Annotated in this window: 56 protein-coding genes (2 of these 56 running past the window's edge); 25 read left to right on the forward strand and 31 right to left on the reverse strand. The window is 58.6% G+C overall.

What is annotated here, in order from left to right; translation table 11 throughout:
- Positions 1 to 387, forward strand: partial view of a co-chaperone DjlA gene (djlA, locus tag R1T46_RS18640; RefSeq protein ID WP_317306525.1) — the 3' portion only. 384 nt of this gene lie to the left of the window's left edge; 387 of the gene's 771 nt are visible here — the last part of the coding sequence; its start codon lies beyond the left edge, outside the window; the stop codon is at positions 385 to 387.
- An 18-nt stretch (positions 388 to 405) separates the two neighbouring features.
- Here djlA and R1T46_RS18645 read toward each other — a convergent pair whose 3' ends face one another.
- The gene (locus tag R1T46_RS18645) at positions 406 to 798 is read right to left on the reverse strand and encodes an isoprenylcysteine carboxylmethyltransferase family protein (RefSeq protein ID WP_317306526.1); all 393 of its coding nucleotides are present in this window, start codon (positions 796 to 798) and stop codon (positions 406 to 408) included.
- A 410-nt stretch (positions 799 to 1,208) separates the two neighbouring features.
- Between R1T46_RS18645 and R1T46_RS18650 the strand changes: the two genes are divergently transcribed.
- Complete coding sequence (locus R1T46_RS18650) at positions 1,209 to 2,678, forward strand: amidase (RefSeq protein ID WP_317306527.1); 1,470 nt, start codon at positions 1,209 to 1,211, stop codon at positions 2,676 to 2,678.
- Between the two features lie 186 nt (positions 2,679 to 2,864).
- Complete coding sequence (locus R1T46_RS18655; protein ID WP_317306528.1) at positions 2,865 to 4,700, forward strand: sensor domain-containing phosphodiesterase; 1,836 nt, start codon at positions 2,865 to 2,867, stop codon at positions 4,698 to 4,700.
- A 16-nt stretch (positions 4,701 to 4,716) separates the two neighbouring features.
- Here the strand turns inward: R1T46_RS18655 and R1T46_RS18660 are convergent, their stop codons facing one another.
- Complete coding sequence (locus R1T46_RS18660; protein ID WP_317306529.1) at positions 4,717 to 7,803, reverse strand: efflux RND transporter permease subunit; 3,087 nt, start codon at positions 7,801 to 7,803, stop codon at positions 4,717 to 4,719.
- A 5-nt stretch (positions 7,804 to 7,808) separates the two neighbouring features.
- Positions 7,809 to 8,891 (reverse strand): efflux RND transporter periplasmic adaptor subunit, encoded by a 1,083-nt coding sequence (locus tag R1T46_RS18665; RefSeq protein ID WP_317306530.1) that lies wholly within the window; start codon positions 8,889 to 8,891, stop codon positions 7,809 to 7,811.
- A gap of 327 nt (positions 8,892 to 9,218) precedes the next feature.
- Between R1T46_RS18665 and ilvG the strand changes: the two genes are divergently transcribed.
- Together ilvG and R1T46_RS18675 are read left to right on the forward strand one after the other, a co-directional pair.
- Positions 9,219 to 10,913, forward strand: coding sequence for an acetolactate synthase 2 catalytic subunit (ilvG, locus tag R1T46_RS18670; RefSeq protein ID WP_317306531.1), 1,695 nt, complete (start codon positions 9,219 to 9,221; stop codon positions 10,911 to 10,913).
- Positions 10,910 to 11,188, forward strand: a complete 279-nt coding sequence (locus R1T46_RS18675; RefSeq protein WP_036204520.1) for an ACT domain-containing protein — start codon at positions 10,910 to 10,912, stop codon at positions 11,186 to 11,188. The genes ilvG and R1T46_RS18675 overlap by 4 nt, the downstream gene beginning before the upstream one ends.
- Before the next feature lie 338 nt (positions 11,189 to 11,526).
- On the opposite strand, the gene R1T46_RS18680 is transcribed toward R1T46_RS18675, so the two are convergent.
- The 3 genes from R1T46_RS18680 to R1T46_RS18690 form a co-directional block, all read right to left on the reverse strand.
- The gene (locus R1T46_RS18680; RefSeq protein ID WP_036204518.1) at positions 11,527 to 12,555 is read right to left on the reverse strand and encodes a proline racemase family protein; all 1,029 of its coding nucleotides are present in this window, start codon (positions 12,553 to 12,555) and stop codon (positions 11,527 to 11,529) included.
- Positions 12,555 to 13,703: an alcohol dehydrogenase catalytic domain-containing protein gene (locus R1T46_RS18685; protein ID WP_317306534.1), complete on the reverse strand. Its 1,149-nt coding sequence runs from the start codon at positions 13,701 to 13,703 to the stop codon at positions 12,555 to 12,557. The genes R1T46_RS18680 and R1T46_RS18685 overlap by 1 nt, the downstream gene beginning before the upstream one ends.
- Positions 13,704 to 13,783: 80 nt before the next feature.
- Entirely contained in the window at positions 13,784 to 14,857 is a 1,074-nt protein-coding gene (locus R1T46_RS18690) for an AI-2E family transporter (protein ID WP_036204515.1), read from the reverse strand.
- Positions 14,858 to 15,045: 188 nt separating this feature from the next.
- Between R1T46_RS18690 and R1T46_RS18695 the strand changes: the two genes are divergently transcribed.
- The gene (locus R1T46_RS18695; RefSeq protein ID WP_075195858.1) at positions 15,046 to 15,474 is read left to right on the forward strand and encodes an SRPBCC family protein; all 429 of its coding nucleotides are present in this window, start codon (positions 15,046 to 15,048) and stop codon (positions 15,472 to 15,474) included.
- Between the two features lie 52 nt (positions 15,475 to 15,526).
- Here R1T46_RS18695 and R1T46_RS18700 read toward each other — a convergent pair whose 3' ends face one another.
- A complete protein-coding gene (locus tag R1T46_RS18700; RefSeq protein WP_036204511.1) occupies positions 15,527 to 15,949 on the reverse strand; it encodes a tetratricopeptide repeat protein in 423 nt (140 codons plus the stop codon).
- Positions 15,950 to 16,149: 200 nt separating this feature from the next.
- Here R1T46_RS18700 and R1T46_RS18705 point away from each other — a divergent pair, with 200 nt between their 5' ends.
- Both R1T46_RS18705 and R1T46_RS18710 read left to right on the forward strand, forming a co-directional pair.
- The gene (locus tag R1T46_RS18705; RefSeq protein ID WP_036204509.1) at positions 16,150 to 16,872 is read left to right on the forward strand and encodes a YebC/PmpR family DNA-binding transcriptional regulator; all 723 of its coding nucleotides are present in this window, start codon (positions 16,150 to 16,152) and stop codon (positions 16,870 to 16,872) included.
- A 13-nt stretch (positions 16,873 to 16,885) separates the two neighbouring features.
- Entirely contained in the window at positions 16,886 to 17,614 is a 729-nt protein-coding gene (locus tag R1T46_RS18710; RefSeq protein ID WP_227517773.1) for a glutamine amidotransferase, read from the forward strand.
- On the opposite strand, the gene R1T46_RS18715 is transcribed toward R1T46_RS18710, so the two are convergent.
- The 3 genes from R1T46_RS18715 to R1T46_RS18725 are packed head-to-tail and all read right to left on the reverse strand — an operon-like array spanning position 17,611 to position 20,377.
- Complete coding sequence (locus R1T46_RS18715) at positions 17,611 to 17,961, reverse strand: FHA domain-containing protein (RefSeq protein WP_075195860.1); 351 nt, start codon at positions 17,959 to 17,961, stop codon at positions 17,611 to 17,613. The genes R1T46_RS18710 and R1T46_RS18715 overlap by 4 nt on opposite strands.
- A 14-nt stretch (positions 17,962 to 17,975) precedes the next feature.
- Positions 17,976 to 18,719, reverse strand: coding sequence for a PP2C family protein-serine/threonine phosphatase (locus tag R1T46_RS18720; RefSeq protein ID WP_075195861.1), 744 nt, complete (start codon positions 18,717 to 18,719; stop codon positions 17,976 to 17,978).
- Positions 18,719 to 20,377 carry a serine/threonine-protein kinase gene (locus R1T46_RS18725; protein ID WP_317306535.1) on the reverse strand — a complete coding sequence of 553 codons (1,659 nt, stop codon included), beginning with the start codon at positions 20,375 to 20,377 and terminating at the stop codon, positions 18,719 to 18,721. The genes R1T46_RS18720 and R1T46_RS18725 overlap by 1 nt, the downstream gene beginning before the upstream one ends.
- Positions 20,378 to 20,593: 216 nt before the next feature.
- On the opposite strand from R1T46_RS18725, the gene R1T46_RS18730 reads away from it, so the two are divergent.
- The 3 genes from R1T46_RS18730 (at position 20,594) to R1T46_RS18740 (ending at position 23,586) form a co-directional block, all read left to right on the forward strand.
- Complete coding sequence (locus R1T46_RS18730; protein WP_317306536.1) at positions 20,594 to 22,036, forward strand: phospholipase D-like domain-containing protein; 1,443 nt, start codon at positions 20,594 to 20,596, stop codon at positions 22,034 to 22,036.
- Between the two features lie 143 nt (positions 22,037 to 22,179).
- Positions 22,180 to 22,581, forward strand: a complete 402-nt coding sequence (locus R1T46_RS18735; protein ID WP_126810417.1) for a PA2779 family protein — start codon at positions 22,180 to 22,182, stop codon at positions 22,579 to 22,581.
- A 12-nt stretch (positions 22,582 to 22,593) separates the two neighbouring features.
- Positions 22,594 to 23,586, forward strand: a complete 993-nt coding sequence (locus tag R1T46_RS18740) for a PA2778 family cysteine peptidase (RefSeq protein ID WP_317306537.1) — start codon at positions 22,594 to 22,596, stop codon at positions 23,584 to 23,586.
- Here the strand turns inward: R1T46_RS18740 and R1T46_RS18745 are convergent.
- The gene (locus R1T46_RS18745; protein ID WP_317306538.1) at positions 23,580 to 24,221 is read right to left on the reverse strand and encodes a methyltransferase domain-containing protein; all 642 of its coding nucleotides are present in this window, start codon (positions 24,219 to 24,221) and stop codon (positions 23,580 to 23,582) included. The genes R1T46_RS18740 and R1T46_RS18745 overlap by 7 nt on opposite strands.
- 173 nt (positions 24,222 to 24,394) lie before the next feature.
- Between R1T46_RS18745 and R1T46_RS18750 the strand changes: the two genes are divergently transcribed.
- The 3 genes from R1T46_RS18750 to R1T46_RS18760 all read left to right on the forward strand — a co-directional run bounded on the left by R1T46_RS18750 (position 24,395) and on the right by R1T46_RS18760 (position 28,454).
- Positions 24,395 to 25,429, forward strand: a complete 1,035-nt coding sequence (locus R1T46_RS18750) for an AraC family transcriptional regulator (RefSeq protein WP_317306540.1) — start codon at positions 24,395 to 24,397, stop codon at positions 25,427 to 25,429.
- Between the two features lie 289 nt (positions 25,430 to 25,718).
- A complete protein-coding gene (locus tag R1T46_RS18755; protein ID WP_317306541.1) occupies positions 25,719 to 27,530 on the forward strand; it encodes a choice-of-anchor D domain-containing protein in 1,812 nt (603 codons plus the stop codon).
- Between the two features lie 99 nt (positions 27,531 to 27,629).
- On the forward strand, positions 27,630 to 28,454 hold the full coding sequence (locus tag R1T46_RS18760; protein WP_317306542.1) for a DUF6160 family protein: 825 nt from the start codon (positions 27,630 to 27,632) through the stop codon (positions 28,452 to 28,454).
- 58 nt (positions 28,455 to 28,512) lie between these two features.
- Here R1T46_RS18760 and R1T46_RS18765 read toward each other — a convergent pair whose 3' ends face one another.
- Entirely contained in the window at positions 28,513 to 28,830 is a 318-nt protein-coding gene (locus tag R1T46_RS18765) for a DUF2007 domain-containing protein (RefSeq protein WP_036204490.1), read from the reverse strand.
- Positions 28,831 to 28,907: 77 nt separating this feature from the next.
- A complete protein-coding gene (locus tag R1T46_RS18770) occupies positions 28,908 to 29,285 on the reverse strand; it encodes a thiol-disulfide oxidoreductase DCC family protein (RefSeq protein WP_036204488.1) in 378 nt (125 codons plus the stop codon).
- A 107-nt stretch (positions 29,286 to 29,392) separates the two neighbouring features.
- On the opposite strand from R1T46_RS18770, the gene R1T46_RS18775 reads away from it, so the two are divergent.
- The 3 genes from R1T46_RS18775 (at position 29,393) to R1T46_RS18785 (ending at position 31,428) form a co-directional block, all read left to right on the forward strand.
- Entirely contained in the window at positions 29,393 to 30,619 is a 1,227-nt protein-coding gene (locus tag R1T46_RS18775) for an RNA polymerase sigma factor (RefSeq protein WP_317306543.1), read from the forward strand.
- 79 nt (positions 30,620 to 30,698) lie between these two features.
- A complete protein-coding gene (locus R1T46_RS18780; RefSeq protein ID WP_007151921.1) occupies positions 30,699 to 31,058 on the forward strand; it encodes a YciI family protein in 360 nt (119 codons plus the stop codon).
- Positions 31,059 to 31,074: 16 nt separating this feature from the next.
- Complete coding sequence (locus tag R1T46_RS18785) at positions 31,075 to 31,428, forward strand: DUF1428 domain-containing protein (RefSeq protein WP_317306545.1); 354 nt, start codon at positions 31,075 to 31,077, stop codon at positions 31,426 to 31,428.
- Here R1T46_RS18785 and R1T46_RS18790 read toward each other — a convergent pair.
- Positions 31,395 to 31,625, reverse strand: a complete 231-nt coding sequence (locus R1T46_RS18790) for a hypothetical protein (protein ID WP_317306546.1) — start codon at positions 31,623 to 31,625, stop codon at positions 31,395 to 31,397. The two genes, R1T46_RS18785 and R1T46_RS18790, sit on opposite strands and share 34 nt — an antisense overlap.
- Before the next feature lie 89 nt (positions 31,626 to 31,714).
- On the opposite strand from R1T46_RS18790, the gene soxR reads away from it, so the two are divergent.
- Positions 31,715 to 32,179, forward strand: coding sequence for a redox-sensitive transcriptional activator SoxR (gene soxR, locus R1T46_RS18795; protein ID WP_091641675.1), 465 nt, complete (start codon positions 31,715 to 31,717; stop codon positions 32,177 to 32,179).
- Positions 32,180 to 32,192: 13 nt separating this feature from the next.
- Here the strand turns inward: soxR and arfB are convergent, their stop codons facing one another.
- Together arfB and R1T46_RS18805 are read right to left on the reverse strand one after the other, a co-directional pair.
- Complete coding sequence (gene arfB / locus R1T46_RS18800; RefSeq protein ID WP_228210520.1) at positions 32,193 to 32,606, reverse strand: alternative ribosome rescue aminoacyl-tRNA hydrolase ArfB; 414 nt, start codon at positions 32,604 to 32,606, stop codon at positions 32,193 to 32,195.
- The gene (locus R1T46_RS18805) at positions 32,600 to 33,592 is read right to left on the reverse strand and encodes a GTP-binding protein (RefSeq protein ID WP_317306551.1); all 993 of its coding nucleotides are present in this window, start codon (positions 33,590 to 33,592) and stop codon (positions 32,600 to 32,602) included. The genes arfB and R1T46_RS18805 overlap by 7 nt, the downstream gene beginning before the upstream one ends.
- Before the next feature lie 140 nt (positions 33,593 to 33,732).
- Here R1T46_RS18805 and R1T46_RS18810 point away from each other — a divergent pair, with 140 nt between their 5' ends.
- The 3 genes from R1T46_RS18810 (at position 33,733) to R1T46_RS18820 (ending at position 35,686) form a co-directional block, all read left to right on the forward strand.
- A complete protein-coding gene (locus tag R1T46_RS18810; RefSeq protein WP_317306552.1) occupies positions 33,733 to 34,302 on the forward strand; it encodes a DJ-1/PfpI family protein in 570 nt (189 codons plus the stop codon).
- Positions 34,303 to 34,349: 47 nt separating this feature from the next.
- Positions 34,350 to 34,718, forward strand: a complete 369-nt coding sequence (locus R1T46_RS18815; protein WP_317306553.1) for a ribbon-helix-helix domain-containing protein — start codon at positions 34,350 to 34,352, stop codon at positions 34,716 to 34,718.
- 107 nt (positions 34,719 to 34,825) lie between these two features.
- Entirely contained in the window at positions 34,826 to 35,686 is an 861-nt protein-coding gene (locus tag R1T46_RS18820; RefSeq protein WP_317306555.1) for a PA4780 family RIO1-like protein kinase, read from the forward strand.
- Here R1T46_RS18820 and R1T46_RS18825 read toward each other — a convergent pair.
- The 7 genes from R1T46_RS18825 to R1T46_RS18855 all read right to left on the reverse strand — a co-directional run bounded on the left by R1T46_RS18825 (position 35,683) and on the right by R1T46_RS18855 (position 41,432).
- Positions 35,683 to 36,078, reverse strand: a complete 396-nt coding sequence (locus R1T46_RS18825) for a hypothetical protein (RefSeq protein ID WP_292048355.1) — start codon at positions 36,076 to 36,078, stop codon at positions 35,683 to 35,685. The two genes, R1T46_RS18820 and R1T46_RS18825, sit on opposite strands and share 4 nt — an antisense overlap.
- A 23-nt stretch (positions 36,079 to 36,101) precedes the next feature.
- Entirely contained in the window at positions 36,102 to 36,635 is a 534-nt protein-coding gene (locus tag R1T46_RS18830) for a hypothetical protein (protein ID WP_317306558.1), read from the reverse strand.
- Between the two features lie 136 nt (positions 36,636 to 36,771).
- Entirely contained in the window at positions 36,772 to 37,446 is a 675-nt protein-coding gene (locus tag R1T46_RS18835; RefSeq protein WP_317306559.1) for a hypothetical protein, read from the reverse strand.
- Positions 37,447 to 37,791: a YdbL family protein gene (locus tag R1T46_RS18840; RefSeq protein ID WP_288353699.1), complete on the reverse strand. Its 345-nt coding sequence runs from the start codon at positions 37,789 to 37,791 to the stop codon at positions 37,447 to 37,449.
- 29 nt (positions 37,792 to 37,820) lie between these two features.
- A complete protein-coding gene (locus tag R1T46_RS18845; protein ID WP_051946621.1) occupies positions 37,821 to 38,039 on the reverse strand; it encodes a YnbE family lipoprotein in 219 nt (72 codons plus the stop codon).
- Positions 38,040 to 38,044: 5 nt separating this feature from the next.
- Complete coding sequence (locus tag R1T46_RS18850) at positions 38,045 to 39,844, reverse strand: YdbH domain-containing protein (RefSeq protein ID WP_317306561.1); 1,800 nt, start codon at positions 39,842 to 39,844, stop codon at positions 38,045 to 38,047.
- 19 nt (positions 39,845 to 39,863) lie between these two features.
- The gene (locus tag R1T46_RS18855) at positions 39,864 to 41,432 is read right to left on the reverse strand and encodes a bifunctional GNAT family N-acetyltransferase/carbon-nitrogen hydrolase family protein (RefSeq protein WP_317306563.1); all 1,569 of its coding nucleotides are present in this window, start codon (positions 41,430 to 41,432) and stop codon (positions 39,864 to 39,866) included.
- A gap of 159 nt (positions 41,433 to 41,591) precedes the next feature.
- On the opposite strand from R1T46_RS18855, the gene R1T46_RS18860 reads away from it, so the two are divergent.
- Positions 41,592 to 42,095, forward strand: coding sequence for a C40 family peptidase (locus tag R1T46_RS18860; protein ID WP_036204461.1), 504 nt, complete (start codon positions 41,592 to 41,594; stop codon positions 42,093 to 42,095).
- Here the strand turns inward: R1T46_RS18860 and R1T46_RS18865 are convergent.
- Together R1T46_RS18865 and R1T46_RS18870 are read right to left on the reverse strand one after the other, a co-directional pair.
- The gene (locus R1T46_RS18865; protein WP_278368191.1) at positions 42,092 to 43,129 is read right to left on the reverse strand and encodes a sodium:calcium antiporter; all 1,038 of its coding nucleotides are present in this window, start codon (positions 43,127 to 43,129) and stop codon (positions 42,092 to 42,094) included. The genes R1T46_RS18860 and R1T46_RS18865 overlap by 4 nt on opposite strands.
- A gap of 35 nt (positions 43,130 to 43,164) precedes the next feature.
- Positions 43,165 to 43,560, reverse strand: a complete 396-nt coding sequence (locus R1T46_RS18870) for a DUF2784 domain-containing protein (RefSeq protein WP_041335836.1) — start codon at positions 43,558 to 43,560, stop codon at positions 43,165 to 43,167.
- Positions 43,561 to 43,736: 176 nt separating this feature from the next.
- Here R1T46_RS18870 and R1T46_RS18875 point away from each other — a divergent pair, with 176 nt between their 5' ends.
- Positions 43,737 to 44,855 (forward strand): sensor domain-containing diguanylate cyclase, encoded by a 1,119-nt coding sequence (locus R1T46_RS18875; protein WP_041335833.1) that lies wholly within the window; start codon positions 43,737 to 43,739, stop codon positions 44,853 to 44,855.
- Between the two features lie 5 nt (positions 44,856 to 44,860).
- On the opposite strand, the gene R1T46_RS18880 is transcribed toward R1T46_RS18875, so the two are convergent.
- Both R1T46_RS18880 and R1T46_RS18885 read right to left on the reverse strand, forming a co-directional pair.
- Positions 44,861 to 45,973: an extracellular solute-binding protein gene (locus R1T46_RS18880; RefSeq protein ID WP_278368194.1), complete on the reverse strand. Its 1,113-nt coding sequence runs from the start codon at positions 45,971 to 45,973 to the stop codon at positions 44,861 to 44,863.
- A complete protein-coding gene (locus tag R1T46_RS18885; protein WP_317306566.1) occupies positions 45,960 to 47,690 on the reverse strand; it encodes a chloride channel protein in 1,731 nt (576 codons plus the stop codon). The genes R1T46_RS18880 and R1T46_RS18885 overlap by 14 nt, the downstream gene beginning before the upstream one ends.
- Before the next feature lie 196 nt (positions 47,691 to 47,886).
- On the opposite strand from R1T46_RS18885, the gene R1T46_RS18890 reads away from it, so the two are divergent.
- Positions 47,887 to 50,457, forward strand: a complete 2,571-nt coding sequence (locus tag R1T46_RS18890; RefSeq protein ID WP_317306568.1) for an FAD-dependent oxidoreductase — start codon at positions 47,887 to 47,889, stop codon at positions 50,455 to 50,457.
- 27 nt (positions 50,458 to 50,484) lie between these two features.
- Here the strand turns inward: R1T46_RS18890 and R1T46_RS18895 are convergent, their stop codons facing one another.
- Complete coding sequence (locus tag R1T46_RS18895; protein WP_317306576.1) at positions 50,485 to 51,867, reverse strand: L-serine ammonia-lyase; 1,383 nt, start codon at positions 51,865 to 51,867, stop codon at positions 50,485 to 50,487.
- A 329-nt stretch (positions 51,868 to 52,196) separates the two neighbouring features.
- On the opposite strand from R1T46_RS18895, the gene R1T46_RS18900 reads away from it, so the two are divergent.
- Positions 52,197 to 53,309 (forward strand): GlxA family transcriptional regulator, encoded by a 1,113-nt coding sequence (locus R1T46_RS18900; protein ID WP_317306577.1) that lies wholly within the window; start codon positions 52,197 to 52,199, stop codon positions 53,307 to 53,309.
- Here the strand turns inward: R1T46_RS18900 and R1T46_RS18905 are convergent.
- From R1T46_RS18905 to R1T46_RS18915, 3 genes are all read right to left on the reverse strand, one after another.
- The gene (locus R1T46_RS18905; protein ID WP_317306578.1) at positions 53,301 to 55,037 is read right to left on the reverse strand and encodes a formate--tetrahydrofolate ligase; all 1,737 of its coding nucleotides are present in this window, start codon (positions 55,035 to 55,037) and stop codon (positions 53,301 to 53,303) included. The genes R1T46_RS18900 and R1T46_RS18905 overlap by 9 nt on opposite strands.
- Positions 55,018 to 55,947 carry a methylenetetrahydrofolate reductase gene (locus R1T46_RS18910; RefSeq protein ID WP_041335352.1) on the reverse strand — a complete coding sequence of 310 codons (930 nt, stop codon included), beginning with the start codon at positions 55,945 to 55,947 and terminating at the stop codon, positions 55,018 to 55,020. The genes R1T46_RS18905 and R1T46_RS18910 overlap by 20 nt, the downstream gene beginning before the upstream one ends.
- 72 nt (positions 55,948 to 56,019) lie before the next feature.
- Positions 56,020 to 56,632 carry the 3' end of a glycine cleavage T C-terminal barrel domain-containing protein gene (locus tag R1T46_RS18915; protein WP_317306579.1) on the reverse strand. 749 nt of this gene lie beyond the right edge of the window, so only the last 613 of its 1,362 coding nucleotides appear in the window; the start codon falls outside the window, past its right edge — the gene reads right to left on this strand; it ends in the stop codon at positions 56,020 to 56,022.

A 56,632-nucleotide genomic window follows, 5' to 3' on the forward strand; every position in this document is an offset into this window, starting at 1 on the left:
CAGGTACAGGTGTCTGCCGTTGCCGCCGATGGTGTGGTCCACCCGGCCGAACATGAGATGCTGGTGCGTATTGCCCGGGGCCTGGGACTGCCCGAGGCTCAGGTAGACCAGCTGGAAGCCATGTTGAGGGGCGCCCACGCCGGCCAGTCTGGCGCCGCAGGCCAGGCATCGTCCGCCAGCCAGATTGATGATGCCTACAAGGTTCTCGGGGTTTCGCCTTCCGCCAGCGACGCCGAAATCAAGAAAGCTTACCGCAAACTGATGAGTGAAAATCATCCGGACAAACTGGCCGGACGTGGCCTGCCTGAAAGCATGCGGGAAATGGCGGAAGAGCGCACCCGTGAAATCAGTCACGCCTACGACGTGGTCAAGGAAGCCCGAGACTAAAGTCCCGGCGAGCCAGACCTACAGCCAGCGAGGCACGCGCCTGCGATAGGCCTCGTAAGCCTCGCCGAATAACTCGGCGAGGGCCTTTTCCTCCACCCTCGCCTGCCTGACCAATACCGTTACGCCCGCAACCAGGCATACCAGCGAAAACACCGAAGGCAGCGCCAGAAAAAAGCCCAACTGGCCGAGCATAACCGCCATGAACACTGGGTTTCGGCTGCGACGATAAGGACCACCAGTGAGCAGGTGGCGATCCTGTTTTGGGTCAACACCCGAACGCCAATCCTCGTGCATGTAAGCCTGTAGATAATTGACCAGGCTGAACGACAGCAACAGGAGCACCATTCCCATGACCAGTACCGGCCCATGGTAGAGCGCATCGAAAACGCCCAGCCAGGAGTCAATATCCACAAAGACACGTGCTAAAACCACCGCCAGGATTGAAGCCCGAAAAACATTGAAAATGTGCCTATGCCACCATCCGGCAGTGGCCCGCCCGCCGTAGTTTATAAAGGAAAACCCCATCCTGGCGTGGAGGCCGAGGCTTCGTGCCGTGAACTGGATGCCGATCAACAGGAAGAAAATGCCGAGAAAGTATCGGACGAGTGGTTCGGAAAATGAGTCGAAAGTGTCCAGGGGAATCATTAAATTCGCTTATTACTGTGATGGTGGCCAGAACAAGCTTATCGCCTGTCAAAACGGTCTGAAACTGGATTCTTACCTTTTGTGCAGAGCGATGCAATTTCCTGATATGACATATCATCACGTTTAGTCTTTGTATACAGTGGATGCAGCCCCGGAGCCAACACGGAGTATCCGCCTTGACCATCCAGTCTCAAGCACAATCCCTGCACACGTTCAGTGACGATCTACTTGACCGGCATGATGCCACCGCGCTGGCCGAACTGATTCGCAACGGCGACGTCTCACCAGACGAAGTGCTTGTGGCAACCCTGGCACGGGCGCGGCTGGCAGAACCCGTTATCCATGGTCTAGTCACTACCATTCCTGATAATGCGGAACTCATCGCGACTGAAGTCCGTTCCGGGAAAAACGGGCCTGGCTTGTTTTCGGGAGTCCCTACGGTAATCAAGGACAACACCGAGGTAAAAGGATTCCCCACCTCCCATGGCACCGCAGCCATCGATTCCCATCCGGCGGACAGAACCAGCCCTTTCGCCCGCCAGTTGCTGGCTCAGGGCCTGGTGTGTATTGGCAAAAGCACTCTGCCTGAGTTCGGTTTCAACGCCACCACTGAACCCACCCATGGCAGCCCAAGCCGCAACCCCTGGCACCTTCAATACTCCACCGGCGCTTCGTCAGGAGGTTCCGCCGCGCTGGTTGCGGCAGGTGTTGTCCCGATCGCCCACGCCAACGATGGCGGTGGCTCCATCCGCATTCCGGCCGCCTGTTGCGGGCTGGTGGGGTTGAAACCAACCCGGGGGCGGCTGATCGATAACGACGCAGCTAAAACACTACCCATCAATATCGTCAGTGATGGTGTCGTAACGCGCACGGTCAGGGATACCGCCAACTTCTATTACGGAGCGGAGCGCTTCTTCCGGAACCCGAAACTCCCAGCCATTGGAAAGGTAGAGGGGCCCGCCACGCGTCCACTCAGGATTGGCCTGGTGACCGACTCCATTAATGGTCACGCCACCGACATGCAAACGCGCGCTGCCGTTGAAAACACGGCGCAGTTGCTGGAAAAGCTGGGGCACAGGGTGGAACCAATGAAGATTCCCGTTGCCTCCTCTTTCCCCGATGATTTCGCGCTCTATTGGGGAATGCTGGCCTTCGGCGTGCGCGCCAATGGCAAGCGGTTGATTCACCCAAGTTTTGACAAGTCACGACTGGACGGGCTGACCCTTGGCCTGGACAAGGCCTTCCGGAGGCAGTTCTACAAATTGCCAGCGGCGCTCTGGCGCCTGCACCGGTCATATCACGACTACGCTCGCGCGATGGCCAGTTACGATGCCATTCTCACGCCGGTACTCGGCCACACCACCCCGGAGATCGGTTATCTGAGCCCTACGATTGACTTTGATACCCTGTTCGACCGCCTGACCCAATACGTAAGCTTTACCCCACTGGCCAACGCCACCGGCGCACCCGCCATTTCGCTGCCAGCCTGCCTCAACAACCAGGGTCTACCACTCTCCATTCAACTGATGGGCAAGCATGGGGGTGAGCAGACACTGCTGGAACTGGCGTTCTTGCTGGAGGACGCCGCGGGTTGGCCCAGAATAGACCAGCGTCCCGATCAATTGGTGGCGGGTCCCGCTCCCTGAACGGACAGGGGTTCACAAGCGACAACCGGTTTCCATCCACGCCCCTCATGACTTCGAAATGGACAGTATCACGGCCAGGGGCGAATATGAGAGAGTCGGGGAATGGAAGCTGCTGGCTCAATAACGGCCGGTCGCCACTTCTTGTCGTAAACCGACTATTGTTCCCGGAACTGACAGCCAGAGACTATGCACGATACGGACACCTTTGTGACCTTTCACAAGGCACTGACGGAACTCAGCCACAGTCCCGCGTTTGTCGACAAAAAACGCCCGCACAAACTCGCAGACCTGACGGAGCTCTGTGCGACGCTGCTCGACGTTGACCGGGTCAGTGTCTGGCAGTTCCCGGAGGAAGGGGATCGCATTGAATCCGAGTGGCTTCATACCAGAGACTCGGCCACCGGTGAAACATCCAGCCTTTACAAGTCCTATAATCCGGAGTACTTCTCGGCCCTCGAAACCGAGCGCGTCATTTCCGTCCAAGACGCGCAGAACGACCCCCGAACCCGGGCCTTCACGCCTGGGTACCTGGCCCCCCTCAACATAATGTCAATGCTTGACGCACCGGTGTTTGATGGTGCCCGGCTTAGCGGCGTTGTTTGCCTGGAATCAACGCGCAGACGTCAGTGGACCCTGCCGGAAATCTCCTTTGTCGTCGCCATTGCCGACACCATCAGTCTGATCAATACCTACGAAGCCTGGCTCGACTCGCAACGCGCACTCGAATACGTCACCCGTTACGATTCACTGACCGGGCTATCAAACATCGACTCCCTTCGAGGCCGTATCGGCCATCTTGCCGGTAAAATAGAGCGACGGGGTCTTGGTAGTCTGGCCCTGATATGGATTGATGTGGATCGTCTGAAATCCATTAACGATGGGCTTGGGCCGCAGGTAGGAGACGACGTTATTGCCGAAGTCGGCCGCCGACTGAAAAAACTCTCCGTTCCGGGTAAGGATCTATTGGCCAGGATTGCCGGCGATGAGTACGCCCTGATTGTGCGCAACCACACCATGCGGGACTCTCTGGAACTGACTGCCTCACGGATACGGCAGGAGATTAACAAGCCCATCCGTCTCACCGGCCACGCCATCAACGTTGGCGCAAGTCTTGGTATCTGTCACCTGCCCGGAGACTTTCAAACCACCGAAGATCTGTTACGAGGCGCCGAAGCCGCCATGTACAACGCCAAGCAGCGAGGCCGGAACCAGGCCTGCTTCTTTGACTCCAGCATCCAGACAACGGCCCGTTCCCGCTTCGCCCTGGAAAACGAATTACGGGTGGCCATCAGCGACCACACTTTGGACGTGTTCTACCAGCCCATCTTGAACACCTCCGGGTTGAAAGTAGAGTCCCTGGAAGCACTGGTGCGCTGGAAGCACCCGCAACGCGGCTGGCTGCCACCCATTGAGTTTCTGGATATAGCCAGAAGCGGTGGCCTGATGTATGCGTTGGGGGAGTGTGTGCTCCGCCGCGTATGCGAACACTGGCAACAGGCCCACAATCAGAGCATCACGCTGCCAGAGATTTCAGTCAACCTGGCGGCAGAGCAGGTGTCGGTGGCGGAACTGCCCAGCCTGATCCGGGGAACCTGCCGTGAACACAGCGTGCCGGTCAGCGCATTGCATTTCGAGGTAACCGAAGATTCCATTCAAGGGGATTTCAGCTCACTGACCCGTATTCTGAAAGAGCTAGTCGCCGACGGTGCAAGCCTGTCCATAGACGACTTTGGAACCGGTTATTCGTCGCTCTCCCGTCTCAAGAGTCTTCCCTTCTCGCGGATCAAGATTGACCGTTCCTTTATCAGCCAACTGCCAGACGACGAAGACGACTGCGCCATTACCCTGTCAATTCTCGGCCTGACGCGGGGCCTTGGGCTCTCGGTCGTGGCCGAAGGCGTCGAAACCGAAGCTCATGAACAGTGGCTTTTCCGGCAGGGCTGTGACTATCTGCAGGGCTATCGATACAGTAGGCCTCTGCCGTTCAACGCTCTCATGGATGAGTTTTTTCCACTGCCCTGACGATACAGTTCAGATGTCATGCGTCGCTGGAGTGATCAGCGGTAGCTGACTTGAATGCCCGCCCTACTTTGTCTCCCAGAACCAGCAGTGCAGGGGTCAACAACAGCGTGAGCACCGTTGCAAACGCCAACCCGCCTGCGATGGCGCTGGATAGCTGGGTCCACCATTGCGTGGATGGAGCACCGATGCCGAGCGATGGCGTTAGGAGATCCACGTTTACCCCGAGCACCATTGGCATCAACCCGAGTATGGTGGTGATGGCCGTCAGCAATACCGGTCGCAGGCGCAGACATCCGGTTTCCAACGCGGCCTCAAAGGCCGCCATACCGCTTCGGCGCATCTGGTTATAGGTGTCGATCAGAATGATGTTGTTGTTCACCACGATGCCCGCAAGGGCAATGATACCCATACCCACCATCACGATTCCGAACGACTGCCCGTTCAGCAGAAGGCCAAGCAACACGCCCGCCGTTGAAAGCACAATGGCCGATAGAATGAGCATGGTCTGATAGAGCGAATTGAACTGGGTCACCAGGATCAACAGCATCAGGGCAATGGCGACCAGAAACGCCGATGCCAGGAAATTCGAGGCCTGCTCCTGGTCCTCATTTTCGCCTGCAAATCGGACGGACACACCCTCGGGCGTTTCAGGCATTTGCTGCTGCAGCGCCATCAGAAGTTCGTCCGCACGGCGCCCCGGCTCTATCTCGGACTTGATCGTAATGGTGCGCTGTCCGTCTACCCGGGTAATGCTGCCAATCTTGTCACCGGGAGCCAGCTCAACAAACTCCGAGAGCGGCACCTGCCCGCGGCTGGTGTTAATCGTCTGGCGCTGGAATTGATCCAGCTCCCGCCAATTATTGGGCACTCTCACGGCGATATCGACTTCGTCGCGCACGTCCTCAGGACGATAGGTAGCGAGCACCAGTCCGTTGGTAATCAGTCGCACCGCACTACCAACACTGAGCACGTCTGAGCCAAATCGGGCGGCGGCTGAGCGGTCGACGTTCAGGCGCCATTCGATGCCCGGAAGGCTACGGTCGTCTTCGACATCCACGAAGCCATCAATGTCAGACATTCGCTCCCGGATAAGAGCGACATACTGCTCCAGTTTGTCGCTGTCCATACTGCTGACCATAAGCTCAATGGGCTTGCCATCCGCGGGACCGCCCTCCCGCTTGCGAAACTCCAGTTCGATGCCGGGAATGTCCGCAGTGAGTGAGCGGAAATCTTCCAGTATCTGTGTCGCTGGCCGTCGCTCAAACCAGTCCGTGAACTGGAACTGCAGCACACCGATGACGTCTGGCGCCATCTGATTTCCGGGACTGACCATTGAGCGAGCATAGAGGGCTTTCACCTCCGGCATTCCCTGTAAACGCTGCTCGACCTGTCGAACGATGGCATCGCGCTCCTGCACAGACAGATCGCCTCTGGCCCTGACATGTACCTGTGCTGAATCCGGCTCCACGCTCGGGAAAAATTCAACACCGTGGTTGAACTTGCCATAGGCCGCATAGATCACCACAACGACGCCAAGCACGCCAAGCAGTGTAAACCCCGGCTTTGCCAGCAATCGCCCAAGAAAACCACGGTAGACGTCCGTCATCCGACCACTGATCGCAGACTGGGGACGGCGCTTTCCGCCGCTGATGCTGCCAAGGACCGGCAAAAATACGAGAGCCATGGCCAACGAGGCGGTCAGGCAGATGATGACGGTGGTGGGCAAAAAGCTCATGAACTCGCCAACCACGCCCGGCCAGAACAATAGGGGAATGAAAACCGCCAGCGTGGTGGCGGTTGACGCGATGATGGGCCAGGCCATGCGGCTGGCCGCCTCGCCCCATGCAGACTTCACGCTCTGGCCCTCGGAGAGGTTCCTGTCGGCAAGCTCCGACACCACGATGGCTCCGTCCACCAGCATGCCAGCCACCAGTATGAGGCTGAACAGAACCACAATATTCAGGGTGAAGCCCATGCCCCAGATCACCAGGATACCGGTCAGGAACGCACCGGGAATGGTGAGTCCCACCAACAGGGCAGAACGGGGGCCCATGGCGGCTATAATCAGGACGATTACCAGCACGATGGCGGTCAGCACGTTGTTAAGCAAGTCGCTTAGAATGTCCCGCACGTCACCGGACTGGTCCATAATGTAACGAACTTCCAGCTCATCAGGCAGTTGCGGTCCAGCACTGTCAATCAGAGCTTTCACCTTTTCCACGGTTTCGATGATGTTGGCGCCGGTGCGCTTGGAAATTTCCAGCACCAGCGCCGGTTCACCATTGATCCTGGCGAACCCTCTCGGGTCCTTGAAGGTACGCTGCAGCATCGCCACGTCGCCAAACGTCACAACGGTGTCACCGCCCACCTTGACCGGCATGGCCATGACATCCTCCACGGATTCAATAACGCCCGGAACCTTCATGGTCATGCGACCGGCACCGGTATCCAGGCTTCCGGCAGCAACCAGTTGATTGTTACGCGTGACCAACGTCGCCAACTGATCAAAGTCGACGCCATAGCTTTCAAGCACCTGGGGATCAACTACGATCTCGAGGAGGTCTTCCCTGTCACCGCCAATGTCCACTTCCAGCACTTCCGGGATGCCTTCGATGGCGTCCTGCAAACCCCGGGCAACCGTCACCAGTTCCCGCTCTGACAGCGGCCCCGACAGGCCGACCGACATTACCGGGAAAAGCGCCACGTTGATTTCGTTCACCCGTGGCTCGTCCGCTTCCTGAGGCAGTTTACTGCGGGCGGTGTCTACCTTTTCCCGAACATCCTGAAGCGCTATATCGGGGTCAAACCCGGCATCAAATTCCAACATCACCGAGGCGTGGCCCTCCGATGCCGTACCTCGCATCTCCTTGACGCCCTCGAGAGAGCGCAACTCCTGCTCCATGGGCCGTATCAGCAGGCGCTCACCATCCTCCGGGCTTATTCCCTCCAGTGTCATTGACACATAGATCATCGGGATGGTGATGTCCGGATTTGCCTCTTTGGGGATGGTCTGAAAAGCCGCGATTCCGCCCAGAATCAGGAAAGCCAGTGTCAGAAGGGTGGTTCGGCTGCGGTCGAGAGCGGCGAAAATCAAGGTTCGCATATCGGTCAGCCCCGGTCCGAATCACGATCAACCGGGCGTACCTGCTGCCCGATGGATACAAAACCCGCCCCCCGGGTAATCAACCGGATTTCATCCGGCAGGCCCGTGACCCAGGCGCCGTCCGTAGTGACGTTCAGCAGTTTGACCGTGGTAAACACCACTTCGTTATTGTCGCCCACATAGCGAACACCAGGCCGGCCATCATCTCCAAGACTGAGATAGGCCGGCGAAATGAACATCGCCTCCACTTCCGGCAAAGCAATGCGCAGCGTGGCACTACCGCCGGCAACCCGTTTACGTTCCGGGTTGTCTATGGACACTTCCACCGGGAAACTGCGGGTGTCAGGGTCTGCGGCACTGGCCACGAAATTCACCACGCCCTCCAGGCTGTCGCCATCCAACGTGCGAATGGTCACGGCCTGCCCCTCTTCGACGGCGCTCACTGACTGCTGCGGGATTTGTCCCGTCGCTTTCAGCCGATCAACGCGCACCAGCTCCAACAGTGGTGACCCGACCTGGACCAGGTCACCAAGATCAACATCCCGTCGATTCACCGTTCCGTCAAAAGGCGCGCGTGGCTCCAGGTTGTCAACTGCAAGGCGTGCCTGAGCGAGTTCCGCCCTGGCCGCGGACAATTCACTTTGCAGGGTCAATACTTCAGATTCAGAGGTGAGGTTCCGGGAGCGGAGCTTCTGGGCAGCCGATAGATCGGCCTCCAGTTTGCGAATGCGGGATTGCCATTGTTCTACCGAGGTACGTCGGCCATCCTCGGAAAGTCGAAGCAGGACATCCCCTGCCTCAACCTGGGCACCCTGCTCCACCATCAGCTCTTCTACTGTACCGGCCACCCGGGCACCAATCGATACAGTTCGCCAGGGTTCCAACTGCCCCTGCAGCATCAACCCGGGCTCGTAAAGCCTTGTCCTCAGCACATCCACCTGAACGGAGGGCGTACTGACGGCATCCTCAGGTGTGTTCTCTGGTGCCTCATCCCGTGCTTCCTTGACGTCACCGGTTGCCATCCACACAACCAATAAGGCCAGTACCAGAAAGGACAATCCGATAGATCCCAGTTTTGCTTTGGTCATTGATCGCTCGCAGTTACATTCGGGTGATGTCGGTTTACAGTCCAGGCACACGTTTCAAAAACTGTCAGAAAACGGTTGCATCCGGTTGTTTTCGTGGGGTAGATTCTACACATAAATTTCTCACAGATTCAGAGCAGATACTCATTTTATGAATCTCAACGCAGTGGTTGTCCTTGTGAAGCTAGTCCTGGTGGTCGTGGTACCGTCCGGGGGCTTCTGTGTGGACAAGCGGGTGAGATAGAAACAGACTCGACAAACACACGAAAGCCCCCGGCACCGAAAGGTCCCGGGGGCTTTTTTTTGCATCAGGAAAAAGGAATAACGACCATGAACGGCGCACAGCACATTCTTGACGCGTTCCACCGCCACAGCATCAGCACGGTTTTCGGGTATCCGGGAGGCTGCATCATGCCGCTATACGATGCGCTGGTGGACGATGTCGGCGTGGAACACGTGCTGTGCCGCCACGAACAGGCCTGCGCCCTGGCCGCCGACGGCTACGCTCGCGCAAGCGGTAAGCTCGGCGTATGTATTGCCACCTCAGGCCCCGGCGCCACCAACCTGATCACGGGCGTTGCCAACGCTCACCGGGACTCCATCCCCATGCTGGTCATCACCGGCCAGGTACCCTCGGGATTGATCGGTACCGACGCCTTCCAGGAAACCGACGTATTGGGCATGACGCTGGGCATCGTTAAACACAGCTATCTGGTCGACGACGCAGACAACCTGCCCGCGATCATGGAAGAGGCCATGGAACTGGCTCAAAGTGGGCGGCCGGGGCCGGTGTGGATTGATATACCCAAGGACCTGCTGCTGGCTGACGTCAGCGATGCTCCCTTCCCGCGGCCCGAACCACAGGAGACTAGTTTCCCGGACCTGGCCGAAGCGCTCTTGATGCTGCGGGCAGCCCGCAAACCCATACTCTACAGCGGTGGTGGCATCAGCCTGGCACACGCTGAAGACCGCTTTCGCACTTTTGCTGAATCCGCCGCTTTGCCAGCGGTGGTAACGCTCAAAGGCATCGGAAACCCGGGAAAACACAACCCTTACAACCTGGGCATGCTGGGTATGCACGGCTCCCGGGCGGCCAACAAAGCTGTGGATGAATGCGACCTGTTGCTGGTTATCGGTGCCCGCCTGGACGACCGCGCCACCGGCAGCCTGGATGGCTTCGCCCCAAACGCGAAGATGATCCACATTGACGCCGACGCCGCCGAGATCAACAAACTGCGCCCGACCGAGTTGGCTATTCGGGGGGACCTGAATGACATTCTCGAAACACTGACCAACGCCTTACAGGATAAGCCGCTGGACATTGGCGACTGGCAGAAACAGTGCCGAACCTGGCACACCACCGGCGGCTTCCACGCCGCCGACAACGAAGAACCCCTGGCTCCGATCACCGGCCCGGCTTTTGTTCGCCAGCTCTCCCGAATTGCCCCCGACGATACCGTGATCGCTTGCGACGTTGGCCAGCACCAGATGTGGGTAGCCCAGCACTACGACTTTGATCACCCTCGCCACCACCTCACCAGTGGCGGCCTGGGCACCATGGGCTTTGGCCTGCCCGCTGCCATCGGTGCCCAGTTTTCCGACCGCAATAGTACGGTGATCAACGTGACGGGCGATGGCTCGTTCATGATGAACGCCCAGGAACTGGCCACTATCCGCCGCTATAACCTGCCGGTAAAACTGATCGTCATGGACAACCAGTGCCTGGGCATGGTGCGCCAGCAACAGGAACTGTTCTACGGCAATCGTGAAAGCCAGATCAACCTGGACGACAACCCGGACTTCGTCGCCATGGCCCGCGCCTTCGACATCCCGGCGTTGCACATCAGCCGCACTGACCAGATCCGCCGTGGCATCGAAACCATCCTGGCCTACAACGGCCCGATGCTGCTGCATGTGGCCATCAGCCGTGAGGAGAACGTCTGGCCCATCGTCAAACCCGGCGCCAGCAACCGCGAAATGATCGACGAAACCCGACGCACCAACAAAAAGGAACACGTTGCATGAAACCGCAAAGCCAGTCCTCAACACCGAGCTATAAGATCAACTGCCGCATGTCGCAGGAAGCGGCCGCCCTGGAGCGCCTTTGCCAGGTAGTCCGTATTCGCGGTTTCCGGATTGCAACGATGGCGGTGGAATCCGCCGGGGAGCATCTCGATATCACCCTGACCCTGGAGGGAACCCGGCCGATTGCCATGCTCCAGTCGCAACTGGAGAAATTGCATACGGTGGCGGAAGTTGCCCTTGGTCAGGTTTCGGGGGTTCGGGTTCAGACTGCCTGACGCTTTGGGAGTTGCTTTCTCTTTCGTAGCCTGATGGTTTTGGGGGCGGGCTTGCGGGGTGGCATCTGTATTTTTCTTGAAAAAGAACTCGCTTCGCTCGGACATCTTTTTCTGGCGAAAAATCCAGATACCACCCCGCGCCGAGCTGACCACGGAGGGTTCGCGAAGCGCGAAGAGAGAAAAAGCGACTGGAAAGGTTCTGGATATTCCTGAGCTGCACGTCGATAGGGGGGTGGGGGTATTTTTTCTGGTAAGGAAAAAGATGTCTGAGCAAAGCGAGTTCTTTTTCCAGAAGAAAAAATACCCCCACCCCCCGTATCCGCCCGCAAAACCTCAGGCTACAAAAGAATGTGAGTAAGCCCCCCACAGTCCACCATCGGATCATCACAGTTTACGATGATATCCGCCCGGTTAAGCACGTAGCTCTTGCCGGTGATGGTATTCTCGACCACCTGATGTTCCCCTTCCTGGCGCACGCCAGTGAATTCACCGATAAACCCGGTTTCACGCAGGGAGACGGTCTCCAGTCGGTCGCCCGGGCTGATTTTGCCCTCGTAGTTCATTAACGCAAGCCGTGCTGAAGTACCCGTGCCGGTGGTGCTGCGGCAGATAACTCCGGGATGCACATAGGTGGCCGACCGTGAGCGATACGAATGATCCGACAATTGTTCAACCGGCCCCATGAAATGGAGAAAGGGTAAGGGTCCGACATCACCCAGCGTGTAGTGGGAGAAGCCGCGTTCTGCCTGGATGGCCTCTACTATCTGATAGGCGCATTCGCTGAGTTTGCGTTCTTCATCCAGGGTCAGGGAAAACCCAAGGCTCGTCGCGTCCACCAGGGCGTAGAAACCGCCGCTGTAGGCTACGCTGTAGGATACGTCACCGATCGAGGGCACGTGGATGCTGGCCTGGTAGGTGTCAATGTAACTGGGCAGCCCGCCGCAGGTAATGGCTTCCACAACTCCGTCCCGAACAAGGGCGTCGATGTGGACCAGGCCCGCAGGCGCTTCCAGCGCGAAGCTCTGCCACCCTTCCCGCTTGGCGACGATGCCACTCTCCAGAACGGCCGTGGCGGTACAGATGGTGTTGGAACCGGAGTAAATCGGATACCCCATCACTTCCATGATGATATAACCGGCGACCGCCTCGGGGTCCGTGGGAGGCACCAGCAGGTCCACGGACATTTCCGGGATGCCGTAGGGCTCTTCCAGTAGTAACGTGCGAAGGCCATCCGCCTTGTCCCGCAGGTATTCCATCTGGGCGCGCACGGTGTCCCCCGGAAGCGGGCAAATCCCGCCAGTCACGATCCGGCTTACATCCCCGCCGGCGTGGGTGTCCATCAGTTGCAGTTTGAGTTCGGGACGCATCAGGACTTCTCCAGGGCAAACGGGGCACCATGCTCGGCCCATTGGGCATCCGGGACGATTACGATTTTTCCCAGATAGTTGCTGTTGCGATTGACGAAGTAGCGTTCCGCTTCGTGCAACTCTGAAAGTCTGAAAGCGGCGTGCAGCACCGGCTTCAGCTGACCGCTGCGAATCCAGGCCACCAATTGCTCCGCTTCTTCACGGGTGCCGTGTGACACGCCGAACACCTGCACCTGATACAGGTAGATCCGTGTCCACATGATTTCGCTGACGTTCCCGGCGCTGGCGCCGGCGATACTGAGCCTTGGATAGTCACCGCGGCTGTTCATGTCGAAGATCATGGTGTCGATAAACTGATCGGTCATCTCGCCACCGGCCAGGTCCATCACGGCGTCTATCGGCCGACCACCAGTGACGGACCGCACCTGATCCGTGAAGTTGTCCATGTCGGAACGGTACAGCACGGCTTCGGCGCCCAGATTGAGCAGAGGGTCGGCCTTATCACGCTGGCTCAGCGCGTAGGGAATCGCCCCCATGATGCGGCAAAGCTGGATAAGGGCGGTGCCAACGCCACCACTGGCACCGGTCACAAGGATGTGCTCGCCCGCTTTTATCCGTGCGGATGTGAGCATGTGCAAGGCGGTCTGATAGGAGCACATGCCCATAGCGGCAAGTTCGGCATCGGCCAGATCGGCATTCTCGACATGGTGAAATTGGTCGGAAGGCACAGCAATATATTCCGCGAACCCACCATCGGCGCCGTGGCCGTAGTAGTCCGGGGTCAGGTTGATATTCCGGCGGTCGTCGGCGTAGAGGTTAAAGTCCAGCAGGCCTCGTTGGCCGATCCGCGTATCCTCAACACCCTGCCCCACGGCGACGATACGCCCAACAACGTCCGCGCCTTGAACTCTTGGGAACGTCAGCGTGGCTGAGCCTCCCATCTGGAAGGAGGTTACGTCGCCTTTATCCTTGGTGGGGTAAAGACCCTCCCGGGCTTTGCGGTCGGTGTTGTTCTTGGCGGTGGCGGTGACCTGGACGAGCACCTCTCCCGCACCAGGGGTGGGGATGGGCACGTCTTCGGTGTATTCCAGTTTCTCGACGCCACCGTGGCCGGTGAGCAGCATGGCTTTCATGGTCTTCTGGATCATGGGCGTTCTGCTCCTGCTTTGCTGGATATCAGGTCAGGATAGGCCAGATTCCCAGCAGTGTCAGGGCCCCCTGGCCGCTTTTACCGGGCAATAACCTTGTAAATCGGCCGCAGTTTCGGGATTTGTTTGAGGACCACCTGAATGATGGTCATCAGGGGGACCGCCAGCAACACGCCAACCGGGCCCCACAACCAGCCCCAGAAGAAGATGGACACGAAGATGACGACGGGATTGATCGCCATGCGGAAACCGTGGATCCAGGGCTCTATGAAAAACCCGACGGTAGAGGTAAGAGCCAAATAGCCGAGCGGGGCGATGGCCATTATCCAGAGTGTGTCGAGGCTGGTGGCAGACACAACCGCAAGCAGGATGATGGTCAGGATAACGCCCAGATAAGGGATGAATCTGGCCAAGCCGGCAACGAGCCCCCAAACGGCTGGGTCCGGAAGCCCCACTGCCCAGCAGATGAGCCCGGTGGTGATGCCAACCAGCAGGTTGCTGAGGCTGAGTACCGCCAGATACTGGGCGATCTGTTGCTGGGAATCGCGGGCAATCTGGAGCACGTTGCGGCGCTGTCGCTTCGGGAGTTGTCGCACAAAGTTGAGGATGATGCGGTCACCACCCACGAGCAGGAAATAGGTCAGGGCCAGCGCAAGTGCGAGGCCGGCCGCACCGTTACGGGCCTTGTTCAGTAGCTGGTTTCGCCAAGAGTCAGTTTTCAGGACGACAGTGTTGGTTGTGGTCTTCTCGTCTTTGGATAGTTCGTCCATCGACTCTTCCACTTTCTTTGCCGATTCGTTGACCTTATCAATCTGGCTTTTTATGCCGCTCTCACCCATGAGCAGTCGAGAGATCCCCTGTGGCGCCTGCTGTGCCCACTCCAGGGCAGGCGTTGCGACGGTCGCCCCAACACCCGCCAGACCAGCGATCACCACGATGATCAACACCAATGAGCTGAGCACCCTTGGGATCCCGGCTTTGTCATAGGCTTTTTTGACAAGGGGAAACAACAGCAGGCTGGTCAGGACCGCGAGGACAATTGGCAGGACAATCTGGTGGGCGACGTAGAGGGTATAGAGTATCCCGAGCGCAAAGATGCCATTCAGTGGTGTCGCGAGATCTGAGCGTGCGGGTTGTTCGTTATCGTTGTTCATGCGGGTCCATGCACCTTGTCGGGCTGTATTGGGGGTATGATAACTGATGCACCACGAGGCTCAGTGTACCTGTCGCTCGGCTGTCATTCAGCCCTTTTGGGCCAACGCTCGGTCATTGCCACCACGTCACTTTTGTTGTAACACATAACCGGATACCCTGATGAAAACCGTCTCTGAAGAGTTCATACATGGCGAACTACAAGATTGAAATTGACGAAACCTTTGATGTGCCGCGCAACCGTGTGTTTGCACTGTTTGCGGATCATGAGCGCTTCGGGAAGCTGTTGGGAGCACCAGTGAAGCGCATTCGCGACAGCGACCAGGCCGACCCCAACGGCCTTGGGTCCATCCGCAAGATCGGCATCGGCCCCATCGGCCTTGAAGAGACCGTCATTACCTTCGAGCCGGGGTTGCTTATTGAGTACACCATTTCCAGCATGAGCCCCATCCGCAACCATATCGGTCGCATCCGCTTCGACGATGCCGCCAATGGCAGGACTCGCGTCCAGTACACCATTTCCTTTGACGACATCGTGCCGTTCACCGGCAAACTGGTCAGCTCCGCTCTTGATCAGGGGATCCGTAAGGGCATCCGCAGGGTGCCCAAGTTGGCGTAAGCAACTGAAGAACTCGTTGCTGGGCGGGGGTATTGTGGCAGGTTGATAATGATCAATCTTCGGTTGCGGCACGCTCCCGCCAGTGGCGGGCCAGTTGCGGATCTGCCCTGGTACCAATGCCCGCTTCATAGGCCTTTGCCACTTCGGACATGCTCAGCTTGTCGCCAGCCTCCGCTGCCCTCAGATACCACTCGAAAGCCTTCGAATCGCTCTGTGCCGTGCCTTGCCCGGCTGCGTGCATATTGCCCAGGTTATACATACCCTGCCGACTCCCCGCTTCGGCAAGCGCCTGGTAACGTTCGAACGCCAGATCGTACTGGCCCATCTTGTAGACGGCATAGGCCTCCAGGACCTGGATCATCTCCCGAGCCACGCCCATCTGCTGATCCGGCTCGGCACTGTTTGCCACTGTCGGAGCTCCGGTGAACAGCAGCAAACTCACGGCTGCAATGAGCGATGTTCGAACGGACCTCATGGCAATCTCCGCGTTCGGTGATAATGGCGATGTTCCGACCGTAACACGAACACATTCTGCGGTACCTGACCGGAAAGTTCTGAAACCCTGGCACTTTGGTACCATGGAAGAGCCGTCGACAACCTCGATAAATAAGGCTGTCACCGGCCTGTGTAGTCGAGTAAAATCCGCACTTTTGAAAATGAAATTGAGGCAGCGTAATGGGCAGAGCCTATCAAAACCGCAAAGACTCCATGGCCAAAACGGCCGCCGCCAAAACCAAGGTCTACAGTAAGTACGGCCGCGAAATCTATGTGTGCGCCAAGTCCGGCGGCCCGGACCCGGATGCAAACCTCAGCCTGCGTGGCCTGATCGACCGTGCCAAGAAAGATCAGGTGCCCGCGCACGTCATTGAGAAGGCCATCGAGAAAGCCCGGGGTGGCGCTGGTGAGGATTTCTCCCCTGCTCGCTATGAAGGATTCGGCCCCGGCAACTGCATGGCCATCGTGGATTGCCTGACCGACAACCCCAACCGTACCTTCGGCGACGTACGCCTGGCGTTTACCAAGACCAAGTGCAAGATCGGCACCCAGGGCAGCGTCAGCCATATGTTCGATCACTGCGCCATTCTCGGCTTCAAGGGCGACGACGAGGAAGCGGCTCTGGAAGCACTGATGATGGCGGATGTGGATGTCACTGACATTGAGCACGAAGAGGGTATGATTACTGTGTTCGCGCCCCACACCGAATACGCCAAGGCGCGACAGGCACTGCAGGAAGCGTTTGAAGGCCTGGAGTTTGACGTAGACGAGATCCAGTTCCTGCCCCAGACCACCACCACTGTCGAAGGCGACGACATTGAGCTGTTCGAGAAGTTTATGGACATGCTGAACGACCTCGATGACGTCCAGAATGTTTACCACAACGCAGTCATCGCAGACTGACGGGAGCAACACCTTGGCCAGGGTCGTCATACTCAAAACAGGTAATACCTACCCGTCCCTTCTGGAGTCGTTCGGGGATTTCGATAACTGGTTTTTGGCCGGGCTGGATCCGGAGCTCGACCTTCACGTAGTCGATGTTACGGTTGACGACCTACCGGGCAAACCCGGGAATTGGGACGGGATCGTGGTGACGGGATCACCAGCCATGGTCAGCGACCGGGCGCCCTGGAGTGAGGGCACTGCCGCGTGGCTAGCTGAGGCAGTGACGGAAGAGGTGCCAGTTCTGGGGGTCTGCTATGGCCATCAGCTGCTGGCCCACGCTCTGGGTGGTGAAGCAGGTTATCATCCACAAGGCCGGGAAACCGGCACCCATCAGGTAGAGTTGCTGGACGCTGCGATGGATGACCCTCTGTTTAAGGGGTTGCCCCAAACATTTCCGGCGCAATTGACGCATCGGCAATCCGTACTCAGGTTGCCGGAGAATGCCGTTCTCCTGGGCCGAAACGAGTTCGAACCGCACCAGGCCTTTCGTGTGGGCCGCTGCGCCTGGGGTATCCAGTTCCACCCGGAATTCTCAGCAGAGGTGATGCGGGCCTACCTCAAGGTGCAGGCACCCGATCTGGAAAAGGAAGGGCTCGATGCCAAGGCTCTGATTGAGAATGTGATCGACGCGCCCAATGCCACGTCCCTGCTCGGCCGCTTCTCCCGACTGGTGCTCAACGGCCTGCCAGTGGACCACTAATCCAGTATGTAGGCGGTTTTCTCCAGCGCATTTTCCTCTTCGTCAATGAAGCGGAATTCGTTCCAGCCAATGCGAACCAGGTCGTTACTGTTCAGGCGCTGGCGTCGGTCAATCCGCAGTTCGTTCACAAACGTTCCGTTGGTGCTGTTCTGGTCGGTGATGTAATAGTCCACCGTACCCTCCAGATAGGCATTGGGCACCGCCTCAATCAACGCATGATGGCCACTGACCGAAATCTCGTCGATGCGAATATCGTTATCGCCACGCCTGCCGACATGAATCTCCGGCTGCTCCAGCTCAAAAGTGGTCACCACAACGTTGTCCACCAGTTGGGAAAGTGACGCCATACAGGCCTCCTCCATTAATTAAGAATCAACAGTACAACGGACACATTGTCGGCCGCCTCGTTATCCAGGCTCGCATCCACCAGCGCCCGGACCTTATCGTCGGGTGTTTCGCACGTAGACATCAGCGACAGCCATTGGTCCTCCGGCAAAGCCCCCGTAAGGCCATCGGAACAGAGCAGTAAGGAATCTCCAGCTGCCATCCGCACGCGGCGGAAGCTGGCAATGGCCGTTGAGGCGCCAAGCGCCCGTGTCAGCACATTACGAAAAGGCACATGGGGCACGTCATCAGGGCGGATGCTGCCGTCATCCAGCATGTTCTGTACCACGGTGTCATCCCGGGTCTGGCATGCCAGCTCTCGCCCTTGAACGAGATAGCAGCGGGAATCCCCCAGGTGGGCAAGGTGAGCCTCACCGTCAATCACCCACGCCATCACCAGCGTGGTCCCCATTTTTGCCAGGTCTGCATCGGCAGCCCTTTGATCGGCAATTCGCTCACTGGCCAGGTTGATCGCAAACTGTATGGCGTCGTCCGGCTCCTCCGGCACACCTTCATCCGGCGACAACCAGGGCACCAGCACTTCCATCACCGTGTCTACGGCTATACGGCTGGCCACTTCCCCGCCGTGGTAACCGCCCATGCCATCGGCAACCACAAGCAGCACCTGCCGGTTATCCTCGCTGACCCGCCAGTCAATAGCGTCCTGGTTGGCTGTACGCAACGCCCCTACATCCGTTATGCCAGCCACCTGGGGATTCATCACGATGCTTCCTCCCTTGCCTCACGGCTCGCCTGTCTTCGCAACGCTTCCGCCATGGTGGCGGCACTCAGGAAGCGCTTGTCAGGCTCCCGTTGTATGGCTTTATTAATCAGACGGACAACACCGTTGGGGAGTTCCGGGTTGAACTCGCGGACACTCCGTGGGCGCTTGTTCAGAATCTGGTAGGTCAGGTTGGCCAGGGTGTCACCCTGATAGGGTGTCTCGCCGCACACCAGTTTGTACAGCGTGATTCCCAGACTGTAGGTATCGGTGGCGCCAGTCACTTTCTGGCCCTTGAGCTGCTCCGGAGACATATACAGTGGGCTGCCCATGACACTCCCGGTGCGAGTCCGGGAGTCGTCCGAGATCTTGGCTATGCCGAAATCGGTAATCTTGATCTCACCGTTGTCCGGGTTGAAGATGATGTTACCCGGTTTGATATCGCGATGGATGATCTTCTGGCGATGCGCGTAATCGAGGGCATCCGCCACCCGGGCGACGATATCCAGCACCTTCGCCAGCGGCAGTAACCGCCCCGGCTTGCCAAATTCACTAAGCGGCCTGCCCTTTGCGTAATCCATGGCGATAAACGCAAGGTCGGCCTCTTCCCCGACATCATACACGGTGACAATTGCCGGATGGCTGAGGCGGCCCGCCGCCTCAGCTTCCCGAAAGAACCGTGATTTCAGGTCCCGCAGCTCGTTGTCCTCAAAGGCCTGGTAACTGAGTGTCTTGATGGCCACGGTACGGGCTATTTTGGGGTCCTTGCCGAGATAGACCACACCCATGGCGCCGCGCCCTATCTCACGCTCGATCTCGTAGCGGCCCAGGGTGGGCCGGCTGACGCTCTGCTCGGGCATGACCAGGGTTCGGGTATTGTCAAAACCACCGGGAGAAACGACGGTTGCCTCGGTGGTCAGGCTCTCAAGCGCCGCCAGGCGTTTTTCCACGTCCCGGTACTTCCGCTTCTGCTGAAGAATCTGCTGGTAGGTGGCGGACGCCCGGTCGTACTGACGTTTGCGCTCCTGCTGAATGGCAACGTCATATTGCAGTGCCAAGGTGTCTTCGGTGGGTGGGCATTCGGCCAGCACCTCGAGCGCCTCATCGGACTGCCCCTGTTGTAACAACAGGCGGCCAAGTCGGGTGCGGGCTGCACGAACGTTCTCCGACAACGCGACAATATCACGCCTCGGCTGTAGCCAGAACAGCATAATGATGTAACCGACCATCAGCAGGGTGACCACTTCACCCAATGGCAACCAGGCGCTCTGATAGAACATGAGCGCCGCTTGTAGAACCACCAGAGCCCCGGCAACGAGCAATAGCACCGGTAGAGCAACCGCGCCTCCCATTTGTGGAACCGCAAGCACCAGGATCAATGCCGACACCATCAAACCGGCGCGAATCGCCAGCGCCGACCACTCGGGTTCGACAAGCCCCCGGGCCTGAAGCGCCGTTGCGAATGCGGCCGGTGACATATCCACCACTTTGACGGCATCCTCAATGCCCGCAGGGTTGCCAAGAGTGCTGAACAGTACCCGATCCAACCAACCCAGCAGCGGCAATGCGTCCCCCACAAACACAGAGGCCAGCGCCAGCACAACAATAAGCAGGCGCAAACTGAACAGACGGGAACCAATTAGAGCCAGTGAATTCACAGGAATCGTTGTCGTAAATGATTGATACAACAAGTTTAGAAAGTGAATGCCGGCAGCGATAGCTCAAGACGGACCTTTTTTGTAAGTGTTTGTTTAGCTGGGACCAGGATCACGTCGCGATCATTATTAATCCAGGATGACAAGGGTGTAAGGACGACACAGGTTCCGGTGCAGTATAGTTTCGTCTTTGGACCCTTTCCGTCAGGAAGTACGACGATGACAGTGAAGTTACTGATCGGCCTGGTTATTCTGACCATTACAACAACCGGTTTTTACCACACATTGAAGCCCCTACCCCCCGGGTTCGGTTACGAGGGCAATCCCCATCCTCTGACGAATGCCAAGCTGCTCACCGACAGAACCCTGCACTTCGGCAACGAAGAGCCTCGGCTGGACCACGAGATTTTCGACGGGGCCCTCGATATGGTTTCGAACGCCCGCCGCTTCGTACTGGTGGACATGTTCCTCTTCAACGACACCCGTGAAGAAGGCAGCCGTCAGCGGCCATTGGCAAGGGAGCTGACTGACGCCCTGCTCAAGCGACGCAAGGCGAATCCGGATGTGCGTATTGTCGTTATTTCCGATCCCATAAACACCGTATACGGTGGTACAGCCTCGCCCTACTTCCAGCAACTAAGGCAAGCAGGCATTCCGGTAATAGAAACCAGGTTGGAGCGCCTTCGTGACAGCAACCCGACCTGGTCCGGCCTGTGGCGCTTCTGTTGTCAGTGGATGGGCAACTCGGCAACCGGCGGCTGGCTACCGAACGCACTCGGTGAGCAGCCGGTCACCCTGCGCAGTTACCTGGCACTCCCCAACTTCAAGGCCAACCACCGCAAAGTCCTGATCACCGACAACGCAGAGGGCTTTAACGCCCTGGTGACCTCCGCCAACCCACACGATGGCAGTAGCCGGCACAGCAACATCGGCCTGCGATTCGGAGGGCCAGCCGTGGCCGATTTGCTGCTCAGTGAGCGTGCCGTTCTGGCCATGTCCGGTGCAAACACCGAGGTAGTGGACGAAATGATCAGCAGCCTGCCTCAAGCCGCGGCCGGCATCGATTCGGTCGATACCATCCAGGTCGTCACAGAATCGGCCATACGGACAGCCGCCAGGGACATCATTGGCACCGCAAAAGCGGGCGACAGGCTGGACCTGGCCATGTTCTACCTGTCACACCGAACCTTGCTGGAGGAATTGAAAGAAGCCCACGAACGCGGTGTCGAAGTGCGGGTACTGCTGGACGCCAACAACGATGCCTTTGGCATGGAAAAAAGCGGAATACCCAACCGCCAGGCAGCCATGGAACTCAATGGCGCCGGCATTACCGTACGTTGGTGCAACACCGAAGGTGAACAGTGCCACAGTAAATTACTGGTCAGACGGGACACCCAAGGCAACGCTCAACTGCTGCTCGGCTCGGCCAATTTCACCCGCCGCAACCTCGACGATCTGAACCTTGAAACCAGTGTACGCGTGCGCTCCACCGTGCACTCAGAGACAGTTAGCAAAGCGGCCGGCTTCTTCGACGAGCAATGGAACCACGGCCCGGGTGACACACCAGTCATGAGCCTGCCCTACAATGCCTGGGCCGATGAATCCCGGATACGGTATTGGCAATACAGGCTGATGGAGGCAACGGGACTGTCCACGTTTTAAGTTTCTGTCATCATTCGGAACCTGGCCCTCCGATAACGCGTGCTACTATTAGGTCAGCTTGAATGTCGGATGTAGGAGTCGGCTACATCGCAGGCAACAACCGGAAAGACCGCTTCTTGAATGAAAAATAACAGGAGAGTGTAATGCAAACCCTGAGAAACCATCTGCGGTACGTATCGTTTGTCATGGCCATCATGATGGCTTTCGGCTCCGTTTGGGCATCGTCTGCCTCGGCGGGTATGGTTGGAACCGGTGAGCTGCTGACCGAGCAACGCACGGATCTGGACCGCCAGTCACTGCTCAACATGCTTGAGCAGGATGAGGTTAAAGAGAAACTGGCGGAAATGGGCGTTAGTCAGGAGCAGGTTGAACAGCGCATCCAGAACCTGACGCCGGAGGAATTGTCGGCCTTTGAGCAACAACTGGCGGAGGCTCCCGTTGGCGAGGGCGTTGTCGGGATCATCGTTCTGTTCCTGCTGGTGTTCATCATCACCGATATGCTGTGCGCCACCAATATCTTCCCGTTCATCAACTGTATCCGGTAGCGCAATAGCTCCGTGATCCGTCCTACCCAGTTGCACCTGCTGCGAGTCGTTGTCAGTCTCTTACTGGCAACGATTCTGGCGGGCTGCGCCAGCCGCCCCCAATGGCCCGATACCCCTGCCCTGAACACGGCCGGTGTTGACCAGCGGAAAGTGCTGGATCATGTTCCCTTCCACGCTCAGGAGCTGTACCAGTGCGGCCCGGCGTCCCTGGCCATGATGCTCAATAGCCAGGGCCTGAACACCAACCCCACCGTACTGAAGGAGTTAGTGTATCTGCCTTCACGCCAGGGCAGCCTGAAAGTTGAAATGGTGTCCGCCGCCCGATCCCATGGCTTACTGGTCTACCCGCTGGACGGTTCGCTCAAGAGCCTGTTGGAGGAGATAGCCTCTGGCCACCCGGTGCTGGTGATGCAGAATCTGCGATTTGACTGGTGGCCACAATGGCATTTTGCCGTGGCGATTGGTTACGACGCCAGCGACCGCTCCATCATCCTTCACACCGGCACCCAGGAGCGGCACGAGCAGGCACTGGAAGTGTTCATGGCCACATGGGACCGCGCAGACAACTGGGCCACGGTCATCCTGCCGCCCGACCAACTACCTGCAACGGCGCAGCCCCTGCGCTATCTGACATCCGCCAACGACCTGGAAACCACTGGCAGGACCATCGCTGCCACTGAGGCCTATCGAACGGCCGAACAGGCCTGGCCAGACCAACCGGCTGCCATCATGGGGCAGGGAAACATTGCCTGGCAACAGGGCCAGGTGGACCTGGCCGCGCAACATTTCCTGAGACTGACGGCCAAATTCCCGAACCTGGCCGCAGGCTGGAACAACCTGGCCCACGCACTGGCCACCCAAGGCTGTGCCACGGCATCAAGGACCGCAGCGAGCTGTGCCAGCGCCATCGCTCCAGAGCGTTTCGACGGCAACGTCAAGAACAACAGCGATGGCCCCCGTCCCGTCGATTGCCCTGTACTGGACTGCCCTACCCCGATTCACTGAATTTTCTGGAACAGCGCGACGTCCTTGGCCGGAACCTCCAGGCGCCACCCGTACGTCCGTGCCAACCAGGCCATAGTGAACTCCCGATAAAATACAACGTGGGTTGGGTCCCGCCGGTAATGCCAGTTGGCAAATCGTCGGTCGTCTGTCTGGAAGCAGGTCATCACACCCAACCAGCCACCCGGTTTCAGCAGCCTGTCCAGCCGACGGAACGTATCCGCCGGGCGATGAAGGTGTTCCACCACCTCCGTGCAGGATACAAAATCATACTGGTGTTCCAGAACAGACGTTTGCGGATGAAAGAAGGGATCATAGAGCGCCATGTCCATGCCCGCTTCCCGCAGCATCCCGGCCAGCGCCGGGCCAGGGCCACAGCCAAAATCCAGGCCGCGTACACCCGCTTCCAGTCGTTCGAGTAACGGGCTGGTCATCTTCGAAAGAAAGCGGCGATAGCCCTCATCTTCCGGATGATTGTCGTGAAGGTTGTAGATCTCCCTTTCCCGGCGCTCGTCCAGCCAGCAAGACGAGTCCATGACCGTGGCCTCACAGGTTTCACAACGATAATACGGTATGTCTTTGATGGTCTGGAACGGCGCCAGTGAGCGTGTTTCACACACCGGACAGGGAGCTTTCAATGGGAGATCTCCTGCAAAATCTAACGAATGTTTCATTGTCATTTCCGGCCATCACACCAGAACCGTGACCGTTGAGCAAAATCGACCCAAGCAACCCTGCCTATACTGGGCCAAGACAGAGTAAACAACTGTGCGCTGAACGCGACAGTTCCAGTTCAATAAGGCTACCTCTCATGGAACGAACGGTGGAAACGTCCAGCCCGATGGCGCTCGAAGTGCCGCTGATCTCGGCACGCTACGCCCGACAGTTTATTCGGTTTATGGAGCGCAAGGGTGTTCGGCGCCAAGCCATCCTTGGAGATACCGACATTTCCAGCGACATGCTGGACGATCCCGATGCGAGTCTTTCCATGGGGCAGGTCCGGCAACTGCTGGGCAAGGCGGAGTGGCTGATGGGCGACGAGAGGGCGGCCTTCCAGTTCGGCCAGCAACTGGACCTCCCGGCCCACGGATTACTTGGCTTCGCCGTGCTCGGCCAGGAAAACCCCCGGCGACTGATCAGCATGATTGTACAGTACTTGCGCGTGGGCCTGCCGCTGATGGACATGGACCTCTGTTCAACCGGATCCACTTTCAGGATACAACTGATCGACAATTGGGGCCTTGGCGACTTACGCCCCTGCCTCACCAAAATCTATATGGGCAGCATCCATCGAATTTCATCCCAGGTGTGCAATCACTTCTGTTTTGAGTTCGATTTCGACTCGTCCCTGGAACCCGAGCAGTGGCGCAGCATTGCTGCCGACTGCGAATTTCGCTTCAACGCTCCGGCGAGCCAGGTCACCATGCCTTTGTCCGGCCGACCTGTTCGCAACGACGATACCGGCCTGGAATTCATCCTGGCCAACGCCCGCTCACGAGAGCGGGAACCATCAGAACAGACCGATGAAACCGTCATGCAGGTGCGGGAGATGATCATGAGCCAACCGGGCCGCCCCTGCACCATGGACAATCTTGCACGTCGGCTCGACATGAGCCCGCGCACCCTGAGGCAGCACCTGTCGACCGCAGGCACCTCATTCAGAGTGCTCAGAAACGAGATACGTCAGAACTTTGCCACTCTGTACCTCACCGATACAGTTATCCCACTCGATTCCATTGCTGAGAAGCTGGGGTTCAGCGACCAGGCCGGTTTTACCAAAGCCTACCGCTCCTGGACAGGCCAGACGCCCGGAGATGTCCGCCGGCAGGCCCGCGACCGTAAATAGCTCTCATCCTCAAAGAGCTCTCGCTCCTGATAGCACACACTGAATGATTTTCGGGATTTGAAGGGCGTCACGAAATTGGAATTTCCCTGGTTCTCTCTCCGCTTTGAACAAAAACCTTGCCGGCCTTAGCAATGACCCGAACCGCTCGGCGACGGCCTAATGGCACTGCGTGGAGATAGTAACCCCCGCGCAGTCATAAAGGGACACATTGCAAGACCGATACAGCAGTCCTCATCGGTGATTTCTGCATACCCACACAACAAAGATTGAAACCCTAGAGGACGAACTCATGAAACTCAGGAATCCCAACAAAAGCGTCCGCACGCTCGGTACTGCGATAGCAGCCGCGGCGCTTATGACCGGTGGTGGCAATGCCGTTGCCGAACCGGTGTCACTGGAATTGGAATTCACCTGCCCGTTCCCGTTGATTGGCGAACAGCCCATTCGAGCGCAAATCAGTGCCGATGTACCCACCCAAGCAACAGTGGGGCAACCCACACCAGAGTTCACGGTGGACGCCCTGACAACGGTGAATGAAGATTCCAGGCTGGGCCTCAAGCTGGTGGGTTCCGCCACCATTGAAGGCACCGCCACCAACGAAACCATTGTTGTCACGCCGAGCCGTGAGATTGACCTGACGGTACCGCTGACCATTCCCCAGTCGCCCATTCCCGATGAAACCGGCGAATTTACCGTTCCGGCTCAGGGCACTTCCCCGGCCATCACCTTCACCGAGGATGATGTTGGCGAGGCGGTCATTAGCATCGGTGGCCTTACACTCGACATGATCGCCCGTGTTGAGAACGGCGATATTGCGCCTGCGCCCATCGGCGAATTTACCTCCGAGTGTGTTCAGAACGCCGGCCAGGACAACATTCTGCAGACCGTGCAGGTGGTTCCCGACGAGCAGTTTGAACCCCGTATCGCGGTCAGCCCGGATAACATCGACTTCGGCAACGTGCAGGCCGGCACCACCGCGGAAGAGGTGGTTACCATTTCCAACACCGGCCAGGCAGAACTTGGCATCAACAACATCAGCCTTGGTGGTGCGGACGCAGCAGCGTTCACCCAGACCAACAGCTGTACCACCGTTGCTGCCGGCGAAAGCTGCGACGTCAACGTCACCTATATCCCCGATGGCGAAGGTGACCAGAGCGCTACTCTGAGCATTGAATCCGGCGACGCCGAGAACCCTGTGGTGGACGTACCGCTGACAGGCACCAGCGTGCTCGCGCCCGTTCCGGAAATCAGCGTTACGCCTGCTGACGTCAGCTTTGGCTCGGTGATGCTCGGTGAAACTGCCACCGCGCAGGTCACCATTGCCAACGAAGGCAACGCATCGCTGATGATCAACGCCATTGAGATCGCCGGTACCAACAGCAGCGATTTCACCCAGACCAACGACTGCACAACCGTGGCACAGGATGGAAGCTGTACCGTTGAAATCAGCTTCATGCCGTCTGCCGCCGGTGGACGCAGTGCGACGCTCAACATTGCCTCTGACGACCCTGAAACCCCGGACGTCTCCGTGGCCCTGAGTGGTCAGGGTAACGATGGCAGCGACGACGTGCTCGAGGTGCTTCTGGATCTGGAAGGACAGACCGACATCAACGCTTCCGGAAGCTCTCTGCCTCTCTCAGGCAGCATTGCAACGCAACTGGAGCTGGCAACCGGTATGTTCGAAGCAGATCTTGCGCTTGACCCCACCCAGGGACAATTCAAGATCCCGCTGCTGTTCAAGAGCTTGACGGCCAACGCGAAAGTGACGTTCGAACAGGCTGACATGACAACGGGCACGCTGATAGACGGCAACCTGACGGCCAACTCCTCGCTGTATGTGGAAGTACCGAAAGTAACCGTACGCCTGTTCGGCCTGAAGATTCCGGTAGGTGGTGGCAAGGATTGCCGCACGGCGGATCCGGTCAACATCGAGCTGGCTTCGGTGGAAGGCACCAACTTCTCGCTGTCCGAAGGCGGCGATGTGACTGGCAACTACACACTGCCTCCCCTGCAGAACTGCGGTCCGCTGACCGACGTTCTCAACCAGTTCCTCGCCGGTCCGGACAATGGCATTGATCTGACATTGACCCCGAACCTCTGAGGGAAGTAAGGGAGGCCCCCAGAGGCCTCCCGGTTTGCCGGCAGCCGCACTTTCGGGTGCCGGCAAACCACCATAACAACACCAGGAAGGATGATAACAATGAAAAGCCTGAAGCAATCAGCGTTAGTGTTAGCCATCGCGGGCCTGCCCCTGAGCGGGTATGCCGAACTCAAACCACTGCACGACGCCGACATGGGCCAGATTACCGGCCAGGCGGGCGTTACCATTGAACTCGAAACCCAGGTCACCATGGACGAGTTCACCTACACCGATGAAGGCACGCTGGGCATCAGCGACATCTTCATTGGCGGTGCGGATCGCATCGACATGTTCGAGGAATTCACCTCCGGGCGCGACGCCATTTTCGGCACCAGCAGCACGGATCTGATCGACAACATCAAGATTGAACTGGATGTCGCTGACGATGGCGATGCCATTATCAACGTATTCCCCATCACCGCACGGCCCGTGGACTTCGCCGTACGTACCGGCGCCTGGGAGCTGCGGGGCAACGGCGGCGAGAGCACGTTGTTGGCGGACAACTTCTCTGCGGAGGGCCTTATACTCCAGGCTCAGGCAACCGTGGATACCGACACGGACACCCTCAACCTGACCACCCGGTTCGCCATCGATGAGCTGGAACTGGATGTGCCCTTCTTGGCCGTGGGGATTCGTGACATGCGGATTACCGGCGCAGGTTACGATCCGGACAACCCCTCACTTCTGCCACTGTTCACACTGGTGGATATGGACATCTACAAGGATGCCAATGCGGCGGGTACCGACAGCCTGGCTATCGACATCAACACCTTTGAAGCCGATATGTCCATCGGCCAGGTGCTTGTGGGAGGCACCTCAATTGGTTCGGTGGGATTGGATGATCTTGCTATCCGCAACACCTCCATGCGGGTGTACGGGCACTGACACCCGGCATCGCTCTCCGGGCGCAAGCCCCGGGGAGCCCCTAATCTTCGACCTGTCGTCACAACGCGCCAAAGAGCACCACCATCACGACCGCCAGGAACAGCAGAAACCAGGTGGCGTAACGGTTGGCCCGATCCTCTCCATGGGCAGACGCACTCTCCGGGGCATTTGCCGATTCGTATTCAGCGACCAGAGTACGAGCCAGAACGTAGTCTTCATCCTCTACATGAACATTGGTAAATCCGGCGGCACCTATCTCGCCCATGGCCCCTTGCAGGTAATGACCGCCAACATGACACTCGATGCCTCTGGACTGCAGGAGGCCGGCGACGATATGGGCTTCGGCCAGATCTCGGGCGCGATAAGCTATTTGCATTGGCAGGCTCCGGTCATTTCCAGGAATGTCTTAATTGAACCCTAGCCTGCTTCACGACATTCGTCGATTCTCGCGGGTTATTTTGGCAGTCGACCGGTTCTCTCCAGCCGCTCACCCACCCAGCGGTGATAAAGCTTGGCGAGTGCCGGGCGAATCACCGGCAAGCCAATCAGCCATGCCAGTGGCTTCAGCAGCCACACCCGCGACATCAGCAGAATGTAGGCATCCAGTTCCCGATGAATGTTGCCCCGGCCATCTTCAACATGCAGTTCCTGAAGTGCTGCAACCGGGTCAATGCCCAGCTGTTTCAACTCTTCGTCACGGCCGGTGATATCAACCCACTCGACAGCGTCACCGGTTCGGCCCGCCAGCCGTTCGTAGAATTTGCGATCCCTCACACAGCTTGGACAGGCGCCATCATAAAACACGCGAAGCCGATCTTCTGATGCGGTCATAGCCCTCTCCATTTGTTGCATCGCATTCACTTGATTACACGATAAAACAATGATTACTGTTATCAAAATAATCAGAAAATCGCCGCAAGGGACCAGGTGTAGCGACTATGACCATAGCCAGCCGTATCAACGCGCTTTACCAAACCGAGTCACGCCGGGTGCAGGCCACGCTCATTCGCCTGCTTGGCGACTTTGACCTGGCCGAGGAGTCCATGCAGGAGGCCTTCGCCGCTGCGGTGAAACAGTGGCCTGAACAGGGCATTCCTGACAACCCTGCGGCCTGGCTGATCAAAACCGGCCATCGACGCGGCATTGACCACATTCGCCGGCGACAGACCGCCAGGGACAACCTTTCCCGCGTCGCCGAGGACGAGCCCTACACCCCAGAGCCGGACACCGACCACATTGACGACGACCTGCTGCGGCTGATTTTCACCTGTTGCCACCCGAGCCTTGCCATCGAGGCCCAACTGGCACTGACGTTGCGCGAGATATGCAGCCTTACCACCGAACAGGTCGCCAGCGCCTTGCTGCAGAAACCCACCACCACAGCGCAACGAATTGTCCGCGCCAAGCGCAAGATACGTGAAGCGAACATTCCCTACGAAGTTCCAGAACGAAAGGAGCTCCCTCAGCGCCTGCAGAGCGTCCTGAAGGTCGTCTACCTGATCTTCAACGAGGGTTATTCCTCCAGCGAAGGCAACACCATTGTAAACATCAGCCTCGCCGGCGAGGCCATCCGCCTGGCCACACTACTGGCCGAATTGCTGCCGGATGGGGAAGTCTTCGGCCTGCTGGCGCTGATGCTCCTGCACGATTCACGACGGCATGCTCGCCAGGATGCGAATGGCGAACTGATAACCCTGGAGGACCAGAACCGTGCTCTCTGGGACCAGGAGCAGATTCGCTCCGGACTGGCCTGGCTGGCCCGAGCCCTGGAGATGACACCAGCGGCACCCTATACCCTCCAGGCTTCCATAGCCGCCGCCCACGCCAAGGCCGCCACCGCTTCGGATACCGACTGGACTCGTATCGCCAGGCTATATCAGGTTCTCTATCAACGTCAGCCCTCCCCGGTCATCGCCCTGAACCACGCCGTGGCAGTGGCCATGCGAGACACACCGGAGGCAGGCCTGAAGCTGCTCGACCAGTTGGCCGGCCACAAAGCCATTCAGAGTTACTACCTCTATCACGCCGCACGCGCCGATCTCTTTCGCCGTTCGGGCGATCTCGCAGGCGCCCGCACTGCTTATCAGAGAGCATTGACCCTCACGCAACAGGGGCCGGAACAACGCTACCTGAGCCGGCGGCTGACGGCTCTCGACAGCGCGTGATAAAAAATTTTCCCGGGCTGTCGATTCAACCACCTTCCGTACGACATACAGATAACCACACGCAAAAAGGGAGATTCACATGAAGTACGTGGCTCTGGTGTACTACCAGGAAAGCATCATCAACAACATGACGGAACAGGAGTGGCACGACCTCAACCAGGAGTGTATTGCCGGCGTGGAGAAGCTCACCAGTCAGGGCAAGTTTGTAACAGGCCAACCTCTGCAGCCCATCGACACGGCTACAACGGTGAGGGTCAGAGACGACGAGGTGCTGATCTCAGACGGCCCGTTTGCCGAAACCAAGGAACAACTGGCGGGCTTCTACCTGCTGGATGCCAACGACCTGAACGAGGCTCTACAACTCGCAAGCCGTATCCCCCCTGCGCGCTTTGGCAGCATTGAAGTCAGGCCCGCGCGCGAACTTCCTCCCAAGGACTGATACCAGGAGATTCAACATGACGTATGTCGACGGATTTGTAGCGGCGGTCCCTACCGCCAACAAAGAGCAATACATCAAACACGCCAGCGATGCGACCGTGGTGTTCAAGGATCACGGCGCCCTCAAACTGGTGGAATGCTGGGGTGACGATGTGCCCGACGGCGAGGTCACATCGTTCCCCATGGCGGTGAAGTGCAAGCCCGATGAGACGGTGGTGTTTTCCTGGATACTGTGGCCCTCACGCGAGGCCCGGAACAGGGGCATGCCAAAAGTGATGGAAGACCCCCGTATCCAGGCGGATGTAAATCCCATGCCCTTCGATGGGAAACGCCTCATTTATGGCGGATTTGAAACGGTTGTGGACGAGTAGTCTACCCCAGCCGTTTCAACGCGTTTTCGATGGGCGACACCACCAAGCTCTGCCATTCTATCAATCTCGTGATGATGGCCTGTGTTGTAGAACAATACGTTGCCGTCGTCCCGGGTCAGTAGATAGGCGTGGGTTGTCAGCCCCGGAAACGGGCTTTCAACATCCGTTTCCCACACATCAGTCTGGATCTGTCTCATCGCTTCCTCCTGTTGTTGCGTCAGGTTCGACAGCAGCTTAAAACCTGAAGTAAACTTGAGGTCAACAAATCCAGCGATTGGAGTTGGCTATGGTGAGCATAGAAAACGGAGAAATTAAAACAGCCCTGAGCGTTGGCGAGGTTGCTGAGCGCAGTGGAGTCGCAGTCTCAGCCATACACTTCTATGAGAAGAAAGGACTGATCGACAGCTGGCGCAATGCCGGAAACCAGCGACGTTTCCATCGGGGCGTGTTGCGTCGAATCGCCGTTATCAAAGTAGCGCAACGGCTTGGCATTCCGTTGTCGGAGATCGGCGAAACCCTGGCAACCCTGCCGACCGACCGCACCGTGACATCCCACGACTGGCAGCGACTCTCCGAACAATGGAAGTCCGATCTGAATCACCGCATAGAGTTACTGGTCGGACTTCGGGATCAACTCACAAGCTGCATCGGCTGCGGCTGCCTGTCCATCGACGCCTGCCGGCTACGCAATCCCTGGGACGAGCTTGGCGATGAAGGCCCCGGCGCGAGACTGCTGGATAAAAACGAGTAGCCGATGGGCAAGGCTAGAGAGAAACCTTACCCCGCAGTGCCTTGGTTTTACCTTTCTGGGTCTTTTTGTCCACGCGCCGTCGCTGTGATCCCTTGGTGGGGCGCGTGGGGCGGCGGGCTTTCTGCTGCTTCACCGCGTCCTGAATCAGGGCTTTCAGGCGTTCAAGGGCGTCTTCCTTGTTCAGCTCCAGGGTGCGAAATTTCTGCGCCTTGATGACAATCACACCTTCCTTGCTGATGCGCTGATCGGACAGTCGCATCAGCCGTTCTTTATAGAACGGCGGCAAACTGGAGTTGAGGACGTCGAAGCGCAGGTGAACGGCGGAGGCTACCTTGTTGACGTTCTGGCCACCGGCGCCCTGGGCCCGGATCTGGGTAAGCTCGATCTCCCAGTCCCCCAGTTCCACCGCATTGGAAATTTTCAGCATGACAGGTCCGTTTTTTCGATGGATTCACGCAGGCTGGCATCCAGTTCGTCAACGTCCAGGCTTTGCTCGCTGATGACTTCGAGACGGGACAGTTCTCGTGGTTCACACTCAGATACCGACAGCGCCCCGTCCGCCATGTTGATCGTCCGCCAGCCATCACTGGTTTGAGCCACAGCCTTGAACCGGACAAAACGGCTATCGAGCGACAATGCCAGCAGAGCGGTTTCTGAAAAGACCGTGTCTGGATGGACACGCCAGCCCACGCTGAAATGCCCCTGCCCACGGTTGCTGACCCGCTGCCACGGTTCGTCCTGAATATCGGGAACCGGCGAGGCTTCCGAAGAGTCATGGTGATGGTGCGCGTGGGGCGTACTGACCTCGGAGAGCGCAGTCTCCCCATCGAGCCAGGCAGATTCCAAACGGCCTTGCCGGGTGTGGAAAACAGCCGTCTTTTCCGGCTGCAGCTCAGCCACCCAATGATCGAACCGGGCAACCTGCTCCGGTGTGCAAAGGTCGGTTTTATTGGCGATAACAATATCAGCTGCCGCGACCTGATCCTGAAACTGTACGTTTTCCAGAACCTTTTGCTCTTCAAGCCTTCTCGGGTCGACCAGGCAAAGCACAGGGCCCAGTTGAAGCACATCCTGATAATGCTCTCCCGTCAGGGTTTCAATAATCTGGGAGGGATGCCCAAGGCCCGTGGGTTCAATCAGCAATCGGTCTGGTCGGGCTTTATGAATTAACTGGTTGAGTCCGATTTGCATCGGTAACCCGGCCACGCAACACATGCACCCACCCGGCACCTCTCGCACAAAAGCACCTTCGGTTTCCAGCAAGGCGCCATCAATACCCACTTCGCCAAACTCATTCACCAGAACCGCCCACACCTCACCTTCTGGTTTTTTCTTCAGCAGGTCCAGTATGGCGGTGGTCTTTCCCACGCCCAGAAAGCCGAGCACCAGATTGGTGGGTATTGGTGAAGTCATAGATTGCCCGTGTCGTTCATAGAAAAGGTCGGCAGAACATAGTGTTATAACATAACACTGTAGTATTCCCCTAATACCCGCTGCGATTCGCCCGCTGATACTGTAGTCAGGCTACCACCAACAAGCACAAGGAGACGGGTATGAGCGGTAAAAAAATACTGATGATCACCGGTGATTTCACCGAGGACTACGAAACCATGGTGCCCTTTCAGGCACTTCAGGCCGTTGGCCACACGGTACACGCCGTCTGCCCGGACAAAAAGTCAGGAGACACCGTGGCCACGGCCATCCACGACTTCGAAGGCGACCAGACCTACACCGAAAAGCCGGGTCATCGTTTCGCCCTGAACGCCGATTTCACCGGACTCAACCCCGCGGATTATGACGCGCTTGTCGTACCCGGTGGTCGCGCCCCGGAATACCTACGCCTGAACGAAGACGTCAAGAAACTGGTCCGCCACTTCTTTGAAACCGAAAAACCGGTGGCTGCCATTTGTCACGGCGCACAGCTGCTGGCCGCGGCCGGTGTGCTCGAAGGCCGCGAATGCTCTGCCTACCCGGCGTGCCAACCGGAGGTGGAGCTGGCGGGAGGCCGCTTCGCCGCCATCGACGTTGACGCCGCGGTCACCGATGGTAATCTGGTAACAGCACCGGCATGGCCAGCTCATCCGCAATGGCTGGCACAGTTTTTCACACTGCTGGACAAGTGACGGAAACGGGGCTGCCAATGCAGCCCCGGATTCACGAGGATCACACCATGTGTAAACTCTTCGTCCACGCGGATTCCGAACTCTGGATCAGCCGCACCCATTCCCTGCGCATCGACGGCATGGTCACCAGTATTCGCATGGAGAACGCGTTCTGGAACGCTCTCACAGAAATCGCGGCCCGGGACGGCATGAACCTGCCCCAGATGATCACCAGGCTTTATCACGAATCCATTGATGCCGGGCATGACCTGGGCAACTTCACCTCCTTTTTGCGGGTCTGTGCCATGCGATACGTCGCCCTGCAACTCAGCGGCGATATTCCCCGCGACACTCAGGTACCCATCGCCTCCCTGGATGCCGACAAGATCCTCGCCAGGAACATGGACCAGAAGCCCCCCAGCGAAGCCACGCACTAAATCCGCGAATATGAGGGGTCTTTTACCAATTTCAGGTAAGATGCCCCCATACACGCCGGTCGACATCCGATGACCCGCCAGGCCCAACCAGCCGACCGAAAGGATCTATGAAGATACCCAAACGATTGCAGCCCCTTGTCGATGACGGCATGGTGGACGAAGTGCTCTACCAGTTGATGAGCGGCAAGGAGGCTCAGGTGTTCGTAGTGCGCTGCGGTGACAGTGTTCGCTGCGCCAAGGTGTACAAAGAGGCTCAGAAACGCAGCTTCAAACAGGCCGTTCAATACCAGGAAGGCCGCAAGGTTCGTAACAGCCGCCGCGCCCGCGCCATGGGCAAGAAAACCCGCTACGGCCAAAAGGAACAGGAAGACGCCTGGCTGAACGCCGAGGTGGACGCCCTTTATCGTTTGGCAAGTGCTGGCGTGCGAGTACCGGAACCGTTTGGGTTCGTGGATGGCGTGCTGCTGATGGAGATGATTGCCGACGAAGACGGCAAAGCCGCGCCACGGTTGGACGATGTCACGCTCACGCCGGAGCAGGCCAGGGATTATCACAGCAAAGTCATTGCTGACGTGGTGCGCATGCTCAGCGCCGGCCTGATCCATGGCGACCTGTCAGAGTTCAATGTTCTGGTCGATGCCACCGGCCCGGTCATCATCGACCTGCCGCAGGCGGTCAATGCCTCTGGCAATAACAGCGCAGAAAGAATGCTGGAACGGGACGTGGACAACATGCGCCGCTATTTCGGCCGTTTCGCCCCTGAACTGTTGAACACGGATTATGGCAAGGAAATCTGGGCGCTCTATGAGTCCGGCGATTTGCACCCCGACAGCCGGCTTACCGGGTGTTTCGAGCACGACACGGAAAGCGCCGATGTGGACGAGCTGATGGCGGTTATTGATGCCGCGAAAGAGGAAGAGCGCGAACGCCTGGAACGCCTGAGGGATGCCGAGGCCGGCGACGACTAACCCACTTTCTCCACAAACCGACTTGCCACACGATCTGACAACATCAGGTGGGCCAACGCCGGGTACGGCAGGTAATGACTAAGCAGGAACAGTACTCCCGAGGAGTCCAGCCCGGCAGACAGGCCCACATAGGCACCCCAGGCCACGAACAGTGCGCCGAGAAAGCCGCCATAGGCCCACAGCACGCGCCCGCGCTCTTCACTGGTCGGCACCCGTTTCAATACCCGGGCCACCGACCAGCCGATGTAGGCTGCAATCAATGCCGCGATCACCACTGAAACCACCACTCCTGTCAGCCCGAACAGGAAGCGCGCCAGATAGTTGGTGAGAAAAAACAGAACAACGGCGCTGACGGCGACAATGGTTACCCGCGAACGCTTCAGATCTTCCATACACAGATTCCCGGTCGGTTACATCACAAGGTTTGCACCGTTTTAACATTCCGGGCGCGCAGAAGCGACTTTGCTTCCTGAATCTGTTGTGTGCTTTCTGCATGAATGGCCAATACATAATGGCCCTTGCGCAATGCGGACTGCGCCTTCATCAGATAGGGTGTATGGTCGGGGCGGATTGTTATGCCCCCTGCGAGCAATAGCCCGAGCATCAAACCAAGCGCGGTGAGCGCGGACGCTGAAACCACCGTATTCTGCGAGATAAAGCCAATGCCAAGGGCATTCAGTATTACATAGACGACAAAACCCGATATGGCACCGCCGACACTCAGGCCCACGTGGGAACGAACAAGCGTCTGCCAGATGCCCTGGTCTTCAGGCTCAAGTTCTTTTCCCTGGCGCCGGTCCGCGGGGCTCAGCACGGAAACCTGATCATTGGTCAGGCTTGTCTCGTTGCACAATGCTTTTGCCGTTCCATTGGCATCTGACTCTGCCTCGAAAACGGCAGCCACTTTGTGGCTTTCGTGCTCACCGGTCAAACTCATTGAGGGTTTCATGACAATACCTCCTGAGTCTTTCAGCGAATGGATGGGGCGTTTGCTGTGGAGCATCGCCCCTCTATCCCCAAACATACAACACACATACCTGTATTTCGAATGACCATCCAGCAATAAGGCCCTCGGAGGGCCCGCTCTACCAGGCCAGCCAGATCACGTGGCGTGCGCCCTTGCCCGGTCGCAAAGCCCTGACCGTAACCGGCTCTACGGAGAAGCCCGCGCGGCGCAGCCTTTCGGTGAATGCATGCTCCGGGCCAGCGGACCAATAGGCCAGTACGCCGTCGGGGCTAAGGGACTTCTGGGCAGCTGCGATACCGTCCGGGGAGTAAATCCAGTTATTCTCCTTGCGGGTGAGCCCTTCCGGGCCGTTGTCCACATCCAGCAGGATGGCATCCCAGTTGCCATCGCCTTCTCTCAGCAACTCCGCCACATCGCCCACATGAACACTGGCACGAGCATCGTTCAGTGGATACCCGGCGGCAGCGCCCAGCGGCCCCCGGTTCCAGTCCTCGACCTCGGGTACGAGCTCCGCCACGGTTACCCTGGCATCCTCTGCCAGAGCCGCCAACGCCGCAGCCAGCGTGAACCCCATGCCCAGCCCACCAATCAATACCCGGGGCCCAGCCACGCCACCGATACGCTCGCAGGCGAGCGTGGCCAGCGCGTCCTCCGAGCCATGCAGGCGGCTGTTCATCAGCTCACCGGTGGTACCGGCAATCTTGATAGAGAACTCATCATTGCGTTGCAGCAGTCGCAACCGGGTCCCGTTACCGGGAATCGTCGCTGTACCGATTTCCTGGAATCGGCCCATCTATTTTTTAACCCACTGACCATCCTTCAGGATGTACTGCCCCGATGGTGTTTTTTCCAGTGCTTTCTGGCCGGCCACCGTTTCCACCTGGGTGACGGGAATGTCGTGTTTCTCGGCAATGCGGGCGTATTCATCCCGACGAGCCTGGTTGATGGCGTCAACAATACCCTGAGCGTTTCCGCTTGCCTTGACCACGTCCAGATAACCCGTTGGGGTTTCCCCTACCAGCCCTTGCTGTTTGGCAGTATCCAGCTGGCTTTTGGCCTCTTGCAGCCCCATGGCCGCGGCCGGTATGGCCAGGCAAAGCACGAGGATAAACGCACCGAGTTTGGAAAACCGTTTCATGAGTGACTCCCTGGATTCAGAATTGACCATCAGAACAACCCCTTCTCGCCGAAGAGTTCATCCACCTCTTCGTCCACCTTCACGTAGATTTCATGCTGGATCTTGACGTTCAGGTTCACGGTGATGGGCTCCTTGGGCGCCTCCATCCTGACCGTAGGCGTGCAGGCTGCCATACCCAGGGCCAGTGCCAGCAGCACCAGCGTGTAACCACCTTTTCCGGACAAACCGCCCGGCCCAAATGCGACCATATGCCTTACTCCTGATTGTTTCCCGCCCCGGTGGATTGACGTTGCGCGTCCCGCTCCCGTATCAGGTTGCGCACTTTTTCTGTCACGGCGTCATTGACCCGGCCACTCAGTTGCAGGCTGGTCAGCAACGCTGGAATGTCCTCTTCCAGATTGATATTCAGGACAATGGGATGACCATCTCGTACTTCGGGGCTGCTGCCTTCCAACCGCAATCCCAGCACAAGGGTACCATCCTGAGCGTAGTCTATCGTGCTGTTGAGAACGGAGTAGTGAAAGTTTTCCATGGCCTGGACCACCAGTGCCATCGCCTGGTTACCCTGAGCCATCCCCTTCAATCGATCGGCAGGCAGTTTCAGCGTACCGCCAGGAGCCACCGCCTGGACCTGCCCGGCATCAATGCTCACACCCTCCGGACCAACCCGGACCGGAATGGCGCCCTGAAGCAAACCACTGCCCGCCAACCCCTCGGCGGGGTATACCTGCATCAGTTTCGCCAGTTCAATGCCGCTGAGTTCAAGGGGAATCCGCAGCGGCATGTCGGCAAGTTGCCATTCTCCGGGTGTGACCCAAACCTCGCCACCCAGAAGCTCGGAAGAGGCCTGGTCCAGAACCAGGGTACCGCTGGCAATCTGATCCCGGGGTGAGCGATAGAGGCCGGCGACCCGCACATCGCGCAAGGCGATGCCCGGATTGAGGATATCTAATACCAGGTCGGAGGTCCGGACATTTACGTGGTCATTGTCCAGGTTCAGATTCACCCTGCCGTCGAGACCGGTCCAGGCCGTCCGGTCGTACAATCCACCAAGGTTATCGAAAACAAGGTCTCCCTGAACGCGGATGCCCTGAGATGGGAAGCGCGCACTCAGGGCCGCCTCGACGCGGCCGTCACTCACCTCGAGCGCCGCGGGCCACGCGGTGAACGTATCCGCCAGCGCGCGACCGCCACTTGCTCCGGCAGCGTTCATGCTCACCTCAAGCGCCGGTATGCCTTCGAACGGATAGTTCATGTCCATGTCAGCATCGACGCCTGCATCCGACGAAAGCCTGCCTTCGATCTTCAATTCGCTGAGGGTGCCGTCCAGTTGCCCATCGAATCGCCAGGGCTGGGGAAGCAACTGGGAGTTGTGAATGGTGGCGACGGTCGCTTCAAACGGCCCCTCGACCGCAAGACGCTCCAATGCCATGGGGGCCAGCTGATAGTCCCCGACCAGAGTCACACCCGCCAGGTTGACCACGAGGTCATCCAACCGGGAATCCTTTCCGGGCGCGGCAATATCGTCGAACTCGACACGGCTTTGTTCGCCGAGGGTCAGTGTTGCAGACCGCTCGCTGGCTGTACCGCTGACCGTCAGGTTTATCCGGCCTTCACCCATCGTCCAGCCAGCAAGGCCCCGTTCAGCCACGCGCCCTTCGATCTTCATGGCGCTGGTGGTGAGTTGCCGTTTATCGGGTTCCAGGGGACTTGAGATTGTCAGATCGCCCTCAGCATGGACACCTTGCGGCAGAGTCAGTGCCAGTTGTTCGATCACAATGGCCTCGGGCATGGGGCCATACCAATGCCAGCGCCAGGCCAGCGACAGTTGCTTCCCCACCATGTGATAGCGCTGCCCTTCCCGGCTCTGGGTTGCAGACAATCGGTGCAGTCGCAGGCCCGCCAGCGAGACGTCACCCCATCGCCATTCAAGGTTGCTGATGCCGTTGGCCTTCCGCCAGGTCTCCCACGCCACAAGGGCATACAGGCCTCCCGCCATCGACAACATGACAATCAGGCTCAGAAGCAGTAGCAGGCATCGGCGTAATGTCATGAAAGCTGCCATCAATGGGTCAGTGTCCGCGCCAGTTCACCGTGTACAGGTCGTGGCGGCGATCCTTGAGGTTCTTCACGGTGCCGCTGTTGCGGGCGGTAAGCAGTGTTTCCGGCCGTAGATCGGCAAAGGCGACGGTCTCCACGTTCGGCGTGGTATCCGCGGCGATGCCATCACGGGCAAAGGGAAAATCACAGGGTGTCAGGATGCAACTCTGGCCGTACTGCAACTCCATGTTGGGCACTTTGGGCAGGTTGCCGACATTGCCGGACATGATCACGAACAGCTGGTTTTCCACCGCACGGGCCTGGCAGCAATACCGTACCCTCAGATAACTCTGGCGCTCATCGGTACAGAAAGGCACGAACAGGATCTGGATGCCCTGGTCCACCAGATGACGCGTCAGCTCGGGAAACTCCGCATCGTAGCAAACCAGGACACCAATGGGGCCGCAATCGGTTTCAATGGCAGTGACACGGCTGCCACCGGTGATATTCCACCAATAGGCTTCGTTTGGCGTGGGGTGAATCTTGGGCTGCGAGAACACCTGCCCGTCCCTCAGGAAGACATAGGCAACATTGCGAACCCGGCCGTCCTCTTCCTTGACCGGCGTGGAGCCACCGATAATGTTGATGTTGTGCCTCAGGGCCAGATCCCGCATCAGGTTGCGGAAGGGTTCGGCGTATTCCGTCACCGCTTCGATGGCTTCTGCCGGGGTCCCTTCACGGCTTTCAATGGACAGCAATTGCAGCGTGAACAACTCCGGGAACACCACGAAATCACCTTTGTAGGTGGACACCACATCCACAAAGTACCGGACGATGTCGCTGAATTCTTCAAACGATGTCACCCGGCGCTGCTGGTACTGGACCGTGCCGATCCGAACGGTGTCGGGCATTCGCCGCCCGTATCGCTTGCGTTTGCCATTGTCGCCGTTACGGGCAACCTTGGGATTCCGCCAGGTCAGGTGGATACCGTAACCAAGGGAAGCGTGGTCAGCATCCAGGTAGTGCGGAATAATGCCGTGGATTTCAAAACCGTTGTGTAATTGGAACGACAGTACCGGGTCCCGCTGCTTTTTCGATTTCACCGCCTCCACGTACTCTTCCACCGATTCAAACTTCTTCAGGCGCCTGGCCAGTGTCGGTAACCTGCCCGCGAACACAACGCCCTGCAACTCCAGCGCCTGGCAGAGCGTTTTACGTTCGTTGTACAAGCGCTCACCAATGCGGTAGCCACGGCAGTCGGGGTCTACACACACCTCCATGCCGTACAGCCACTCCCCTTCCGGGTCGTGGCGCGAGGCATAACCGTTACCGGTAATTTCTGTCCAGTCATGGGGCGCCAATGCAACGTCTTCACCAATACGAAACGTGGCGCAATACCCCACCACACGGTCACCCAGCATGGCGACAAACTGGCCATCAGGAAAGGTGTTGATCTGCCCTGTCAGGGGGCCAGCGGTGTAGCCATACATCCCTGTGCCCGCGTACACCCGGCGGCTCAGGGCGATGATTCCCGGTATATCGCCAAGGGTGGCGTTTCTTACGTACAGGCGCTGTGTCTTGTCTGAAAAGGGAGGACTCATGGAAACCTCGGAAGCTGGAAGCCTAAAGTCATAGTTCGCGAAATGTCCTCGAGCCGTCAAGTGGCCTCTGCAGAAAACAAATCGAAGCAAACTTTAACCTGACAAACCGGCGCCAGGCCTTTTAGAGTAGGCCCATGTAAAACGATTAGAGGCTTTCCCATGAATCGGCGCCCAGTGCTTCCGATGCTCGCAATCCTGATGGCCGTCGGCCTCGCAGGCTGCGCCAGTAACCAGAACCTGCCTCCAACGAATGGCACCACCTGGCAGCCCCCTCACAACGCCACACCCGAGGATGCGGCGACAGCAGATCGGTTATGGCAGGTATTCGAGCGTTACGAAGGCACGCCCTATCGCTACGGCGGCACCTCAGCCAATGGCTTCGATTGCTCTGGCTTCATCGCCACTGCCTTCGATGAAGCCCTCGGCCGTCAGTTACCCCGTACAACCTCACAGATGCTGGCATCCGGTGACGTGGTCGGGCGTGACCAGCTGCGTGCTGGCGACCTGGTGTTTTTCCGTATCAAAGGCAAGGACCAGCATGCTGGCATCTACATGGGTGGTGACAGCTTCATTCATTCCTCGACCTCCATCGGCGTTACCCGCTCGTCCCTCAACGGATACTACTGGCGGGATCGTTTCAGCCAGGCTAGACGGTTTGACTAGCCCGCCAATAGCAACACCACGCCCAGCAGATAGAGAACCATGATAACCACGCTTTCTGTACCGATCTGACCGATACCGTGGCGCTCACGGCGGATCAGCCCCATCATCAGCACACCGGACATCAAGAGGGTGAGCGCCGCCCAGAATACCGAATCCTCCGGCATGGCATGGTAGATCGACCCGTCCCGGTAGGCGATATCGGAGGCTGCAGTAAACAGCGTGTCGAACGCGTTGCCGCCAATGATACCGCTTACGGCCAAGGTCAGCGCGCCTCGGCGAACCGCGGCTATGGACGTCACCAGCTCGGGTATTGACGTACTGATCGCCGTCAACATCACGCCAACAATCGTCTGGCTCAGGTTAGCCCTGTCTGCAATCACCGTTGCCGCCGGCTCCAGCATCCAGCCTGCAATTCCGAGCACCAGCATCAGCGCCAGAAATTCAATCCAAAGCCGTAGCAGCGGCGGCATGGCTGTTACGTCGTCAGGCTCGTCTTCCCGCGTGTCCCTGGTTATTGAAGGCCGCCACATGGGCGATTCCGATGCGTCCCTCACCAGGTAAATTCCGAAAATGTAGGCACCCAGAAGAACCGGTGTGACCGGATGAACACCGAAGAACGTCACGTCCGGCAGGTGGGGCGCGAACAGGATCAACGCCAGAAGGCAGATCAACAAGCCGTTCTGCATCATGTTCGGCACAGACGCAGCCGCATGCTCGAGATTGGCGCGACGATAAACCATGTCCGCCACCGCAAGGAAAAACGTCTGGACAGCAATGCCACCCAAAGCGTTGCTCACGGCCAGTTCCGCGTTGCCGTGCCACGCTGCAGTCACCGACAGCACCGACCCACCCAGGGATGTCGACGCCCCCAGAAGCACCGCACCCGCAGCGGCCTCTCCTATTCCTGTGCGGTCAGCGAGTTGGTCCACAACCCGTGTGATACGCGTACCGGCCAGCGCAATAATGGCGGCACACACGAAAAACACGAGACTACCCTGAAGAAGGGTCCAGCTTCCGGGAGACGATAGCTCCACGTTAAAAATCTCCTTGGAAAAAGAGAGAATGGCGCCTATCTGCGCGAGCGAGGCGGAAACCACCACCAGGTAGCGACGACCAGAAGCCCAAATACCGTATAGGCGGCAATGAACACCCAGGCAGGCGCATCGTAATAGAGAATCTGCTGCAGCCAATGCTCGATAAAGCTGCCGGTGTAGCCATCAACACCCGCCTTTGACCGTAGCCATATTTCCAGCGTGGTCAACGGGCAGACAATACCAAGCCAGGCCTCTGCAACCACGATGGCAATCGCGCCCAGATGGGCCAGCCGGAACCACAAGTTGTTCACCCAACGCCAACCCAGGCCGTTGCCCGCCAGCACCAGAACCAACCCGAACAGAACGAAGGCCACCACCAGCAGATGAATGGTCAGGACGGTATCGGCGAGAATCTGATAAACGTTGCCCATGACGACTGTCTACTCTAACAAATTGCCAGATTCCTATGATCCCGCCAGATAACATCGGTTGGCAAACGTGGACTCGCGCACGGAATGCACGATAATATCTGTAGCAAATACCTACAATCTTCTGTGGTTATGTCGGCGCCTCAAGCGCGCCCGTGATAAACGGAATTACAAACGCTATGGATCCAGCACCCGGAAATCATCTCCAAGCCGTCAAAATAGAACTTAACCGCCTTGAGACCTACCGGCGGCGTACCTATCTTGGCGTACTGGCCCTGACCGTGGCTATCATGATGCTCAGTTGGGCCTTCCGGGAACAGAGCGATCCGTTCATTACCATCGCCTACCCTGTTTTTTCCATCATTCTCACCATTCTTGGCTTCGCATTCTGGCACCGATCCTTGCAGCTCAGAACCATGGAAATCACCCTCGTCGCTGTAGTCGGGACAATGATTCTCAGCCGCCTCGCATGGCATTTTGCGGTTGGCGACCCGCTCGGCGAACACCTTCTTTTGCTCACGGGCGGGCACTACTGGGCAGTGGGTATCATGATCGTTGGCGGTTTTATTGCGCTTGGTTTTCGGGGCGGCATGGTGACAGGTGTCGCGACCTTGCTGTTTTCGGGCGCGCTGGCCACCCAGGAAGTCTCTCAATGCTTCCTGGCAGCAGGCGATCACTGTCAAAACTGGGTATACCTGCTGCGCATCCATCTGTTCCTCACCGTTCTGTTGGTGCTTACCAGCGCCGGAACGCTGCTGCGTGAACGCTCCTGGAGTGCCTTTGCGCGAGCTGAAACCCTGCACCATTGGGCGAACACAGACCCGCTATGCGGCCTGGCAAACCGCCGGGGTGCTGACCGTTTCCTGTCTGCCGAAGCCGCCCAGGCAGACCGATACCAGCGCCCTCTGACCATCATTCTGATTGATATTGACGAATTCAAGAGCATCAACGATGACTACGGCCACGAAATCGGTGATGCGGTGATTCGCGGGTTTGCAGACATCCTTTCCAAAACCGTTCGTGAAGTGGACCTCGCCGCACGCTGGGGCGGAGACGAATTCCTCGTCGCTACACCGGGCGTGGACCTTCGCAGCGCCCGCCATGCTGCACAGCGCTGCCGCCGCGCCATTGAAAGGGCACCCATCGCGGGTGTCTCCGTGACCGCAACCGTCGGTATTGCCGAATACCTGCCTGGGCAGGGCATCGAGGATGCCATCAGCCGGGCCGACGCCATGCTATACCGCGCCAAGGCCGCTGGCCGAAACCGGGTGATTACGGAAGCCTGCGAACTGATCTGAACGCCCTACTGGCGCTCCAACCACTCCAGAAACCATTGCTCCCGCAGATCAACGGTCTGCGAATACCAATGGTGGTCACGGATTACAGCATTGTCCAAATGAGAGGGAGCGGTCGGCATGTAGGGCCGCATGGGCACCCCTGCATCAGTGTGCAACCCAACCCTCTGCTGGGCCGACTTGCGTGTTGGCCCATAGCTGATCAGGTTGGCCTGGGCGGCCATGTTTTCTGCCCGGGTTGCAAAGGCGATAAAATCCGCTGCCTGGTCTGACTGATCGGTGCCACGGGGAATCGCCCAACTGTTAAAGCCAATCAACTGTCCGTCCCATATAACCGAGATCGGGGCACCTTCCATCGCCCTCGCATGGAAGAATCGACCATTGTAGCCCGTAGCCATGGCAGCCTCGCCACTGGTCAGCAGTTCCACTGATTCGTCGCCACGGGTCCACCAGATGATGGCCTCGCGGATGTCATCCAGCCGCTGGGACGCCAACTCAAGCCCGCGCCGGGTACTGAGCAGATCGTAAAGCTGCTCTCTCGGCACCGAAAGTGACAGCAGCGCCCATTCGAAGAGCCCAACCGGCGATTTTCTGAGCGCCCGCTTTCCTGGAAAATCCTCCAGATTGAAGAAATCCTCCACGCTGTCTGGCTTTACCCCCGGGAACGCCCGGTTGTCGAAGGCAATAACGGTTGAGAACACAATCTGGGTGATAAAACACCGGTGAATGGCGTCGTCCATGAAGTCATCCACGGCCGGCGTACCATCGGGGGCCGGTACCAGAATGTCCGGTTCAACGATATCCAGCAGGCCTTCCTCACAGGCGGCGCTGGCGTCGGACTGTATCATGTCAATCACATCCCACTCGGCATCACCATCGGCAAGATGCTCCCGCAAGGCCTTCACTCCGCCGTCGTAATGCACAGTCTCAATCTCGACACCGGTTGCCGCCGTATATGGCTCAAAATAGGCCCTTCGCTGACTCTCCTCGTAGGCACCACCCCAAGTGACGACAGTGAGCACCTCGCGCTCCTCATCCCCGCCTTGCGCCTGCAGGGCCGCCGGAATGACCAACAGGCCGATCATCAGCAAACGAAGTCCCGGTAAGCTAAGCCGCTTCATTTTCTTCCTCACGCAGGTCATGCACGATTTCAAGATACGCCCTAATGACCGCCTCTTCCGGAACCACACCTATCAATCGGCCATCCCGGTCCACCAACGGTACAGCTTCGCCGAGGAAACCCCGCAACATGTCCATGGATTGCCATACCGTGGTGTCGTGATCAAAGAGGGTGAAAGATCGGATCGCCACGTCAGACACCGGCGTATCGGCGGCGCAGTTAACCATGCCCTGCAGCCTGAGCACACCCAGCAGTTTGCCCTCCGGCGTCAGGACCATGGCCTCGGAACGGTGGTCCTCCACCAGGCGCTGACGAACATCTCCCACGGTGTCGTGGGCGTTGGCCGTAGTCACGGCCCTGGAAAGATAATCACTGATCCTGTGAGTCTCCAGTATCGCCTTGTCGCGCCCCAGAGACAGGTCAAAGCCACGGGCACGCAACTGCAGATCGAACAGCGAACGCCCGATCACGCGATAGGAAATCAGGTTGGCAAACACCACAGACACCATGGCGGCGATCGTCAGGTCGTAACTGCGGGTCAGTTCGAACACGATCAGAATGGTGGTCAACGGCGCCCCGATAACGGAACTGGCCAGTGCCATCATGCCGCAAATGGCATACACCACCAGGCCTGAGTGGGGCACTGGTACCACATAAGGCAACACCAGACCGAAAAAGGCTCCGAAGAGAATTCCGATCAACAGGGCCGGACTGAAAACCCCACCTACGAAGCCAAATCCCACGCACAATGCCGTCAACCCAAGCTTGGCGATGATGATCAACGCCAGCTCACCAATACCGAATGCACCTTCGATGGTGGCAAAGCGCAGGGTTTCCTGCCCAATCCCCAGCACCTCCGGTATCCACAGGGCTACCAGCCCCACCGTCAAGCCTGCGGCGGCCGGCCGTGCCCACGCTACACCAATCCAGCGACGTGCGGCGTTGGTACTGAGCCGAAGCAGCACCATGAACACCCAGGCCAGACCTGCACATAGCACACCTTCGAGGGCGAAAAACACGAACTCGTAGCTATGCGCCACGCGATCGAAATTCACCAGGAAAAGCGCTGGGCGGTCAAAGATCACATTGGCGATGATATAGCCGGTCGCCGCGGCCACCGTAACCGGTGCGAACGCACGCAACGAATAGTGGCGCAGGATCACTTCGTGGGCAAACACCAGCCCCGCAATGGGGGCATTGAACGCCGTGGAAATGGCCGCTGCCACACCACAGGCAATCGCAATGGAACGCTGATGGCGCAGGTTAAGCCGCAGACGCCCCACCAGATTCCCGAACATCGCGCCCAGATACACCAACGGGCCATACTGCCCAACCGAGGCACCACTACCCAGAGAAACCAGCGCCGCGAAGGTTGATGCCACACCACTCCTGAAGCCGGGAGCCGGCCTGGTGGTCTGCGCCGCCAGGATTGCATCCGGCGGGGCCAGGCCACGTTTTTCCTGAACCAGAAAGTGCACGACCAGGCCGACGATCAGGCCACCAACGGTGGGTACGAGAATCGTCGCCGTCGCTACCAGCCCCGGCTGGTCCTCCGCGAGTATGCGGGCGTAAGGAGACATTAGCAGCCGGTCGTTGAGATAGTGCACCGCATCCACAAATCCGATCGCTGCCAGTGAAGCAGCACTTCCTACAGCAATGGCCACCACTGTCACCATGCCAATCTGATACACGATCTGCTGAACGCCGCGCCTGTCCATACTGCAAGTAAAGTCCCGATTGCCACGGGACTCAACTGCTCACATTGAAAACCGGTCAGGCGCAAACGTTACACGAACACCCCTGCCGTTTTTGGACGACTTGGTGTCGTATTGGATTTACCACCCATGACCAATCCGGGCCACATTGAATCAAGGCCGCACACGCGACTGACATTGTGGGTAAAGGGGGATCGAGATGGCACAACTACCGAAACGTGCAAAAGTCGTCATCATTGGCCAGGGCGGTATCGTTGGCTCATCGGTAGCCCACCACCTGATCGAACAGGGCTGGGACGACATCGTAGGGCTGGAAAAGTCTGCCATTCCCTCGGACATCGGCTCTACCTCCCATGCCTCGGATTTCTGCTTCACCACCTCCCACGACAAGCTGAATATCTATACCACCAAGTACAGCCAGGCGTTCTATGAGAAACGCGGCAACTATGTGAAATGCGGCGGCATGGAAGTGGCTCGCGCTGATGACGACGAGCGCATGGACGAACTCCGCCGCAAGGTCGGTTCCGGCAAGGCATTCGGCACCAACGTCAGCATGATTTCACCGAAACAGGCGAAAGAACTGTTTCCCCTTTTGAACGAAGACTGTATCCAGGGCGCCATGTGGGACCCGGACGCGGGGCTGGTGGTGCCCCGCTCCCAGAGCGTTGCAGGCGATCTGGTTGAAGAGGCGGTCGCTACCGGGAAATTGCAGGCCTTTGCCTACACTCCGGCCATCCGCATCGACGTACAGGACGGCCAGGTACGGGGCGTGGAAACCCACAAAGGCTATATCGAAACCGAGTACGTGGTGCTGTCCATGGGCATCTGGGGGCCCCTGATGGCCAATACCGCCAACTCGCCCCTGCCGCTGATGCCACTGGAACACCCGCTGCTGTTCTTCGGCCCTTACGAGGAACTGGCCGGCACCGGCAAGCAGATTGTCTATCCCTTGTTCCGCGACCAGGGCAACTCCGCCTACGTGCGGGATACTGGCGACCCTACCACCACTGAGGGTGGCCGCATTGAGTGGGGCTATTACGAAGCGGAAGATCCTCGACTGGTCTACCCCGGGGCCATTTCCGAGCCCCGCGAAGCACGGATGTCGCCATCCATGAGAGACCTGACGCTGGATCAGGTCATGGATGCCTATGAGAAAGCCATCGAAATGACGCCGATCCTCGGCGAACTGGGCTGGGAGGAAAAGCACTCCTTCAACGGCCTGCTGTCGGTCACACCCGACGGCGGATCACTGATGGGGGAATCCCCGGAAGTGCGCAACCTCTGGTTCTGTGAAGCGGTCTGGGTCAAGGACGGCCCCGGTGCAGGCAAAATTCTGGCGGACTGGATGACCCATGGTTCTCCGGAAATGGACCCCCACAGCATCGACATCGCCCGCCACTATCCGCTACAGAAAACCCCGGACTACGTGTACAACCGCTGCTACGAAACCGCCAAGAAAATCTACACCCCGGCGGTTCATCCCCGCGAGCCCTACATGACCGGTCGCAGGATGCGAACCAGCCCCTTCTATCTGCGGGAAGTCGAGCTGGGTGCCTATTTCATGGAAGCCGCCGGCTGGGAGCGGGCCCACGGCTACGCCGCCAACGAGTCCACTTTGCTGGCGAAATACCGCGACCGCATTCCGGTACGGGAACATGAATGGGACGCCCGGCATTTCTGGGAAGTGTCCAACGCCGAGCAACTGGAAATGAGCGAATCGGTGGGCATGATCAACCTTTCCCACTTCGCTATTTTCGACATCTCCGGTGACGACGCCGAAACTCTGCTGGAGTACCTGTCCGTCGCCAAGGTGGGCGGCACCATCTCTCATGGCAAGGGTGTTTATACTCACTTTCTGGATGCACGTGGCGGCATCCGCTCAGACCTGACCATCATCCGACGGGGCGACAACGATTACCGGGTGGTCTGCGGCGGCGACACTGGCCATCGGGACCATTGCTGGATCAAACGCATCGCACGGGAAAAAGGCCTGAACAATATCCGCCTGCAGGACCGCACCGATGAGCTGGCCACCCTGGGGCTTTGGGGGCCGAAGGCGCGGGAAACGCTGGCACAGTTCGTCACCAACCCTGACGAGCTGTCGGCAGAGAATTTCCCATTTGCCACCGCCAGAGAACTGAATATCCAGGGCGTTCCGGTGTGGGCGTTCCGGATATCCTATGTGGGCGAACAGGGCTGGGAGCTCTATTTCCCGTTCAGCTATGGCCTGCGAATCTGGGATCTGCTGTACGAAGCTGGTGTTACGCCGGTTGGCATTGAAACCTACGCCAACACGCGCCGTCTGGAGAAGAGCCTGCGGCTGCAGAACGTAGACCTCGAAACGGAGTACAACCTTTACGAAGCCGGGCTCCAACGGCCCAAGGTCAAGGAGGCAGACTTCCATGGCAAGGCAGCCTACCTGGAACAACGAAGCTGGTCACAGCAGGCCGCGTACCTGTGCACCATGACCATGACGGAACATCGGGATGCCAACGGGGTATTGCGCTACCCGGTTGGCCAGTGGCCGATCCTCGACCCGCAAACCGGAGAAGTGCTGGTGGACAGTCACGGCCGCCGCTCCTACAACACCAGCGTGGTCTGGGGGCCGTCGGTGGGCAAGATCATCCTGCTGGGGTACATTCCCGTGGAGTATGCTCAGGAAGGCCGTGAACTGACCCTGGAGTACTTCCAGGAGCACTACCCCATCCGTATTGAAGCCGTCGGCTACCGGGCGCTGTTTGATTCGGACAACGAGCGGGTCAAGTCCTGAACGCCATCGTTCAGTCAACACTGGCGGTCAGCACTCGATGATGTTGACCGCCAGCCCGCCTCTTGAAGTTTCCTTGTACTTGTCCAGCATATCGCGGCCGGTTTCGCGCATGGTGTGCAACACCTTGTCGAGGGACACAAAATGCTTGCCGTCACCCCGCAAGGCCATGATGGCCGCGTCGATGGCTTTTACCGATGCCATGGCATTGCGCTCGATACAGGGGATTTGCACCAGCCCACCAATGGGATCGCAGGTCATCCCCAAGTGGTGTTCCATGCCGATTTCGGCGGCGTTCTCAACCTGTTCCGGAGAACCACCCGTAGCCGCAGCCAGGCCGGCGGCAGCCATCGCACAGGCCGATCCCACTTCGCCCTGGCAGCCCACTTCCGCCCCTGAAATGGACGCGTTTTCCTTGAACAGTACGCCAATCGCCGCTGCTGTCAGCATAAAGCGGACAACGCCGTCTTCATCCGCCTGGGGGCAGAACTCCCAGTAGTAATGCAGCACCGCAGGGATAATGCCAGCAGCGCCGTTGGTCGGTGCGGTCACAATCCGGCCGCCGGCCGCGTTCTCTTCATTGACGGCAAGGGCATAGAGATTCACCCAGTCGAGCGCGCTCAACGATGGCGATATCAGGTCCACTCGCGTTTTATCCATCAGCGAGCGATACAGAGACGCCGCCCTGCGCCGGACCTTGAGGCCTCCGGGCAACTCCCCCTCATGGCGGATACCGTTTTGCACACACTCACGCATTACGCGCCAGAGCTCGAGAATGCCCGCTCGAATGTCATCGGCCGTACGCCAGGCCTGCTCGTTGGCCAACATTATGTCGGCGATGGTGAGCTCGTGTTCCTGGCAAAGGGCCAGCAGGGTTTTCCCGCTGTTGAAGGGATAAGGCAAGGGCGTGTCGTCTGCGCGGATTTCCAGGCTGCCATCGGCGTTCGCCGCCACCACAAAACCACCGCCGACCGAGTAATAGGTGTGCTCACACAGGCACTGCCCGTGCTCGTCAAATGCCTGACAGACCATACCGTTGGGGTGTTCTGGCAGCGATTTCCGCCGGTAATACACGATATCGGTACTCTCGCGGAAACGAATCTGATGTTGACCGGCGAGGCTGAGGATTCCTGTGCTTCGAATACGCTCAAGCCGCCCCGGCATTTGCTCGGGATCAATCCGGGCCGGCCGCTCGCCTTCCAGCCCCATCATCACAGCCGGGCCAGTGCCATGACCCTTGCCGGTAGCACCTAAAGAGCCATACAGGGATACCTTCAGCCGATGCACGGAAGCCAGCAGACATTCTTCGTCCAGGCCACCTGCAAACCGGCGCGCGGCCTCCATGGGCCCGACGGTATGGGAACTGGACGGGCCAATGCCTGCCTTGAACAGCTCAAATAGACTGACAGCCACTTCGCAGCCTCCTACCTTGGGGTGTGCTTCAAGGATAGCGCTATTGGCGGTCCAGCGCCTGCTTGCTGACGACATTCGAACGATGGTTTACGACAGTTCGGGCCCGCCCAAAAAACAGCACTAACGTCGCATCTGGATCATTCCGCAAAGCCCCGTGTCGGTTGTGGACCATTCGCTACCGGGCCGCCAGCATAGAATGAGATCACATTGGAACTGATCACTTATTGCACTATCAAAGTGCAACAACTAGTGTTCAAGTTAAGGCATCAAACTGGGTGTGACAGCCAGACATTGCCGCGACAGGCCCAGGCGGGGCGAGGGGGTTTACCATGACCGCTGACAAAGGCTCATACACAGATCGGCCCGTCCAAGAGCCCTATCGAGTCGGCTTCCTGCTGATCGATAATTTTACCCTGATTGCCCTGGCTACGGCCGTTGAACCTCTGCGCATGGCCAACCAGTTGGCCGGCACTGAACTCTATTCCTGGAAGCTGCTCACGGCCGGAGGCGAACCCGCTCGTGCCAGCGATGGCATTTCAATGTTGCCGGATGCGTCTATCCAGGAAGAACATCGTTTTGACCTGGTGATCGTGGTGGCCGGTATTGATGTCACACGGAGTTTCTCCCGCAAGGAGGTGATCTGGCTGAAGCTGATGGCGCGTCGCCATGTCCTCCTAGGAGCCGTCTGCACCGGGCCCTATGTCCTGGCCAGCGCAGGCCTTCTGGACGGGCACGCCTGTAGCGCCCATTGGGAATGCCTGGAGGCCATGCAGGAGGGCTTTCCACGGGTGCAGACCAACAACCGCCTGTTTACTGTCGAGCGGGAACGTATGACCTGTACCGGTGGCACCGTCCCCATGCACATGATGCTCAGTTTTCTGGCACGGCGTCACGGCCAGGAACTCAGTAATGCAGTATCCCACATGTTTGTGTGCGACCGGGTGCGCGAGGAAAGTGAACAGCAGCCCATGCCCATGCACCCGCGACTGGCGTGCGCTCAACCCAAACTGGCGGAAGCGGCCCAGTTGATGGAGGCCAATATCGAAGAACCCATCGAACTGAAGGAACTGGCAACACTGGCCGGCATTTCACGGCGGCAACTGGAACGGCTGTTCCTCAAGCACATGGGCTGCACACCGTCGCGCTATTACCTCCGGGTACGCCTTAACCGGGCACGACGGCTGCTCAAGCAGACATCCTGCTCGATTGTGGAAATCGCCTCCATGTGTGGGTTTGTATCCGCCACCCATTTCAGCCGATGCTACCGCAAGACCATGGGGCGCGCGCCCAAATACGAGCGAATGGAAGTTTCTTCCCAGGGCTCTTCCAACACGGTTCTTACCGATTCCATGGCCAGTCTGCCGTCCTCCTCCCTGCAGGCTTTGAGGCGCGCCCGTGCCGAGCCAACCTATGGTATTTTTGAGGGTACCGGTTCAGGTTAATCCCATCACCAGGCCATTATCATCCAACGCAATGTCCAACGCCGCGGGACGACGTGGCAACCCGGGCATGGTCATGATGTCGCCACACACCGCCACAACAAAGCCGGCGCCGGCCGCCAGGCGCACTTCCCTTACCGGCAGTGTATGGCCGGATGGCGCTCCCTTCACCGACGAATCCGCCGAGAAGCTGTACTGGGTCTTGGCAATACATACCGGCAGGTGGCCAAATCCCAGGCTTTCGTATTCCTCGAGTTGCCGCTTCGCCACCGTGGTGAATTCCACGCTTCCGGCGTGGTAAATGCGCGTGGCGATGGTGCGGATTTTATCCGCCAGCGGCAGGCTGTCTTCATAGAGAAAGTTCACCTCCGGTGTGCCTTCGTCCATCTGATCAAGCACTGCCTGGGCCAGTTCGGTGGCACCCTCACCACCCAGGGCCCAATGGTCGGCAGGCACTGCACGCACACCCAGCGACTCACTGATGGATTGCACCAGTGACATTTCCTCCTCGGTATCGTCCGGGAAACGGTTGATGCACACCACTGGCGTCAGCCCGAACTGCTGCAGATTACGGACGTGCCGCTCCAGGTTGGCAGCACCGGCCCTCAAGGCGGCGAGGTCGGGAACGGAGAGCTGGCTGCGAGAGACCCCGCCCTGCATTTTGAGCGCCCGAATGGTACAGACCACCACGGCGGCGTCTGGCCGCAGGCCTGTGTGCCTGCATTTGATATCAATGAACTTTTCCGCCCCCAGGTCGGCGCCAAATCCCGCCTCGGTGACCACCACATCGTTCAGGGCCAGAGCCGCACGGGTAGCGGTCACGGAATTACAGCCGTGGGCGATATTGGCAAACGGCCCACCGTGGATGAACACCGGGTTGTGTTCCAGGCTCTGGACCAGATTGGGCTGCAGTGCCTCTTTCAGAAGCACAGTCAGCGCCCCTTCAACGCCCAGGTCGCGAACGGTCACCGGGGTCATATCAGAGCGCCTGCCGATAATGATATTGCCCAGCCGCTGCTTGAGGTCCGCCCGACCGTCCGCCAGGCACAGGATCGCCATGATCTCAGACGACACCGTAATATCGAACCCGGTTTCCCGGGGCACGCCGTGGGCCGCACCACCAAGCCCACACACCAGGTTGCGCAGGGAACGGTCGGTCAGGTCCATCACTCTCCGCCAGCTCACATAGCGAGAGTCCAGGCCCGTCTCATTACCCCAGTGGATGTGGTTGTCGATCAATGACGCCAGCAGATTGTGGGCCGTGGTGATGGCGTGGAAGTCACCATTGAAATGCAGATTGATGTCTTCCATCGGAATCACCTGCGCGCGGCCGCCGCCGGCTGCGCCTCCTTTCATGCCGAAACAGGGTCCCAGGGAGGGCTCCCGCAGGCACACGGACGAACGCACGCCCAGGCGGTTGAAGCCGTCGTTTAGCCCCACACTCGTGGTGGTCTTGCCCTCCCCCGCTGGCGTGGGCGTAATGGCGGTCACAAGCACCAGTTTGCCCCGGGGTGCACTATCAGAGGTATCCACATAGGCCATATCCAGTTTGGCCTTGTAGTGGCCGAACGGCACCAGGCTCTCCCCCGGCAGACCGAATCGCTGTTGGGCCAGCAGCAGAATAGACTGAGGTTGGACCGAGCGAGCAATCTCAATGTCAGGAGTCCCCGGCGGCGGAAAGTCGGCTTCCGGTGGTGTTGCAGGTGTCAGCTTACTGTACTGAAGGCTCATGGAACTGACCTCTCTGGTCCTCAATGGACCCACTGTGTTCTTGAATCCATTGCGCCGATTGGCGCAGGCCACCGAATGGGAAAAGATGAATGCCCCGTAACAAGGTATCCGGGTTGTCCAGGCAGTACTGGACAAGCGCGCGTACCATTCCGTCTGGCGACCACGCGCGTAACAATTTGGCGCTGCCAGGGCGTCGCAGCATCAGACGGGCCGATGCCCCCACCCCGCATTGAGCCGCATAGGCAATGAGCGTTTTCACCCGCGTCGGGCCGGCCATGCCAATGTACACCGGCACCTCTTCCAGGATGCTGCCCAGGCTTTGCAGCCAGTCGATGACCACGTTGGCGTCAAAGGTGAACTGAGTGACCACCCAGAGCCGCGTGGATGTCGTGCGCGCGTATTCGCGTTTGATGCCAAGGGCCTGGATGAGGGTTGCCCGGTCCGCCATGGGATGCCCGTCCGGATGGGCTGCCACACCGATACCATGGAATTGGAACTGGGCCAGCAAGCCGGATTCCAGAACGGCCAGGGTATCTGGAAAAGGGCCGGCGATCGCATCACTGTCGCCGGCAATCAGCAGTAAACGGTCAACGCCGATTTCATCCAGTTGCGAGAGCCAGTCCCGAAGTTGCCCGCGGCTCTCGGCCATACGTGCGGGTACGTGGGGAATCGGCTGCATGCCGACGTTCAACAGATGACGGCATGCCCGCAGGGTATCGCTGAATTGGCCTTTTGGCAGAAAAGGCACGTAGACACAGGTGCCCCGCGGCAGCAAATTCGGCAAATGCTCCTGTGCCAGTATCTGGCGGGGTGTTGCCTCAATCGACGCCCAACGTACCAGGGCCTGCATCCGTGCGGTGGCTTCCGCGTCATGGGCACTGAACGGCTGTTTATCACTCACCAGTTTCATGAATCACGCACCCCATTGATACCTGCTTGCATCGGGCAGGAGACGGCCACCGCCGCCTGCCCCACCGTGTTGCTAGTCCGCGAAGTCGATACCCTTCGCTCGTGCCCGCTCGCGGGCGTTGGGGTTCACCGAAGGCCGGAACGGAACTTCCACCACCTCCGCCTCGACAGCCGTTGAACCATCCGTGGCGGCGTATTCCACCGGCAGATGGACCGTCAGGCGGGTCCCAACCGCACGCAAGTCAAACGGCACATAGGCCAGTGCGATGTTGGTTTCCAGCTCAGGCGAGTACCAGGGCGAGGTAACATAGCCCTCCGGCTCGCCGCCGTCCGGCCCGCTGACCAGCCAGAAGTCGTTGGCATAGTCGGTTACCTGGCCACCGCCAAAACGGATACCCACCATGATGTGGCTAAACGGCGGTCGGCCAGCGTCCAGTTGCTCGCGGACTTTCTCAAGCTTCTGCTTACCGATGTAATCCGCGTCCTTGTTGCGAGGCACCTGATACGCCAGATTGCACTGGAATGGCAGGGTTTCCTGATCCACGTCCTGGCCCCAGGAAAGGATACCGGCAGCAATTCGGCGGTGATGCGCCGGCGCAATCACCCTCAGGTTGTGGGCCTCACCGGCGGCAAGCACGGTGTACCAGAGGTCTTCAGCGTATTTGGTGGCTTCCTTGAGGTAAATC

The sequence above is a fragment of the Marinobacter salarius genome (genome assembly GCF_032922745.1).
GTDB lineage: Bacteria > Pseudomonadota > Gammaproteobacteria > Pseudomonadales > Oleiphilaceae > Marinobacter.

Coding starts and splice junctions, on each gene's coding strand:
- R1T46_RS18655 (WP_317306528.1), top strand. CDS start 2,865: ATGCACGATACGGACACCTTTGTGACCTTTCACAAGGCACTGACGGAA.
- R1T46_RS18660 (WP_317306529.1), bottom strand. CDS start 7,803: ATGCGAACCTTGATTTTCGCCGCTCTCGACCGCAGCCGAACCACCCTT.
- R1T46_RS18665 (WP_317306530.1), bottom strand. CDS start 8,891: ATGACCAAAGCAAAACTGGGATCTATCGGATTGTCCTTTCTGGTACTG.
- ilvG (WP_317306531.1), top strand. CDS start 9,219: ATGAACGGCGCACAGCACATTCTTGACGCGTTCCACCGCCACAGCATC.
- R1T46_RS18675 (WP_036204520.1), top strand. CDS start 10,910: ATGAAACCGCAAAGCCAGTCCTCAACACCGAGCTATAAGATCAACTGC.
- R1T46_RS18680 (WP_036204518.1), bottom strand. CDS start 12,555: ATGCGTCCCGAACTCAAACTGCAACTGATGGACACCCACGCCGGCGGG.
- R1T46_RS18685 (WP_317306534.1), bottom strand. CDS start 13,703: ATGATCCAGAAGACCATGAAAGCCATGCTGCTCACCGGCCACGGTGGC.
- R1T46_RS18690 (WP_036204515.1), bottom strand. CDS start 14,857: ATGAACAACGATAACGAACAACCCGCACGCTCAGATCTCGCGACACCA.
- R1T46_RS18695 (WP_075195858.1), top strand. CDS start 15,046: ATGGCGAACTACAAGATTGAAATTGACGAAACCTTTGATGTGCCGCGC.
- R1T46_RS18700 (WP_036204511.1), bottom strand. CDS start 15,949: ATGAGGTCCGTTCGAACATCGCTCATTGCAGCCGTGAGTTTGCTGCTG.
- R1T46_RS18705 (WP_036204509.1), top strand. CDS start 16,150: ATGGGCAGAGCCTATCAAAACCGCAAAGACTCCATGGCCAAAACGGCC.
- R1T46_RS18715 (WP_075195860.1), bottom strand. CDS start 17,961: ATGGCGTCACTTTCCCAACTGGTGGACAACGTTGTGGTGACCACTTTT.
- R1T46_RS18720 (WP_075195861.1), bottom strand. CDS start 18,719: ATGAATCCCCAGGTGGCTGGCATAACGGATGTAGGGGCGTTGCGTACA.
- R1T46_RS18730 (WP_317306536.1), top strand. CDS start 20,594: ATGACAGTGAAGTTACTGATCGGCCTGGTTATTCTGACCATTACAACA.
- R1T46_RS18735 (WP_126810417.1), top strand. CDS start 22,180: ATGCAAACCCTGAGAAACCATCTGCGGTACGTATCGTTTGTCATGGCC.
- R1T46_RS18750 (WP_317306540.1), top strand. CDS start 24,395: ATGGAACGAACGGTGGAAACGTCCAGCCCGATGGCGCTCGAAGTGCCG.
- R1T46_RS18755 (WP_317306541.1), top strand. CDS start 25,719: ATGAAACTCAGGAATCCCAACAAAAGCGTCCGCACGCTCGGTACTGCG.
- R1T46_RS18760 (WP_317306542.1), top strand. CDS start 27,630: ATGAAAAGCCTGAAGCAATCAGCGTTAGTGTTAGCCATCGCGGGCCTG.
- R1T46_RS18765 (WP_036204490.1), bottom strand. CDS start 28,830: ATGCAAATAGCTTATCGCGCCCGAGATCTGGCCGAAGCCCATATCGTC.
- R1T46_RS18770 (WP_036204488.1), bottom strand. CDS start 29,285: ATGACCGCATCAGAAGATCGGCTTCGCGTGTTTTATGATGGCGCCTGT.
- R1T46_RS18775 (WP_317306543.1), top strand. CDS start 29,393: ATGACCATAGCCAGCCGTATCAACGCGCTTTACCAAACCGAGTCACGC.
- R1T46_RS18780 (WP_007151921.1), top strand. CDS start 30,699: ATGAAGTACGTGGCTCTGGTGTACTACCAGGAAAGCATCATCAACAAC.
- R1T46_RS18785 (WP_317306545.1), top strand. CDS start 31,075: ATGACGTATGTCGACGGATTTGTAGCGGCGGTCCCTACCGCCAACAAA.
- R1T46_RS18790 (WP_317306546.1), bottom strand. CDS start 31,625: ATGAGACAGATCCAGACTGATGTGTGGGAAACGGATGTTGAAAGCCCG.
- soxR (WP_091641675.1), top strand. CDS start 31,715: ATGGTGAGCATAGAAAACGGAGAAATTAAAACAGCCCTGAGCGTTGGC.
- arfB (WP_228210520.1), bottom strand. CDS start 32,606: ATGCTGAAAATTTCCAATGCGGTGGAACTGGGGGACTGGGAGATCGAG.
- R1T46_RS18805 (WP_317306551.1), bottom strand. CDS start 33,592: ATGACTTCACCAATACCCACCAATCTGGTGCTCGGCTTTCTGGGCGTG.
- R1T46_RS18810 (WP_317306552.1), top strand. CDS start 33,733: ATGAGCGGTAAAAAAATACTGATGATCACCGGTGATTTCACCGAGGAC.
- R1T46_RS18815 (WP_317306553.1), top strand. CDS start 34,350: ATGTGTAAACTCTTCGTCCACGCGGATTCCGAACTCTGGATCAGCCGC.
- R1T46_RS18820 (WP_317306555.1), top strand. CDS start 34,826: ATGAAGATACCCAAACGATTGCAGCCCCTTGTCGATGACGGCATGGTG.
- R1T46_RS18825 (WP_292048355.1), bottom strand. CDS start 36,078: ATGGAAGATCTGAAGCGTTCGCGGGTAACCATTGTCGCCGTCAGCGCC.
- R1T46_RS18830 (WP_317306558.1), bottom strand. CDS start 36,635: ATGAAACCCTCAATGAGTTTGACCGGTGAGCACGAAAGCCACAAAGTG.
- R1T46_RS18835 (WP_317306559.1), bottom strand. CDS start 37,446: ATGGGCCGATTCCAGGAAATCGGTACAGCGACGATTCCCGGTAACGGG.
- R1T46_RS18840 (WP_288353699.1), bottom strand. CDS start 37,791: ATGAAACGGTTTTCCAAACTCGGTGCGTTTATCCTCGTGCTTTGCCTG.
- R1T46_RS18845 (WP_051946621.1), bottom strand. CDS start 38,039: ATGGTCGCATTTGGGCCGGGCGGTTTGTCCGGAAAAGGTGGTTACACG.
- R1T46_RS18850 (WP_317306561.1), bottom strand. CDS start 39,844: ATGACATTACGCCGATGCCTGCTACTGCTTCTGAGCCTGATTGTCATG.
- R1T46_RS18855 (WP_317306563.1), bottom strand. CDS start 41,432: ATGAGTCCTCCCTTTTCAGACAAGACACAGCGCCTGTACGTAAGAAAC.
- R1T46_RS18860 (WP_036204461.1), top strand. CDS start 41,592: ATGAATCGGCGCCCAGTGCTTCCGATGCTCGCAATCCTGATGGCCGTC.
- R1T46_RS18870 (WP_041335836.1), bottom strand. CDS start 43,560: ATGGGCAACGTTTATCAGATTCTCGCCGATACCGTCCTGACCATTCAT.
- R1T46_RS18875 (WP_041335833.1), top strand. CDS start 43,737: ATGGATCCAGCACCCGGAAATCATCTCCAAGCCGTCAAAATAGAACTT.
- R1T46_RS18880 (WP_278368194.1), bottom strand. CDS start 45,973: ATGAAGCGGCTTAGCTTACCGGGACTTCGTTTGCTGATGATCGGCCTG.
- R1T46_RS18885 (WP_317306566.1), bottom strand. CDS start 47,690: ATGGACAGGCGCGGCGTTCAGCAGATCGTGTATCAGATTGGCATGGTG.
- R1T46_RS18890 (WP_317306568.1), top strand. CDS start 47,887: ATGGCACAACTACCGAAACGTGCAAAAGTCGTCATCATTGGCCAGGGC.
- R1T46_RS18900 (WP_317306577.1), top strand. CDS start 52,197: ATGACCGCTGACAAAGGCTCATACACAGATCGGCCCGTCCAAGAGCCC.
- R1T46_RS18905 (WP_317306578.1), bottom strand. CDS start 55,037: ATGAGCCTTCAGTACAGTAAGCTGACACCTGCAACACCACCGGAAGCC.
- R1T46_RS18910 (WP_041335352.1), bottom strand. CDS start 55,947: ATGAAACTGGTGAGTGATAAACAGCCGTTCAGTGCCCATGACGCGGAA.